Annotated in this window: 59 protein-coding genes and 1 riboswitch (1 of these 60 cut by a window edge); of the genes, 36 read left to right on the top strand and 23 right to left on the bottom strand. The window is 68.8% G+C overall.

What is annotated here, in order from left to right; translation table 11 throughout:
- On the bottom strand, positions 1–825 hold the 5' portion of the coding sequence (locus tag WG922_RS19735) for a D-2-hydroxyacid dehydrogenase family protein (protein ID WP_340284630.1). The gene continues 183 nt to the left of window position 1, outside the view; only the first 825 of its 1008 coding nucleotides appear in the window; its start codon is at positions 823–825; the stop codon falls past the left edge of the window.
- A 96-nt stretch (positions 826–921) separates the two neighbouring features.
- On the opposite strand from WG922_RS19735, the gene WG922_RS19730 reads away from it, so the two are divergent.
- On the top strand, positions 922–1434 hold the full coding sequence (locus tag WG922_RS19730) for a DUF1993 domain-containing protein (RefSeq protein ID WP_340284628.1): 513 nt from the start codon (positions 922–924) through the stop codon (positions 1432–1434).
- Positions 1435–1549: 115 nt separating this feature from the next.
- On the opposite strand, the gene WG922_RS19725 is transcribed toward WG922_RS19730, so the two are convergent.
- Both WG922_RS19725 and lexA read right to left on the bottom strand, forming a co-directional pair.
- A complete protein-coding gene (locus WG922_RS19725; protein WP_340284626.1) occupies positions 1550–1684 on the bottom strand; it encodes a hypothetical protein in 135 nt (44 codons plus the stop codon).
- A gap of 682 nt (positions 1685–2366) precedes the next feature.
- On the bottom strand, positions 2367–3041 hold the full coding sequence (gene lexA / locus WG922_RS19720; protein WP_340284625.1) for a transcriptional repressor LexA: 675 nt from the start codon (positions 3039–3041) through the stop codon (positions 2367–2369).
- A gap of 123 nt (positions 3042–3164) precedes the next feature.
- Between lexA and WG922_RS19715 the strand changes: the two genes are divergently transcribed.
- The 3 genes from WG922_RS19715 to WG922_RS19705 are packed head-to-tail and all read left to right on the top strand — an operon-like array spanning position 3165 to position 5033.
- Positions 3165–4115 (top strand): asparaginase, encoded by a 951-nt coding sequence (locus WG922_RS19715; protein ID WP_340284685.1) that lies wholly within the window; start codon positions 3165–3167, stop codon positions 4113–4115.
- 10 nt (positions 4116–4125) lie between these two features.
- Positions 4126–4545 carry a hypothetical protein gene (locus WG922_RS19710; RefSeq protein WP_340284623.1) on the top strand — a complete coding sequence of 140 codons (420 nt, stop codon included), beginning with the start codon at positions 4126–4128 and terminating at the stop codon, positions 4543–4545.
- 23 nt (positions 4546–4568) lie between these two features.
- Positions 4569–5033, top strand: a complete 465-nt coding sequence (locus tag WG922_RS19705; RefSeq protein WP_340284621.1) for a DUF6152 family protein — start codon at positions 4569–4571, stop codon at positions 5031–5033.
- A gap of 173 nt (positions 5034–5206) precedes the next feature.
- On the opposite strand, the gene adk is transcribed toward WG922_RS19705, so the two are convergent.
- From adk to WG922_RS19675, 6 genes are all read right to left on the bottom strand, one after another.
- A complete protein-coding gene (gene adk / locus WG922_RS19700; protein ID WP_340284619.1) occupies positions 5207–5863 on the bottom strand; it encodes an adenylate kinase in 657 nt (218 codons plus the stop codon).
- 185 nt (positions 5864–6048) lie between these two features.
- Positions 6049–6825, bottom strand: coding sequence for a 3-deoxy-manno-octulosonate cytidylyltransferase (kdsB, locus tag WG922_RS19695; protein ID WP_340284618.1), 777 nt, complete (start codon positions 6823–6825; stop codon positions 6049–6051).
- A 3-nt stretch (positions 6826–6828) separates the two neighbouring features.
- Positions 6829–7035 carry a Trm112 family protein gene (locus WG922_RS19690; protein WP_340284616.1) on the bottom strand — a complete coding sequence of 69 codons (207 nt, stop codon included), beginning with the start codon at positions 7033–7035 and terminating at the stop codon, positions 6829–6831.
- Positions 7016–7972: a tetraacyldisaccharide 4'-kinase gene (lpxK, locus tag WG922_RS19685; RefSeq protein ID WP_445322861.1), complete on the bottom strand. Its 957-nt coding sequence runs from the start codon at positions 7970–7972 to the stop codon at positions 7016–7018. The genes WG922_RS19690 and lpxK overlap by 20 nt, the downstream gene beginning before the upstream one ends.
- Positions 7973–8023: 51 nt before the next feature.
- Positions 8024–8452 carry an ExbD/TolR family protein gene (locus tag WG922_RS19680; protein ID WP_340284611.1) on the bottom strand — a complete coding sequence of 143 codons (429 nt, stop codon included), beginning with the start codon at positions 8450–8452 and terminating at the stop codon, positions 8024–8026.
- Positions 8453–8462: 10 nt separating this feature from the next.
- Positions 8463–9092: a MotA/TolQ/ExbB proton channel family protein gene (locus WG922_RS19675; protein WP_340284609.1), complete on the bottom strand. Its 630-nt coding sequence runs from the start codon at positions 9090–9092 to the stop codon at positions 8463–8465.
- Positions 9093–9420: 328 nt separating this feature from the next.
- Here WG922_RS19675 and xseA point away from each other — a divergent pair, with 328 nt between their 5' ends.
- Positions 9421–10716 carry an exodeoxyribonuclease VII large subunit gene (xseA, locus tag WG922_RS19670; protein ID WP_340284607.1) on the top strand — a complete coding sequence of 432 codons (1296 nt, stop codon included), beginning with the start codon at positions 9421–9423 and terminating at the stop codon, positions 10714–10716.
- A 50-nt stretch (positions 10717–10766) separates the two neighbouring features.
- Positions 10767–11348 carry a superoxide dismutase gene (locus WG922_RS19665; RefSeq protein WP_340284606.1) on the top strand — a complete coding sequence of 194 codons (582 nt, stop codon included), beginning with the start codon at positions 10767–10769 and terminating at the stop codon, positions 11346–11348.
- A gap of 347 nt (positions 11349–11695) precedes the next feature.
- On the opposite strand, the gene WG922_RS19660 is transcribed toward WG922_RS19665, so the two are convergent.
- Complete coding sequence (locus WG922_RS19660; RefSeq protein WP_340284604.1) at positions 11696–12154, bottom strand: DUF192 domain-containing protein; 459 nt, start codon at positions 12152–12154, stop codon at positions 11696–11698.
- Between the two features lie 81 nt (positions 12155–12235).
- Positions 12236–12442 carry a hypothetical protein gene (locus WG922_RS19655; RefSeq protein ID WP_340284603.1) on the bottom strand — a complete coding sequence of 69 codons (207 nt, stop codon included), beginning with the start codon at positions 12440–12442 and terminating at the stop codon, positions 12236–12238.
- A gap of 260 nt (positions 12443–12702) precedes the next feature.
- Here WG922_RS19655 and icd point away from each other — a divergent pair, with 260 nt between their 5' ends.
- Positions 12703–13956 carry an NADP-dependent isocitrate dehydrogenase gene (icd, locus tag WG922_RS19650; protein ID WP_340284601.1) on the top strand — a complete coding sequence of 418 codons (1254 nt, stop codon included), beginning with the start codon at positions 12703–12705 and terminating at the stop codon, positions 13954–13956.
- Between the two features lie 63 nt (positions 13957–14019).
- Here icd and WG922_RS19645 read toward each other — a convergent pair whose 3' ends face one another.
- Positions 14020–14352 carry a cold-shock protein gene (locus WG922_RS19645; protein WP_340284600.1) on the bottom strand — a complete coding sequence of 111 codons (333 nt, stop codon included), beginning with the start codon at positions 14350–14352 and terminating at the stop codon, positions 14020–14022.
- Between the two features lie 238 nt (positions 14353–14590).
- On the opposite strand from WG922_RS19645, the gene clpS reads away from it, so the two are divergent.
- Both clpS and clpA read left to right on the top strand, forming a co-directional pair.
- Entirely contained in the window at positions 14591–14959 is a 369-nt protein-coding gene (gene clpS / locus WG922_RS19640; RefSeq protein ID WP_445322860.1) for an ATP-dependent Clp protease adapter ClpS, read from the top strand.
- Between the two features lie 69 nt (positions 14960–15028).
- Entirely contained in the window at positions 15029–17350 is a 2322-nt protein-coding gene (gene clpA, locus WG922_RS19635) for an ATP-dependent Clp protease ATP-binding subunit ClpA (protein ID WP_340284598.1), read from the top strand.
- An 89-nt stretch (positions 17351–17439) separates the two neighbouring features.
- Here the strand turns inward: clpA and WG922_RS19630 are convergent, their stop codons facing one another.
- Together WG922_RS19630 and WG922_RS19625 are read right to left on the bottom strand one after the other, a co-directional pair.
- Positions 17440–18264, bottom strand: a complete 825-nt coding sequence (locus WG922_RS19630; RefSeq protein WP_340284597.1) for a plasmid replication/partition related protein — start codon at positions 18262–18264, stop codon at positions 17440–17442.
- Between the two features lie 244 nt (positions 18265–18508).
- A complete protein-coding gene (locus WG922_RS19625) occupies positions 18509–19138 on the bottom strand; it encodes a uracil-DNA glycosylase family protein (protein ID WP_340284596.1) in 630 nt (209 codons plus the stop codon).
- A gap of 212 nt (positions 19139–19350) precedes the next feature.
- Here WG922_RS19625 and WG922_RS19620 point away from each other — a divergent pair, with 212 nt between their 5' ends.
- Positions 19351–19944, top strand: a complete 594-nt coding sequence (locus tag WG922_RS19620) for a helix-turn-helix domain-containing protein (protein WP_340284595.1) — start codon at positions 19351–19353, stop codon at positions 19942–19944.
- A 135-nt stretch (positions 19945–20079) separates the two neighbouring features.
- Positions 20080–20553 (top strand): NuoB/complex I 20 kDa subunit family protein, encoded by a 474-nt coding sequence (locus tag WG922_RS19615; protein WP_340284594.1) that lies wholly within the window; start codon positions 20080–20082, stop codon positions 20551–20553.
- A gap of 79 nt (positions 20554–20632) precedes the next feature.
- Here WG922_RS19615 and WG922_RS19610 read toward each other — a convergent pair whose 3' ends face one another.
- Entirely contained in the window at positions 20633–21907 is a 1275-nt protein-coding gene (locus tag WG922_RS19610; protein WP_340284593.1) for a YbfB/YjiJ family MFS transporter, read from the bottom strand.
- A gap of 362 nt (positions 21908–22269) precedes the next feature.
- Between WG922_RS19610 and WG922_RS19605 the strand changes: the two genes are divergently transcribed.
- On the top strand, positions 22270–23247 hold the full coding sequence (locus tag WG922_RS19605) for a hypothetical protein (RefSeq protein WP_340284590.1): 978 nt from the start codon (positions 22270–22272) through the stop codon (positions 23245–23247).
- Between the two features lie 36 nt (positions 23248–23283).
- Entirely contained in the window at positions 23284–23559 is a 276-nt protein-coding gene (locus tag WG922_RS19600) for a hypothetical protein (protein ID WP_340284589.1), read from the top strand.
- A gap of 116 nt (positions 23560–23675) precedes the next feature.
- Here the strand turns inward: WG922_RS19600 and WG922_RS19595 are convergent, their stop codons facing one another.
- Entirely contained in the window at positions 23676–24908 is a 1233-nt protein-coding gene (locus WG922_RS19595) for a threonine synthase (protein WP_340284588.1), read from the bottom strand.
- A 139-nt stretch (positions 24909–25047) separates the two neighbouring features.
- Between WG922_RS19595 and WG922_RS19590 the strand changes: the two genes are divergently transcribed.
- The gene (locus WG922_RS19590; RefSeq protein ID WP_340284587.1) at positions 25048–25947 is read left to right on the top strand and encodes a LysR family transcriptional regulator; all 900 of its coding nucleotides are present in this window, start codon (positions 25048–25050) and stop codon (positions 25945–25947) included.
- Between the two features lie 121 nt (positions 25948–26068).
- On the top strand, positions 26069–26971 hold the full coding sequence (locus WG922_RS19585; RefSeq protein ID WP_340284585.1) for an amino acid ABC transporter substrate-binding protein: 903 nt from the start codon (positions 26069–26071) through the stop codon (positions 26969–26971).
- Positions 26972–27104: 133 nt separating this feature from the next.
- Here WG922_RS19585 and WG922_RS19580 read toward each other — a convergent pair whose 3' ends face one another.
- Positions 27105–27314: a hypothetical protein gene (locus WG922_RS19580; protein WP_340284584.1), complete on the bottom strand. Its 210-nt coding sequence runs from the start codon at positions 27312–27314 to the stop codon at positions 27105–27107.
- A gap of 108 nt (positions 27315–27422) precedes the next feature.
- Positions 27423–28694: an amidohydrolase family protein gene (locus tag WG922_RS19575; protein ID WP_340284582.1), complete on the bottom strand. Its 1272-nt coding sequence runs from the start codon at positions 28692–28694 to the stop codon at positions 27423–27425.
- A gap of 203 nt (positions 28695–28897) precedes the next feature.
- Positions 28898–28992: riboswitch (TPP riboswitch) on the top strand.
- A gap of 65 nt (positions 28993–29057) precedes the next feature.
- Here WG922_RS19575 and thiD point away from each other — a divergent pair.
- The 13 genes from thiD to WG922_RS19510 all read left to right on the top strand — a co-directional run bounded on the left by thiD (position 29058) and on the right by WG922_RS19510 (position 41348).
- Positions 29058–29933, top strand: a complete 876-nt coding sequence (gene thiD / locus WG922_RS19570; protein ID WP_340284581.1) for a bifunctional hydroxymethylpyrimidine kinase/phosphomethylpyrimidine kinase — start codon at positions 29058–29060, stop codon at positions 29931–29933.
- Positions 29930–31030: a LuxE/PaaK family acyltransferase gene (locus tag WG922_RS19565; protein ID WP_340284580.1), complete on the top strand. Its 1101-nt coding sequence runs from the start codon at positions 29930–29932 to the stop codon at positions 31028–31030. Before thiD ends, WG922_RS19565 begins: the two co-directional genes overlap by 4 nt.
- On the top strand, positions 31027–32514 hold the full coding sequence (locus tag WG922_RS19560; RefSeq protein WP_340284579.1) for an acyl-CoA reductase: 1488 nt from the start codon (positions 31027–31029) through the stop codon (positions 32512–32514). Before WG922_RS19565 ends, WG922_RS19560 begins: the two co-directional genes overlap by 4 nt.
- Positions 32511–33266, top strand: coding sequence for an ABC transporter ATP-binding protein (locus tag WG922_RS19555; protein WP_340284578.1), 756 nt, complete (start codon positions 32511–32513; stop codon positions 33264–33266). The genes WG922_RS19560 and WG922_RS19555 overlap by 4 nt, the downstream gene beginning before the upstream one ends.
- A complete protein-coding gene (locus WG922_RS19550; protein ID WP_340284577.1) occupies positions 33263–34030 on the top strand; it encodes an ABC transporter permease in 768 nt (255 codons plus the stop codon). The genes WG922_RS19555 and WG922_RS19550 overlap by 4 nt, the downstream gene beginning before the upstream one ends.
- Entirely contained in the window at positions 34027–35067 is a 1041-nt protein-coding gene (locus WG922_RS19545; RefSeq protein WP_340284576.1) for an ABC transporter substrate-binding protein, read from the top strand. Before WG922_RS19550 ends, WG922_RS19545 begins: the two co-directional genes overlap by 4 nt.
- Before the next feature lie 25 nt (positions 35068–35092).
- The gene (locus WG922_RS19540) at positions 35093–35860 is read left to right on the top strand and encodes an SDR family oxidoreductase (protein WP_340284574.1); all 768 of its coding nucleotides are present in this window, start codon (positions 35093–35095) and stop codon (positions 35858–35860) included.
- 5 nt (positions 35861–35865) lie between these two features.
- Entirely contained in the window at positions 35866–37095 is a 1230-nt protein-coding gene (locus tag WG922_RS19535; RefSeq protein WP_340284572.1) for a thiamine phosphate synthase, read from the top strand.
- 2 nt (positions 37096–37097) lie between these two features.
- On the top strand, positions 37098–38174 hold the full coding sequence (locus WG922_RS19530; protein WP_340284570.1) for an FAD-dependent oxidoreductase: 1077 nt from the start codon (positions 37098–37100) through the stop codon (positions 38172–38174).
- Positions 38171–38374: a sulfur carrier protein ThiS gene (gene thiS / locus WG922_RS19525; protein WP_340284567.1), complete on the top strand. Its 204-nt coding sequence runs from the start codon at positions 38171–38173 to the stop codon at positions 38372–38374. The genes WG922_RS19530 and thiS overlap by 4 nt, the downstream gene beginning before the upstream one ends.
- Positions 38375–38376: 2 nt before the next feature.
- Entirely contained in the window at positions 38377–39153 is a 777-nt protein-coding gene (locus WG922_RS19520) for a thiazole synthase (RefSeq protein ID WP_340284566.1), read from the top strand.
- Positions 39154–39435: 282 nt separating this feature from the next.
- The gene (gene chrA, locus WG922_RS19515) at positions 39436–40785 is read left to right on the top strand and encodes a chromate efflux transporter (protein ID WP_340284684.1); all 1350 of its coding nucleotides are present in this window, start codon (positions 39436–39438) and stop codon (positions 40783–40785) included.
- A gap of 104 nt (positions 40786–40889) precedes the next feature.
- Positions 40890–41348 carry a methylglyoxal synthase gene (locus WG922_RS19510; RefSeq protein WP_340284565.1) on the top strand — a complete coding sequence of 153 codons (459 nt, stop codon included), beginning with the start codon at positions 40890–40892 and terminating at the stop codon, positions 41346–41348.
- A 78-nt stretch (positions 41349–41426) separates the two neighbouring features.
- Here WG922_RS19510 and WG922_RS19505 read toward each other — a convergent pair whose 3' ends face one another.
- From WG922_RS19505 to WG922_RS19485, 5 genes are all read right to left on the bottom strand, one after another.
- Positions 41427–42095: a DUF2939 domain-containing protein gene (locus tag WG922_RS19505; protein ID WP_340284563.1), complete on the bottom strand. Its 669-nt coding sequence runs from the start codon at positions 42093–42095 to the stop codon at positions 41427–41429.
- A 131-nt stretch (positions 42096–42226) separates the two neighbouring features.
- A complete protein-coding gene (gene upp, locus WG922_RS19500) occupies positions 42227–42856 on the bottom strand; it encodes a uracil phosphoribosyltransferase (protein WP_340284562.1) in 630 nt (209 codons plus the stop codon).
- A gap of 36 nt (positions 42857–42892) precedes the next feature.
- A complete protein-coding gene (locus WG922_RS19495; protein WP_340284561.1) occupies positions 42893–44155 on the bottom strand; it encodes a URC4/urg3 family protein in 1263 nt (420 codons plus the stop codon).
- Positions 44152–45420 carry a GTP cyclohydrolase II gene (locus WG922_RS19490; RefSeq protein WP_340284559.1) on the bottom strand — a complete coding sequence of 423 codons (1269 nt, stop codon included), beginning with the start codon at positions 45418–45420 and terminating at the stop codon, positions 44152–44154. The genes WG922_RS19495 and WG922_RS19490 overlap by 4 nt, the downstream gene beginning before the upstream one ends.
- A 318-nt stretch (positions 45421–45738) precedes the next feature.
- Positions 45739–47247, bottom strand: coding sequence for a helicase HerA-like C-terminal domain-containing protein (locus tag WG922_RS19485; protein ID WP_340284556.1), 1509 nt, complete (start codon positions 47245–47247; stop codon positions 45739–45741).
- Between the two features lie 75 nt (positions 47248–47322).
- Here WG922_RS19485 and WG922_RS19480 point away from each other — a divergent pair, with 75 nt between their 5' ends.
- Genes WG922_RS19480 through rng form a run of 8 tightly spaced genes read left to right on the top strand, consistent with a single transcriptional unit; the run spans position 47323 to position 54238 of the window.
- Positions 47323–48048, top strand: a complete 726-nt coding sequence (locus tag WG922_RS19480; protein WP_340284554.1) for a YebC/PmpR family DNA-binding transcriptional regulator — start codon at positions 47323–47325, stop codon at positions 48046–48048.
- On the top strand, positions 48045–49331 hold the full coding sequence (purD, locus tag WG922_RS19475; RefSeq protein WP_340284553.1) for a phosphoribosylamine--glycine ligase: 1287 nt from the start codon (positions 48045–48047) through the stop codon (positions 49329–49331). The genes WG922_RS19480 and purD overlap by 4 nt, the downstream gene beginning before the upstream one ends.
- Positions 49318–50247: an oxygen-dependent coproporphyrinogen oxidase gene (gene hemF / locus WG922_RS19470; protein WP_340284552.1), complete on the top strand. Its 930-nt coding sequence runs from the start codon at positions 49318–49320 to the stop codon at positions 50245–50247. The genes purD and hemF overlap by 14 nt, the downstream gene beginning before the upstream one ends.
- Complete coding sequence (gene nadD, locus WG922_RS19465; protein WP_340284550.1) at positions 50244–50861, top strand: nicotinate-nucleotide adenylyltransferase; 618 nt, start codon at positions 50244–50246, stop codon at positions 50859–50861. The genes hemF and nadD overlap by 4 nt, the downstream gene beginning before the upstream one ends.
- Positions 50861–51676: a ribosome silencing factor gene (gene rsfS, locus WG922_RS19460; RefSeq protein WP_340284549.1), complete on the top strand. Its 816-nt coding sequence runs from the start codon at positions 50861–50863 to the stop codon at positions 51674–51676. Before nadD ends, rsfS begins: the two co-directional genes overlap by 1 nt.
- Entirely contained in the window at positions 51673–52140 is a 468-nt protein-coding gene (gene rlmH / locus WG922_RS19455) for a 23S rRNA (pseudouridine(1915)-N(3))-methyltransferase RlmH (RefSeq protein WP_340284548.1), read from the top strand. Before rsfS ends, rlmH begins: the two co-directional genes overlap by 4 nt.
- Positions 52137–52757 (top strand): Maf family protein, encoded by a 621-nt coding sequence (locus WG922_RS19450; protein WP_340284546.1) that lies wholly within the window; start codon positions 52137–52139, stop codon positions 52755–52757. The genes rlmH and WG922_RS19450 overlap by 4 nt, the downstream gene beginning before the upstream one ends.
- A gap of 11 nt (positions 52758–52768) precedes the next feature.
- The gene (rng, locus tag WG922_RS19445) at positions 52769–54238 is read left to right on the top strand and encodes a ribonuclease G (RefSeq protein ID WP_340284683.1); all 1470 of its coding nucleotides are present in this window, start codon (positions 52769–52771) and stop codon (positions 54236–54238) included.
- The last annotated feature ends 207 nt before the right edge of the window (positions 54239–54445 follow it).

Genomic DNA, 54445 nt, shown 5'->3' with positions numbered 1-54445 from the left:
CTCGCTTTCGAACACATCGACTGCCGCCATGCCGGGGCGGCCGCGGTTGAGGGCGGCGATGAGTGCGTCGCTCTCGAGCAGTTCGGCGCGCGAGGTGTTCACGAACAGTGCCGTTGGCTTCATGCGTCCCAGGTCCTCGAGGCGCACGATCCCCTCGGTCTGCTCGCTCAGGCGCAGATGCACGCTCAGCACATCGCTGTGCGCGAACAGGTCTTCGCGGCTCGGCGCGACCTCGTAGCCGTCGTCGAGCGCCCGTTGCCGCGATGCTTCACTGCCCCAGACCGCCACATGCATGCCGAAGGCGCGGCCATAGCCTGCGACGAGCTGGCCAATGCGGCCATAGCCCCAGACGCCCAGCACCTTGCCCCGCAGCACCATCCCGAGCCCGAAGTTCGCCGGCATCGATCCCGACTTCATCCCCGACTGCTGCCACGCGCCGTGCTTCAGGTTGCCGATGTACTGCGGCAGGCGACGCATGGCTGCCATGACCAGCGCCCAGGTGAGTTCGGCCGCCGCCACCGGCGAGCCGCCGCCGTCGGCCACGACAATGCCGCGCTCGGTGCAGGCCTGCACATCGACATGGGGACCGATGCGGCCGGTCTGGGCGATCATCTTCAGGCGTGGGAGCTTCTCCACGAGCTGCCGGCTGATGTACGTGCGTTCGCGGATGAGGACGATCACGTCGGCGTCCCGCAGACGCACCGCGAGTTGCCCGATGCCCTTGACGGTATTGGTGTACACCTTGGCGGGATAGGGCTCGAGCTTGGCGGCGCATTGCAGCTTGCGCACCGCATCCTGGTAGTCGTCGAGGATGACAATGTTCATGGCCGGATTGTGCCTTCGCGTCGCCCTGCGTCCGCCGAATCTCACCGCATCGCAGCCGCTGTAGCATCGCGGCTTCCACTGCCTACGAGGAGTTCCATGAGCATTTCCATGTCGTCCGCCAGCTTGCCCGTCTTCAAGGTGATGCTTGGCAACCTCAAGCACTTTCTAGAGAAGGCGCAGGCTTTCGCGCAAGCCCGCAAGTGCGATCCCGCGGCGCTCACGCAGTATCGGCTGGCACCGGACATGCTTCCGTTCACAAGGCAAGTGCTCATCGCATGCGACGCCGCCCGATTGGGCGTCTCCCGCATCTCGGGGGTGGAGACGCCCAAGTTCGAGGACACCGAAACCACGTTCGACGAGCTGAAGGCGCGCATCGACAAGACCCTGTCGTGGCTGGCCAGCGTGCCGCCCGACAAGCTCGATGGGACCGAGGACAAGGAGGTGACCTTTCCGGTGGGGCGCGACGCCACCCGAACGATGAAGGCCGAGGCCTACCTGAAGCACTGGGTGCTGCCCAATTTCTACTTCCACGTCACGACTGCCTACGCGATCCTGCGGCACAACGGCGTCGATCTCGGAAAGGCCGATTACCTGAGCGGGGCTCGCTGACCGCGACGCCCCGGAGCTCCGAACTCGCGGGGCTCCCGCGCGCCGGCGTGTCCGCCGTCGCCCGCGGGCTGGCACAGGGGTGCCAGGCTTTTACGCGCCGCTCCTGGAGCGGGTATCAGCCCACAGCAGCTTCGAGCGCTACGAGCCGGTCGAGCTCGGCGCAGACGTCTGCCAGGCGACCAGAAATGACGATGCGGCCGATGGCGCTGCTGCCGGCTTGGGCACTGCGCGCTTCATCGATGCGCACCACCCGTACTTTGCTCGGGGGCACCTGCACCTGTGGGGAGCGAATGGGTCCGCTCCAGCGGCGCAGGCTGCGCCCGCCCGCCCCTGGGCCGGACCGCGCCTGACCAGCGGTACGAGAGCGTCCGCTGGCCGCGTCCGGGCAGGCGCGCTGCACCGTATCCCGGGCGGGAAGGTGGTCGCACTCCGGAAGCGCGGCGCGAGCAATGCTTTGCCCGACACCTTCAACAGTCCGTTCGCCGCTGCTTCTCGCCGCACCTGGAGCAGCAATCGAGTCGTTGCCGTGAGCAGTGCCTCGGGCGGCACGGTGGTCGGTACCGTGACCGGTACCGGTGATCGTCCCACCATGAGCAGAGCCGCAGGTCGCGTCGCAGGCTCCGTCGTTGGCCGATCCGTGAGCAGTACGTCGAGCACCATCGTGATCCGCACCGGCAGATGGTGCGCCGGAGAGCCATTCGACGGCGCTGTGTACCGGGCCGAACAGTGTGGCGATGAGAGGAAGAGCGAGTGCCATGTGGGTTCCTTGAGCTACAGGTTGTTCACAGGCAGGATTCCAAAGTTGCGACGCAGCCCAGGGTGATGGCACTACAGCCATACGCCCGCCACCTGGGGCTGGTCGAGACAGAAAGATTGGGCCGCCCTGCGCACACCCGGATTCAGGAGTGCGGGAGGACCGTGGGGCAGTACCCCTACATCAGCATGGTGTTGCGTATGAGCCCGACTGCCAGTCCTTCGATTTCGAAGGGTTCACCGGGCTCTACCACGATGGTCGGGTAGTCGGGGTTCTCGGCGTGCAACTCGATCAGGTGCTTGTTGCGGCGGAAGCGCTTCACCGTCACGTCGTCTCCAAGGCGGGCGACGATGATCTGGCCGTTCTTCGCGTCCTTGGTGGACTGCACGGCGAGAAGGTCGCCGTCCATGATGCCGGCGTCGCGCATGGACATGCCGCGCACCTTCAGGAGGTAGTCGGGGCGGCGCTGGAAGAGGCTGCTCTCGACGTAGTAGGTTTGATCGACGTGCTCTTGCGCGAGGATGGGGGAGCCGGCAGCGACGCGGCCCACGAGCGGCAATGCGAGCTGCGCGAGGCCTTGCAGCGGCAAGGTGAACTGGCGGATGCGGGATTCGTGGATGGAGCGCAGCGCGTCGTCTTTGAGGCGGATGCCGCGTGAGGTGCCGCTCACGAGCTCGATGACGCCTTTGCGCGCGAGGGCCTGCAGGTGCTCCTCGGCGGCGTTGGCCGAGCGAAAGCCCAGTTCGGCCGCAATCTCGGCGCGCGTGGGGGGCGCGCCCGTGCGGGTGATGGCGCCCTGGATCAGGTCCAGAATCTGTTGCTGGCGGGGCGTGAGCTTGGGGCTGTCCGACATGAACGGGATCTCCTGCGGCTGCTGACTCGTCTTGGCTGGTTACCTGGAGCGATCGGAGCGGTGTCGCACACTGTCTCGGCATCCAGTAACTGTATTTTTGACCAGTTTGTCCGGGAAGTGCAAGTGCGGGTTGAAAAAATCGTGGTGCTGGGCACCGGGGGAACAATCGCGGGGACGGCCGCATCGGTACAGGACCATCTCGGTTACGCGGCCGCGCAGCGAGGCATTGATGACCTCGTTGCAGGGATAGCAGGCCTGCATGCGCAGGAGCTGGAGCTGGAGCAGGTCGCGCAGATCGACAGCAAGGACATCGACGAGCGAATCTGGAGCTTGCTGATCGATCGATGCGCCCACTGGCTCTCCAAGCCGCAGGTGCGCGGCGTGGTGGTCACCCACGGAACGGACACGCTCGAGGAAACGGCGTTCCTGCTCCAGCGGGTGCTCGCTCCCGACAAGCCGGTCGTCCTCACCTGCGCGATGCGGCCCGCCACCGCGCTGATGGCCGACGGTCCGCAGAACCTGCTGGATGCAGTGACCGCGGCGCGAACGGCGGGCGTCCGCGGAGTGCTCGTGGTGTGCGCGGGCAAGGTGCATGAGGCGCTGCACGTCCGCAAGCGCCATACCTATGCGCTCGACGCCTTCGATTCCGGAGAACGCGGGCCGGTGGCGGTCGTCGAAGACGGAGCGCTGCGCCCCTTGAGCGGCTGGTCCGACGGGGGGCAGGGCGCCGACGACGCACTGCGCAAGCGGCTCGCCCGCGTGCAGCCCTGGCCGTGGGTGGAGATCGTGACCAGCCACGCCGGTGCACGCGCGGGCGCGGTGGATGCGCTGGTGGCGCAGGGCGTACGGGGGCTGGTGGTGGCGGGCACGGGCAACGGTACCGTTCACCACGCGCTGCTCGACGCCTTGCTGCGTGCACAGGACGCGGGCGTGCGGGTGGTACGTGCGACCCGCTGCGCGCAGGGGCGGGTATTGCCGCACCAAGGGGACGTCTTGCCGCACGCGGCAGTGCCTTCGCCCGTCAAGGCGCGCATCGATCTGCAACTGGCCCTGCTGGCGCAGGGCGAGGCCTGAGCAGCCGCCGATGTTCTCTGTCCTGCAGAGTCACCCATGGGCCTATCCGGCACTGGAGGTCGTACATATCGTCGGCATCGGTTTGCTGTTCGGCAACCTCGTCCTGCTCGAGCTACGGGTGTTCGGGCGAGGTGCCGCCTTGCCGCCGCAGGCCTTGGCACGCCTCAGCCTGGGCATTGCGGGCACCGGCTTCACCATCGCCGCTGCATCGGGCTTGCTGATGTTCGCCAGCCAGCCCGCGGAGCTTTTGGGAAATCGCGCGTTCACGCTCAAGATGCTGTTGCTGCTGGCGGCAGCGGGCAATGCGGCGCTGTTTCATGGCCGAGGCTCGCTGGCGCGTCTGGATGGCCTCGCACGCACCCTGATGGTGGTGTCTACTCTGATCTGGCTCGCGGTGATTGCTTGCGGCCGCTGGATTGCCTACGTGTGAACCGCTGAAGAAGGAGTGTTCCGATGCTACGTCGCAGTTTCGTTTGGGCCGGGCTTGCAGCGCCCGCCGTGGCGCTCGCCCACCATGGCTGGAGCCGCTTCGACCAGGACCGCCCGATCTGGTTGGAAGGGCGTGTTGCGCAGGTGAAGTGGCAGAACCCCCATGCCGAACTCGTGCTGGAGGTGCCGCAGGACCTGCGCGTGCCCGCGGACCTCGCGTCGCGCAGCTTGCCGGCGCAGTCCGCCCCTATCGATGGCAAGGCGTTGCTGTCACGGGCAGTCATCCCGACCCGCAAGGACAGCCGCTGGGAGGTGGAACTCGCGCCCCTCACGCGGATGCGCGCCTGGAAAGTCGAAGAGATCAAGCCCGGCACCCGGGTCGGCGTGCTGGGGTTCACCTTCCAGCAGGAGCAGGGCGAGCCGGTGCTGCGCGCCGAATACCTGTTCGTGGACGGGCGCGTGTACGCGCTGCGGTCGTCGCCCGCCTGAGCCGAGCGGCGCGTCCGCCCTGCGTGGCGCGCCCCTGCGGTGAGGTCATGCGAACCTGGCGCGGGGCCGGGAGGTGGGCCACGGCCTGACTTCGGTCGTAGGCCGCGTCTGCGCCCGAGTCCGCAGGGCGACCTGCGATGGTGCGGTACGTGAGCGATGCGTGCGGACGACGCTCAGCTATTCAACGCTGCCAATGCGCGCGCAGTGATTTCCTCGACGGTGCCGATGCCGCTGATGGCCCGGTACCGCGGTGCGTTCTGGGGATCGGATGTGGCCCAGTTGGCGTAGTAATCGACCAGCGGGCGGGTTTGCGCGGCGTAGACCTCCAGCCGCTTTTGCACCGTCTCCTCCTTGTCGTCCTCGCGCTGGATCAGCGGTTCACCGGTGACGTCGTCCAGACCGGCAATCTTGGGCGGATTGAACTTCACGTGATAGGTGCGGCCCGAGGCGGTGTGGGAACGGCGGCCGCTCATGCGTTCGACGATGGCTTCGAAGGGCACGTCGATCTCCAGCACGTAGTCGAGTTGCACCCCGGCGTGCTTGAGCGCATCGGCCTGGGGAATGGTGCGCGGGAACCCGTCGAACAGGAAGCCGCTCGCGCAATCGGGCTGCGCCAGGCGTTCCTTGACCAGGCCGATGATGATGTCGTCGCCCACCAGCGCGCCGGAGTCCATGACCTGCTTCGCTGCGATACCGAGGGGCGTTCCGGCCTTCACGGCGGCACGCAGCATGTCGCCGGTCGAGATTTGGGGGATGCCGTACTTCTGGCAGATGAACGCGGCCTGAGTGCCTTTGCCTGCGCCAGGCGCGCCCAACAGAATCAGTCTCATGGATGTCCTCGAAATCGAATGGGTCCGCTGGCAGCCGATCGCCTCACCAGGCCTGCCTCGCGGCGCTGCCGGAGCGCCCGCAGCGCGTGAACGCGCCGGAGGATAGCACGCGTCCCACTGGCAAACCTCGCCAGATCCGGGCGCGAGCACCCTCGTGCCGGCCTGGGAAATGCCGTGTCGCCGGCCTAGCCGACGCGGTGTGCCGAGGTGAACAGTGCGCGCACGCGCTGCAGGTCTTCGGGCGTATCGACGCCGGCGCCGGGCGCCCGCGGCGTGGTGTGCACCGCGATGGCATGGCCGTGCCAGAGGGCACGCAGCTGTTCGAGCGATTCAGCGAGCTCGGTGGGAGCCTGCGCAAGCTTGGGGAACGCCCGCAGAAAGCTCGCACGGTATCCATAGATGCCGATGTGCCGCAGCGGCGCCGGTTGCGGCACGCTTCCGATACCGTTGGCGAACGCGTCGCGCCACCACGGAATCGGTGCGCGACTGAAGTACTGCGCGAAGCCGCGGGCATCGGTGACCACCTTCACGACATGCGGGCTGCGCAGGTCCTCGACGGTCGCGACGGGGTGCGCAGCGGTGCTCATGCTGGCGTGCGGATGGCATTGCAGCAGTGCCGCCACCGCATCGACGAGTGCCGGGTCGATCAGGGGCTCGTCGCCCTGCACGTTGACGACGAGGTCGTCGCCGTCGAGGTGGAGGAGTTCGCACGCCTGGGCCAGCCGGTCGCTGCCCGACGGGTGATCGATGGCCGTCAGCACGGCTTCGACGCCGTGCGCAGCACAGGCCCGCACGATCGCGTCACTGTCGGCGGCCACCACGACCCGCGCGGCGGCCGATCGCCGCGCCCGTTCGGCTACGCGGACCACCATCGGACGGCCCCCGAGATCGGCCAGCGGCTTCTCGGGCAGCCGGGTGGAAGCGAGACGTGCGGGGATGAGAACCGTGAAGCCGGCGACCATGCCTCAGACCAGGGGAGTGCGCGCCGGGAGACGCTCGAGTTCTTCGTCGCTCAACGTGCGGGCTTCGTCTTCGAGCAGCACGGGGATGCCGTCGCGGATGGGATAGGCGAGGCGGGCGCTGCGCGAGATCAGCTCCTGATGGTCGCGGTCGTAATCGAGATAGCCCTTGGTGACGGGGCAGACCAGCAACTCAAGCAGTTTGGAGTCCATCGGCCGATGATAGCTTCGGGTGCAGCAGCCGATCGAAGCGGCTCCAGAAGCTCGCCTCTATCTGGACCACGAGCGGCACCGCCCAAGCATCGGGGCGGTGGCGCCAAAGCTTGACCGCGTCCTTTTCGGTGCACAGCAGCAGCCTGTGGGGTGGCAGCTGCGGCGGCTGCGCGAATGCCGCATGGTCGGGCAGGGCGACAGGGTGCCGCAGCGGCACGCCCGCCTTGCGCAGCATGTCGAAGAACACGTCGGGGCGGGCAATCCCCGCCACGGCGGTGACGCCGTCGGCGCCCGCTTCGGCGACCAGCGATGCCAGGGCGCGCCGCGTGCCGTCGGCCCGAACGGCCTCTTGCGCCAATCGCCGTGCGAGCAGCGCGCCTTCGACGGCCACCCCGTCCGGGCGCAAGACGAGATCGGTGGGCCGTGGCCATGACTCGCGCAGCGGACCGGCGGGCAGCAGCCAGCCGTTGCCAACGCCCCGGGTGTCGAAGACGCAAATCTCGATGTCACGGCCAAGAGCCAGGTGCTGCAGGCCGTCGTCGCTGATCAGCACCTGCGTGGCAGGGTGGCGGGCCAGTAGCGCGCGGGCGGCATCGACGCGGCGTGCGGCGACGAACACCGGCACGCTGCACCGTCGTGCCAGCAGCAAGGGCTCGTCGCCGACATCGCCCGCATCGCTGTCGGGAGTCACTTCGCGGCAGTCGCGCGTGCGGCGGCCGTAGCCGCGCGAGACCACGCCGCAGGACACGCCGGTTGCTTGCAGGTGCTCGATGACCGCCATCACCACCGGGGTCTTCCCGGCGCCGCCGGCCAGTACATTGCCCACGACGACTACTGGCACGCCCAGCCGCTCGCTCGAGCGCCAGCCGCGGCGATAGAGCAGCCGGCGCAGTGCCATGAGGGCGCCGTAGCCGGCAGCCAGCGGCAGCAGCAGCATGGCGGGTACGCCGCGCCGCAGCCAGGCGCGCTGCAGCGCCGCAGATAGCACCTAGGGCGCCCCCGCGCCTGCCGGGTTCTGCGCCGCGAACGTGACCTGTGTCAGGCCGCTGCGCCGCGCGGCTTCCAGTACGGTGATCACCGACTGGTGCGGCGAGGCGGCGTCGGCGCTGATGATGACCACGCTCTCCTTGCCGGCCTTGGCGGCATCCTGCAGCGCCCCAGCCAGCGCCTCCACGTTGCGCCCGGCAACCGGATTGCGGTTGATGCTGTAGCGCCCGTCGGCGGCGACGGCGACGATCACTTCCTTGGGATAGTCCCTCTGGGCATCGGCGTCGGCCACCGGCAGCCGCAACTGCAGTTCGGTGAACTTGCTGTAGGTGGTGGAGAGCATCAGAAAGATGAGCACCACCAGCAGGACGTCGATGAACGGGATGAGGTTGATCTCCGGCTCGGGCCTTGGGCGGGAACGGAAGTTCATGGCTTGCCGCCTACTTGCGCAGGGTGAACAGGTGGCGCGCGAAACGCTCCGACGCCAGTTCCAGCAGCAGCAGGTATTCGTCGACGCGGGCGCGGAAATAGCGCCAGAAGATGAGCGCGGGGATGGCGACGATCAGTCCGAACGCGGTGTTGTACAGCGCAATCGAGATGCCGTGCGCCAGCTGTGCCGGATTGCCGCCGGTCGCCCCGCCCGGCGTGGACTGGGAGCCGAAGATCTCGATCATGCCGATGACCGTTCCAAGCAGGCCCAGCAAGGGGGCCGCGGAGGCGATGGTGCCCAGCGCGCTGAGGTAGCGCTCGAGCCGGTGCGCCACAGCACGGCCCGTCTGCTCCATCACGGCGCGCAGGTCGCCTTCGCTGCAGCGCGGATTGGAGTTCAGCGCCCGGAAGCCGCTGGCGAGCACCTCGCCGAGTGCGGAGTTCTGCTCGAGCTGGTTGACGACTTCCGGCGTGGGTACGGCAGCACGCGACACCGCGACGGCTTCGTCCACGAGGCGGGGCGGTGCAACCTTGGCGGTCTTGAGGCTCAGGAGCCGCTCGACGATGAGGGCCAGCGCGATGACTGAACAGGCGATCAGCGGCCAGATCGGCCAGCCAGCGGCTTGTATGATCGAAAACAAGGGGGGTTCTCCGGCGTAGCGAGTGCTGAGTCGGCCCATTATCCGTCACCTGACGACCTTTGTAGGACGCCACGCCATCCGTGTCGTCCGATTCGCACAGATCTTGTGGATAACTTTGTGCAGAAGCCACCCCCCGCGGGCCAGAAACCCGCGTCAGATCGTGCTTGTAACAAAACGATGACAAATTCAGCAGCGAAAAGTCTTTGTAAATCAAGGACTTGCTCGGAGAGCTCGGCGGCTGCGCCGAGCATTACATTGCCGCGCACGATCGCTCTCTGCTGTGGACTATTACGCGGCTCTGGTGGCTCGCCGGACCGCGCCGTTTCTCATGCCTGACATCGCAACCCCAGCAACGGCGCGGCGCATCTGGCAAGTTGGGGCGCTATGCCGCGCCATTGCTGACGCCTTGGACGCGCGCTTCAACCCCGTCACGGTCGTCGGCGAGCTGTGCGCGGTATCCCGGCCCGCGAGCGGCCACTGGTACTTCACCCTGAAGGATGATCGCGGGCAGCTGCGCTGCGCGATGTTCCGCCGGGCGGCCGCGCTGGTCGATTTCGTCCCTCGGGAGGGCGACCGGGTGGAGGTGCGCGGGCGCCTCGATGTCTACGATGCCCGCGGCGACCTCCAACTGGTCGCGGAGAGCCTGGTGCGAGCGGGGCAGGGCACGCTGTTCGAGCAGTTCCTGCGGCTGAAGGACCGGCTGCAGGACGAAGGCCTCTTTGCGCCCGAGCGCAAGCGTACGCTGCCGTTGATGCCGCGTGCGATCGGGCTGGTGACTTCTCTCGGGGCAGCTGCGCTGCATGACGTTGCGGCCGCGCTCGCGCGCCGCGTACCGCATGTGCCGGTGCTGCTGGTGCCGGCGGCGGTGCAGGGTGCGCAGGCGCCGGGCGAGCTGTGCCGTGCGCTCGGCACGCTGTACGCACGGGCCGAGGCGGGCGAACTGGACGTGATCCTGCTCGTCCGCGGCGGCGGCTCGATGGAAGACCTCTGGGCCTTCAACGATGAGCAGCTTGCACGCACCATCGTGCGCAGCCCTGTGCCGGTCGTCTGCGGGGTAGGCCATGAAACCGACTTCACCATCGCGGACTTCTGTGCCGACCTGCGAGCTCCCACGCCCACGGCCGCCGCCGAGCTGGTGTCGCAGCCGCGGGACGCATGGCTGGGGGTACTGCAGTCGCTGCACGAGCGGCTGTCGCGTGCCGCCGAGCAGCGCCTGGACACCGCCGGGCAGCGCCTCGACGGTGCGGCGCAGCGCCTGGGCCGGCCCTCCGAACGCACCGGCGCTCAGGACCGACAGCTGGCGCGCCTCGCGCATCGCCTGCGCTTCGCCGTGCACGGGAAACTCTCAGAAGCGCAGCAGCGCCTCGATGCCCGCGCGACAGCCGGGCGCCGCGGCCTGCTGCAGCACCTGAGAACGCGCCAGCAGGCGCTGGAGCGCGCGGCGCTGCGCCTGGGCCTGCTCGATCCGCGCCTCGTGCTCGAGCGCGGTTATGCGCTGCTGTCCCACCCCGACGGTTCGGTGGTGACGCGCGCTGCGGCGGTGCGCGCCGGCCAGCCGGTAACTGCGCTGCTCTCGGACGGCCAGCTGGACCTGACCGTCACGGGCGCGCCTCGCCTGCTTTAACTGCCTAGAATCGTCTTTTCCCGAAAAGCAACAACCCACCGAGGAACACCATGGAACACACCCTTCCCCCGCTGCCGTATGCCATCGACGCACTTGCACCGCACTACTCGCAGGAAACCCTGGAATACCACCATGGCAAGCACCACAACGCCTATGTGGTGAACCTCAACAACCTGCAGAAGGGAACCGAGTTCGAGAACATGCCGCTCGAGGAGATCGTCAAGAAATCCTCCGGCGGCATCTACAACAACGCCGCGCAGGTCTGGAACCACACGTTCTTCTGGAACTGCATGAAGCCCAATGGCGGTGGCGAGCCCACCGGCGCGCTCGCCGAGGCCATCAACAAGAAGTGGGGCAGCAACAGCGCCTTCCGCGAAGCCTTCGTCAAGTCGGCCGTCGGCAACTTCGGCTCGGGCTGGACCTGGCTGGTCAAGAAGGGCGACGGCAGCCTCGACATCGTGAACACCGGCGCCGCCGGCACGCCCCTGACGACCGGTGATCGCGCCGTCCTCACGGTGGATGTCTGGGAGCACGCCTACTACATCGACTATCGCAACCAGCGTCCGAAGTTCGTCGAGACTTTCCTGGACAAGCTGGTGAACTGGGACTTCGCCCAGAAGAACTTCGCCTGAGCGAGAAGCGAGCCAGGACACGGGCCGCACGGCGCAGGTCTGGTCGGGCTCGCATTGGCGTCCATCCGCTGTGGCGTGCAGGGCTGTTGCGCTGAGCGCTGGCTCGTGATGCTGGCGGGATCGACACGAACCGCCAGCCTGCAGGGGCGCTGACCTGGTTCGCTCGTGGGTGCTTGTCGTGAACGCCGTCGGCCCTCGTGCGATCGGCAGGTCCTCCGCACGGGCCGAGCTTGTCTGCGGGCGCGCCCCAATGCCCGATGGGCAGCCGTCGGGGCGAGGGCGGAGGTCCGCTGCCTTGGCCGATCTCGGGAGCGGCGCGATGCCGCAAGGCGCGGACAGCGCCGCTTTCAGCGCGGCGCCGCGCGAAAAGGCTCTCCTGCCAGCTTGGCGCCCGGGCCGATTCCCTTCTTGGCAAACCATCCCTGGTTCATCTCGAGGACGTAGCGCACCGGGCGCGCCGAGCAGTGCGACTCCGGGCTGCGCGCCTGCATGTCGGCCAGGTTCACGATGGTGCCGTCGTCCGCAATGAACGCAGCGGTGAGCGGCAGCAGCGTGTTCATCATCCAGAAGCACTGCACCGAAGGCTGATCGAAGACGAACAGCATGCCTTCGTGCTGCGGCATTTCCTTGCGCCACATGAGTCCGGTGGCCCGCTGCTCGGGCGTTCGCGCGACCTGGGCATCGATCTGGTGCATGCCGGCGGACAGCTTTACGCGCGGCAACTGCGTCTGCGGCTCCTGGGCGGCGGCAACAAGGGCGGCGCTTGCCAGTGCCGCGGCAGCCATGGCGGAATGAAGCGGTTTCATGCAGCGGATTGTGGCGGCTCAAGCCAGGTGCGACGAAGAAAGGCCCGCCGAAGCGGGCCATTGCGGGCGCCGTGAAGTGGATTACTTCTTGGCTTCTTCTTTCTTCTCGGCCTTCTTCACTTCCTTCTTGGCAGCGGCCTTTTCGTCCTTCTTGGCTTCTTCTTTCTTGGCGGCCGGAGCGGCGGCTGCGGCCGGAGCGGCAGCAGCGGCAGGAGCCGCAGCAGGAGCCTGGGCGAAAGAGGTGGCGGCGAAGAAACCGGTGACCAGGGCGGCGAGGAGCTTGTTCATGAACTTTCCTTCAGGTACTTGTGGGTGAGTTTTTTGCGAGAACAACCTCCCGCGGACGGAAGGCAAGATGGCAACGGCTGAGGTCCGCGGCCGGTTGACAGCGCCTGCGCAAAATTCCCGCTGACCTGCGCATGCGCCAGCGGCACAGCGGCGGCCATCCCTGGAAAATGGCCCCTCGAAGCGCCGGTAGAATGCGGCGCTGCGCCGCTCGCGGCCGAACGCATCGCATCCAGTTCTTCCTTTCCGGAGACCTTTCCCCCATGTATCAGCACATCAAGGTGCCCGCCCAGGGCCAGAAAATCACGGTCAAGTCCGACATGACGCTCCAGGTGCCGGATGAGCCGGTCATCCCGTATATCGAAGGCGATGGCACCGGCACGGACATTACGCCGGTGATGCTGAAGGTGGTGGATGCGGCCGTCGCCAAGGCTTATGGCGGCAAGAAGAAGATTCACTGGATGGAGGTCTACGCCGGCGAGAAGTCCACTCGCATCTACGGCCCCGACGTCTGGCTGCCCGAAGAGACGCTGCACGCCGTGCGCGACTATGTCGTCTCCATCAAGGGCCCGCTCACCACTCCCGTCGGCGGCGGCATCCGCTCGCTGAACGTCGCGCTGCGCCAGGAACTCGATCTCTATGTGTGCCTGCGGCCAATCCAGTATTTCAAGGGCGTGCCTTCGCCGCTGAAGGAGCCCGAGAAGACCAACATGGTGATCTTCCGCGAGAACTCCGAAGACATCTATGCCGGCATCGAGTACGAGGCCCAGTCGGACAAGGCCAAGAAGGTCATCAAGTTCCTGATCGAGGAAATGGGTGTCAAGAAGATCCGCTTCCCCGAGACGTCGGGCATCGGCATCAAGCCGGTGTCCATCGAAGGCACCGAACGGCTGGTGCGCAAGGCCATCCAGTACGCGATCGACAACGACAAGCCGAGTGTGACGCTGGTCCACAAGGGCAACATCATGAAGTTCACCGAAGGGGGCTTCCGTGACTGGGGTTACGCGCTCGCCCAGCGTGAATTCGGCGCCGAACTGATCGACGGCGGCCCCTGGTGCAAGTTCAAGAACCCGAAGACGGGCAAGGACATTGTCATCAAGGACTCCATCGCCGACGCGTTCCTGCAGCAGATCCTGCTGCGCCCGGCCGAGTACAGCGTGATCGCCACCCTGAACCTCAACGGCGACTATGTGTCGGACGCGCTCGCGGCGCAGGTCGGCGGCATCGGCATTGCACCGGGCGCCAACCTGAGCGATTCGGTGGCCATGTTCGAGGCGACCCACGGCACTGCGCCCAAGTACGCCGGCAAGGACTATGTCAATCCCGGCTCCGAGATCCTCTCGGCCGAGATGATGCTGCGCCACATGGGCTGGACCGAGGCGGCCGACCTCATCATCAGCTCGATGGAAAAGTCCATCCAGAGCAAGAAGGTGACCTACGACTTCGCCCGCCTCATGGACGGAGCTACCCAGGTGAGCTGCTCGGGCTTCGGGCAGGTCATGATCGACCACATGTGAGCCACTGGAGCTCGAGCCATGGAAAAAGCCGCCCCTGGGCGGCTTTTTTGTTGTCGGTGCGGTTCAACGCAGCTCGGGCAGGGCGGTGGCATGAAACTGTGGAGCGCGCACCTTGGAAATGCGCGGGCGCTGCTCGCCGAAGTTCTGGGCGGCTGGGGCGATGGTTGGCGGCGGGTGCATGCCGCCGGTCGGCGCCTCGGCCTCGATGTTCAGGGCGAGCTGGCCTTTCGGGCCGTCGGTCAGCTCGAAGGTGACCCGCGCTCCCTGCTTCAAGGTCTTGAACCCGCTCATTGCGATGGCGGAGAAATGCGCGAATACGTCGGGACCGCCGCCGTCGGGCTCGATGAATCCGAACCCCTTCGCATCGTTGAACCACTTGACTGTTCCTGTAGCCATGAAGGCGCCTCCAGATTCCCTCTCAGAACGTGCAAAGTGTCCGGGAAGGTCCGGTTCCCTGTCAACGACTTTCAGATACGAAAGTACGCAATGTGTGGCGCGCAGGTAGCCGAACCGGTCGCGCTTCGGGTCGGCTTGCGATGCGGCCGTCGCCTGCGTGCCATTGCGGTGCTTGAAAGTGGCTGAAGGATCGCCAATTCAAGTGCACGAGGGCGCGGGGTCGGGCCCGCTCGATAGAATGATTTTCATGGCCAGCAAAACACCCAATCCCGCCCCGGTTGCGCCCAAGGTGCAGCCCAAGGACGACGACGGTGGGTCCGTAGTCCTCGAGCGGCGCACCCAGAAGACCAAGCCTCCGCAGATGTACCAGGTCGTCATGCTCAACGACGACTACACGCCTATGGAGTTTGTCGTGGTGGTCATCCAGGAGTTTTTCAACAAGGACCGGGAGACGGCCACCCAGATCATGCTGAAGATCCACCTCGACGGTCAGGCCGTGTGTGGGGTGTATTCACGCGACGTGGCTGCGACGAAGGTCGAACAGGTCCAGGCTGCGGCACGGCAGGCCGGACATCCCCTTCAATGCGTAAGTGAACCGGCGCAATGAGCCCACCGCGGAACGGATCAGGAATACAGTGACTCAGAGTCAGACAGGCAGGAAGGCAAAGGAAATCTCATGATTGCCCAGGAATTGGAAGTCAGTCTCCACATGGCGTTTGTGGAGGCACGCCAGCAGCGCCACGAGTTCATCACCGTGGAACACCTGCTGCTCGCCCTGCTGGACAATCCCAGCGCGGCGGAAGTGCTGCGCGCTTGCTCAGCCAATATCGAGGACCTGCGCAAGTCCTTGTCCAACTTCATCAAGGACAACACGCCGCAGGTTGCCGGAACGGACGACGTCGATACCCAGCCTACGCTCGGGTTCCAGCGCGTGATCCAGCGCGCAATCATGCACGTGCAGTCCACCGGCAACGGCAAGAAGGAAGTGACGGGCGCCAACGTGCTCGTCGCGATCTTCGGCGAGAAGGACTCGCACGCCGTGTACTACCTGCACCAGCAGGGCGTGACACGCCTGGACGTCGTCAACTTCATCGCCCATGGCATCAAGAAGAGCGACCCTCCCGAGCCCGCCAAGGGTGGCGAGGCGACGGGTGCCGAAGGCGAGGAGGGCGGCGAGAAGAACGAAAAGGCTTCCCCGCTCGAGCAGTTCACGCAGAACCTGAACCAGGCGGCGAAGGACGGCAAGATCGATCCGCTGATCGGCCGCGAATACGAGGTCGAGCGGGTGATCCAGATCCTGTGCCGCCGGCGCAAGAACAACCCGCTGCTGGTCGGCGAAGCAGGCGTAGGCAAGACCGCCATCGCCGAGGGCCTGGCCTGGCGCATCGTCCAGAAGGACGTACCGGAGATCCTGGCCGATTCCAACGTCTATTCGCTGGACATGGGCGCGCTGCTGGCAGGCACCAAGTACCGCGGCGATTTCGAGCAGCGGCTGAAAGGCGTGCTCAAGTCCCTCAAGGACAAGCCCAATGCGATCCTGTTCATCGACGAGATCCACACCCTGATCGGTGCCGGTGCAGCCTCCGGCGGCACGCTGGACGCTTCCAACCTGCTCAAGCCGGCGCTCTCCAGCGGCCAGCTCAAGTGCATCGGCGCAACCACGTTCACGGAGTACCGCGGCATCTTCGAGAAAGACGCGGCCTTGTCGCGGCGCTTCCAGAAGGTCGATGTGGTCGAGCCCAGCGTCGAGCAGACGATCGAGATCCTCAAGGGCCTCAAGTCCCGCTTCGAGGAGCACCACAGCGTGCGCTATGCGGCCAATGCGCTGCAGGCAGCGGCCGAACTGAGCGCCAAGTACATCAACGACCGCCACCTGCCCGACAAGGCCATCGACGTGATCGATGAGGCCGGCGCGGCGCAGCGCATCCTGCCGGTGAGCAAGCGCAAGAAGACCATTTCAAAGACCGAGGTCGAGGAGATCGTCGCCAAGATCGCCCGTATTCCGCCGGCCAACGTGTCGAATGACGACCGCGGCAAGCTGCAGAATCTCGAGCGCGACCTGAGGAGCGTGGTGTTCGGCCAGGACAAGGCTCTCGAGGTGCTGTCCGGCGCCGTGAAGATGGCACGCTCGGGCCTCGGCAAGGGTGACAAGCCGATCGGTGCCTTCCTCTTCAGCGGCCCCACGGGTGTCGGCAAGACCGAAGCGGCCAAGCAACTCGCCTTCATCATGGGCATCGAGTTGATCCGCTTCGACATGTCCGAGTACATGGAGCGCCATGCGGTGTCGCGCCTGATCGGTGCGCCGCCCGGCTACGTGGGCTTCGACCAGGGCGGTCTCCTGACCGAGGCGATCACGAAGAAGCCACACGCGGTGCTGCTGCTCGATGAGATCGAGAAAGCGCACCCGGACATCTTCAACGTGCTGCTGCAGGTCATGGACCACGGCACGCTCACCGACAACAACGGGCGCAAGGCCGACTTCCGCAACGCCATCATCGTGATGACGACCAACGCGGGAGCCGAGACCATGAACAAGGCGACCATCGGGTTCACCAATCCGCGCGAAGCGGGCGACGAGATGGCCGACATCAAGCGCCTGTTCACGCCGGAGTTCCGCAACCGCCTCGACGCAATCGTGAGCTTCAAGGCGCTGGACGAGCAGGTCATCCTGCGCGTTGTCGACAAGTTCCTGCTGGTGCTCGAACAGCAGCTCGCCGAGAAGAAGGTGGAAGTCACCTTCACCGACAAGCTGCGCAAGTTCCTGGCCAAGAAGGGGTTCGATCCGCTCATGGGGGCGCGCCCGATGCAGCGCCTGATCCAGGACACCATCCGCCGGGCGCTGGCCGACGAGCTGCTGTTCGGACGGCTCACCGAGGGCGGGCGCCTCACGGTGGACCTCGACGAGAAGGACGAGGTCGTGCTGGACATCCAGCCCTTGCCGAAGAAGGAAGGGCGTTCCCGCCCCGAGCCGGAGGAAGTGTCTACCGACGGGCAGTAGCCCTTCGGCCCCACGAAAGAAAGCCGCCCTCGGGCGGCTTTTTCTTTTTGAGGCGCGCTGCCGCCGGCCAACGGCTGCGCGCGCAGACGCTAACCGCCTGCCGGCTGCGCCTGCAATTGCGCCAATTGCTGGCGCAGCTGCATGTTCTCCGCCGTCAGAGCGGCCACCCTCTGGCGCAGCGATTCGATGGTGTCCTCGCCTGCGTCAGGCTCGCTTTGCTCAGAGGCAGACTGCGGCGCGGCGACGGGTTTCTTGCGCGATTCGCGTGCCCGCTTGGCAGCCTGTTTCAGCTCCTGCCTTCCTCCACTGGCAGCCGCAACCTGTTCCTCCCAGGGCAGGCTGGCCACGGTGGCTGCGGCGTTGATCGAAATCTCGCCCGCCTTGACGGCCGCCACCACGTCGGGCGCGGCCTGTTTCCGGATCTTCTCGATCTGCATCACCTGATTGCTGCTCAGGCGAGCGACGCGGGCAAGTGCCTCGCGCGTCGTCTCCTGCGCCGCGGTGGCAGGCACCGATGCGACGGTCTCAGCGGCCGAAGTACTGGAGGAGGGGGGTGTCTCGGGCTCCGTTTCGGACGCCGTGCGCGCCAGGCGCTCGGCAACGATCTCGCGTTTGCGCAGCGCCAGGACGCCGCGCTGAAAATCGGACAGGCTGCGACGGCCCAGGTGCTGGTCGATCATCCACAGGTGCACGTCTTCTATCGAACGGAACCGGGTGCTCTGCACGGTCTGGAAGGACAGGCCATGCTGGCGGCAGATCGCGTAGCGGTTGTGGCCATCGACCAGCGTGCTGCCCCATAGCACGAGCGCGTCGCGGCAACCCTCGGCAAGGATGCTGCGTTCGAGGGCGCGGTACTCCTCGGGGCTCAGCGGATCGATGTAAGCCTTGATCTCTTCGTTGACGACGATGTCCATCGGGGAATGTGGGTGCGCAAGGAGTGCAGGGGACGCGCATTGTAGGCAGCGACTGAGCGGCCGGGCAGGCGAAACCAGCCCCATCTCGTCGCGCGAACCTTGCAACCGACCGCAGGTGGCGAGCATGCGAAAAAGTGCCGCTTGCGCTTGAACACCGGGCAAGCGCGAGCGCACCGCCACAGCCGCCGCCGCCGTCATTGCCAAGCAGGCGTGCAGCTGCGGCGCCGCGTCGCTCGGCGCCCGATCAAGTAGCGCGGGCGCCGCTACACAAGCGCGCCTTGAGCAGATCGGGAAACTGCGCGGCCCACACCGCGTTCGCGCCTGACGGGTGCGGAACGGGATGGAGCGTGAATCGACGCTCGGCGCCTGCAATCTCGAGATCGACTTGCAGGGATGCGTCGTACTTGTCCGCACGCGCCCAGAACTCCTCGATGGTTCGACGGGTCTCCGGGCTTCCCATCCCGAACCACTTGAACGCAGCCTCTCCGAAGGTGACGACCGACACGCCGCGCCACGAGGCAAGAAGCTGCAGGAGCGCCGGTCGGCACCTGCGGCGCACCGCCACGGGCCACGGTTTGTTGCCGATCGGCTTGAAGGGCACCGTGTTCATCCAGTAGATGTCGTCGTCGCTCCATGCGAGCTCGGCCATCACCGCCCGGATCTTCTGCCCCGCGCCTCCGACGAACGGCCTTTGAAGCCGCACCTCCTGTTCGCCAGGGTCCCTGCCGAAAAAGCACCAGCGCGCCTGCGCGTTCCCAAGCCCCAGCACCGGCTCCTTCGGGTCGCGCCCGTGCCGGCGGTAGCAATCCAGGTCGATGCCCTCGAGTTCGCTGCCGATCCAGCGAAGCTGCTCCAGTGCGGTTGCTCCATGCATGCGGCATTCTGGCAGTGCTGCCTGGGCCCACGGCAGACATCCACCGGCGCGATCTGCCGCTGCACCGGTAGACTGAAACGATGGCATCAGTCGAATCGATGCAGCAGTCTGTCCAGGCGCTGCCAGCGCCGGAGCACCTGCGCCCCTGGTTTCTGTGCCTGATCACCCGCCAGGTCAGCGGCGGGGTGGCAGGCGCTGGCGTTCGCGCACGGGTGCAGGCCAACGTCTATGCATGCATCAACCTTATCGGCGAAGGCCTGGTGCAACGAGCGGGCCGCCCGCTGCCGCGGGTGTTCGTTACGGGGCCTTTCTCGCGCCCTGTCGATACGGTGGTGCCGGGCGTTCTCGCGTCGGCCAGCGTCGTCATGCAGCCATGGCTGCTCGGGCCTTTGCTGGGCATCGACGCTGCGGAAGCCGTTGATCAGATCGTTTCTCTGGAACTCGAGCAGATCACGCACCATGCCCTGGACGCGCTAGCCAGGCATCCTGGCGACGAGGCGGCGCGCACCGTGGTGTGGCAGGCCTTGGAGCGATTCCTCGGTTCGACGCCGCCAGCCGGGCCCCGCCTGTCGCTCGATGCGTTGCGCTCGGGCGGTGTCGAATCGGCCGCCGCGGCATGCGGCTGCAGTGCACGCCAGTATCGGCGCCGTTTTCAGCAGGCGATGGGCCTTGCCCCGGCGGCATGGCTGCGCATCACGCGGTGGGAGCGCGCGGTATTGCAGTTCGCGCGCTTGCAGTCGCACGGCAGCCTCGCCGAGGTATCGGTCGCTTCGGGATACGCGGACCAGGCCCACATGACGCGCTAGATGCGCGAGTTGGCCGACAGCACACCGGGACAGCTTCGACGGGCGCTGTTGCAGGACCGCGAAAGCTGGTCGCTCGAACCGGCGCGTGTCCGAATTCTTCAAGACGACGAGAGCGCGCGGCCATAGCCTTCGCGCATGACAGCCTGCGGCGAGGCCGGCTTTCTCCTGACTACCGTTGACGACGCGATCCGAGCCGCGCATGCCGGCAGCCTGTGGTACTTGACCTTCGGGCTGGCATGCTGCGCGGTGGAGATGATGCATACGGCGGCGGCGCGATACGACTTCGACCGGTTCGGCATGATTCCGCGCGCCAGTCCCCGCCAGGCGGACCTGATGATCGTGGCGGGCACGCTCACCAACAAGATGGCGCCGGCGATTCGCAAGGTCTACGACCAGATGGCCGAGCCGCGCTACGTGCTGTCCATGGGCTCCTGCGCGAACGGCGGTGGCTACTACCACTATGCCTACTCGGTCGTCCGCGGCTGCGACCGGATCATCCCGGTCGATATCTACGTGCCCGGGTGTCCGCCGACGCCCGAGGCGCTGCTCTATGGCGTGCTTCAACTCCAGCAGAAGATCAAGCGGACGGCGATCTTCCACCGCGGGTGAGGCACAAGCGGCACGCAGCACAGGATGCCGAAGGCGGCGACCCCAATGCCATGCAGGTCCGAAAAGCGACCGCGCCCGCTCAGCGCAGCCGGTGCCTTCGCGCGATCAGCACGTACAGCGCAGCACCGACCAGCAGCAGCCCTGTCGCGAGCCACAGCGAAAGGCCGAAGCCGGCGGCCGCGCTCGAGGTGCGAGCGACCAACCACACGGCGAGCGGTGGCCCGATGATCTGGCCCAGCCCGTATGCGGCGGTGAGCAGGCCCATGAAGCTGGTGGCGTCCGTCGGCCGCAGGCGGCGCACCTCCTGCATGGCGAAGAAGGTGATGGCCGTGAAAGGCAAGCCAAGCAGGAGGCTGCCGATGGCAAATCCGCCGAGCGTCGGGCTCACCAGGCTGGCCGCGACTCCCATCGCCTGCAGTACATAGCAAGCCGCGAGCCGCAGGCGAAGATCGACTCCGGCCGGCATGCGCGAGGCCAGCAGGGCTCCCACCATCACGCCGACCCCGAACAGGGGCCAGAACACGTCAAGCAAGGGCGATCCGGGCAGCGCCTGGCGGGCGATGACGGGCAGGAAGGTGGCCGTGATGATGTAGCCGATGCCGGCCAGCCCGTAGGCCACGGTGAGCAGCGCCATCTCGCCCGTGCCGCCAGGTGGGAGCACAGGAGCCTGTGCGGACGGTGCACACGCACTTGCACTTGCACTTGCACTTGCACTTGCCGGCGTCGGCGTCGGCGTCGGCGTCGGCGTGGGCATGCGGTTTTCGAAGACACGCCACACCAGGGCGGTCAGCAGCGCCGCCAGCATCCCGAAGGTCAGCCAGCCCGAGGCGGCAGTAGCCTGCATCTGCACCAGGGCGCTCGCTGCCAGTCCGCTGGCGACGATGCCCGCCCCGGGCCCAACGTATATCAGTGCGCCCATCGCCGGGACCGCGCGCGACGCGAGCTGCTCCAGGCAAAAGCCGGTGGTGTAGACGAACACGACGGCGCTCGCAATTCCCGCTGCGAACCGCAGCAGGGGCCACGCCGCGGGAAAATGCAGCGCCATGCCTGTCGTGAACAGCGCCGTTGCAACCAGTCCACCGCGAACCAGCCGCGGCCCTTGCACGGACGTGGCCCACCCGAAGCGGCGCCAGACCCACGGTTGAAACGTACATCCCAGGGCGCCCAACAGGTACCCGAGGTAATTGGCGCTGGCCAGCAGACCGGCGCCCGGCAAGTCCACCGACCCCTCGGACAGCATCATCGGCAGCAGCGGCGTGAACGCGAAGCGGCCGATACCCATGGCCACCGCGAGGGCCACGAGTCCGGCTGCGGCAATGGTGGCGGCAGTGGGTGTGTTTGTCGGGGATTGCATGGCGGGGCGCAGTGTCGCATGGGCATTGCAACGCGCGGGACCGGCTTGCAGTTGCAGGGCCGTGGAGGTGCGGCGTGCGACCTTGCGACTGCTTCGCAGGCAGCTCCAGGCGACGGCCGACCGCGCGACAACACAGGGGAGGGCTGATTGGCAGCGGCCTGACGTCCATGCGGTCCGTTGCAACGGACCTGCTACACGATGGATACAGACCTCGCTGCTGCTTTGCGCAGCGGGTTCGCGCGGTAGCAATGCGAACACAAGACGATCTGTCGCCCAACACAGGCCTGTTACAGGCGTTCCGCAGACTGCATCACAGCGTGCCATGTCGGTGCGCCCTCAGACCTCATTGACAGGAGACCACCATGACCTCTTCCACCACCACCCACGACGCGCAACGTTATGCCCGGTGCATCAACATCTCCAAGCGCGTGCGCTGGGAAATCGAGCGCGATGTCATTCGCGGGCGCCGTTTCGACTACAGCCGCGCGTTCCTGCCGGCAGGCTTGTCACTAGTCGATGAGCTTGAATTCCTCTCTCCCACCGACCGTCGGCGGCTCAGCCAGGTGCAGGGCCGGACGTATGCCTATCTCTTCAGCTTGGTCGAGCGCTTCATCAGTGCGAAGGTGCTGGACGTCAGCCGTGAGCACTGGTTTGGCGACCAGCTCGCGCTCGAGGCGCTGGTGCGTATGGGCGAGGAGGAGATCAAGCACCAGGAGCTGTTCCGCCAACTCGAGGCGCAGATGACCGCCGACATGCCCGCGGGGTATCGCCAGGCGGCCGACCCCAACGATGTGGCGCGCTTGGTGATGGGCAAGAGCACCTGGGGCGTATTGGCGCTGACGCTGCACATCGAACTCTTCGTGCAGGCGCACTATCGCAGCAGCATCGAGCCGCAGGCGGACCTCTCCGAACTGTGGAAGGACGTGTTCCTATTCCACTGGAAGGAAGAGGCCCAGCACGCCGTGCTGGACGAGATCGAGCTGACGCGGGAGAACGCGCGGCTCACGCCTGCGCAGCGCGACGCCGCACTGGGCGACTTCATCGAGCTTGTAACCGCTGTGGACGGCCTGCTGCAGGCGCAGGGGGGTGAGGATGCGCGCTATTTCATATCGATCGCGGAAAGCAGCTTCACGCCGGATCAGGTTGAGCAGATCGCCCAAGGCGTGCTGAAGGCCTACCGCTGGCAGTACATCGTTTCCGGGGCCATGGAACCGCGCTTCCAGAAGGTGTTCTTCGGCATGCTCGACACGGTACAAGCGGAGCGCGTGAAGGCGGCGCTCGCGCCTCTGACGTATGCGGTTCCGCGGCGGCCCGAGGTTCACCTGCCGATGGCGGCGTGACGAGCCTCGCCACGGATCCAGATCGGGAGCTACGCTATGAATGCCGTGCACCAGGACCCAGCCCGACTCGGGCTCTTCATCGCCACGCTTGGACGGCTTGCGTGCCACGTCCGCGCGGAGTTTCGCTCGTTGCGCATCGCGTGGTTCGCCAACCGGCGAAGGGCCGCCGCGCGCCGCGAGTTCGCGCGCCTCGATGCCGTTGGTTTGCGCGACCTTGGGCTGTGCGCGTCGGAGTTCGATTCGTGCTGGTCGGAATCCACCGGTGCGGCGTCGGTGACGCGGCGGCGCATTGCCGATGCCTGCGCAGGGTGATCGCCATGAACGGCGCACGGTGGCCGATCCACGCTGTGCGCCGCCAGCGCAGGTCGCCTGGCGTCCTCTGTTTCGCCATTCGGCGGTAAGAAGGTGGGCCTTCGCTGCGGATCCGATCAGAGCCGCGAATAGTCCACTGCGTGATGCCGATCGATGTGCCGCGTAGGAGCCGGCACGGGGTTCTTCAGCCCGGACGCACAGTTGAACAGCACCGCACAAGCCCCATCGGGGATATCTCCGCGTCGGACGCACTCGCGGTAGGCCACCAGGGTGGCAGCGCCTTCCGGACAGAGGTTGATACCGTCGGAGGCAGCGAGCTCGATCCTCGCCTGGGCCACAGCGCCATCATCGACTGCAATGGCGAAACCCTCGCTCTCCCGCAGCACCTGCAGGATGAGGCGGTCCCCGACGGTCCAGGGCACGCGAACGCCAGGTACCTCGGTGAAGCCGTCTTCCCAGGGCGCCGCTTCGGAATGTCCGGCTTGGAACGCGCGAACGATCGGAGCGCACGTGCGGGACTGGACCGCTACCATCCGCGGCCTCTTGGAGCCGATCCAACCGATCGCCTCCAGTTCGTCGAAGGCCTTCCACATGCCGATCAATCCCGTGCCGCCACCGGTCGGATAGAAGATGAAGTCCGGCAGCTCCCAGCCGAACTGCTCTGCCAGCTCGAAGCCCATGGTCTTCTTGCCTTCGAGCCTGTAGGGCTCCTTGAGCGTGGACATGTCATACCACTCGAGAATCCGCTTGCCGCCTTGGATCAGGGGAGCCAGGTCGGTGATGAGTCCGTTGACGCGCCAGACATGCGGAGTGAACAGGCTCGCTTCCGCGATGGTCGATTCGGGGGCGTCATCCGGGCAGAACACGAATGACTCGATCCCGGCGCGGGCGCAGTACGCCGCGAAGGCAGCTCCGGCGTTGCCCGCGGTCGGAATGACGGCGCGGGTGACGCCCAGTTCCTTGGCCATCGACACTGCAACGGAAAGGCCCCTGGACTTGAACGATCCGGTGGGAAGCCGCCCCTCGTCCTTGATAAGCAAGGGCCCGGGGGCACCGATCCTTCGCGCAAAGCGCGGCGACTCGAGCAATGGGGTGGTGATCTCGCCGAGCGACACGATGTTTTCCGTCCTGCGCACGGGCAGAAGTTCCCGCCATCGCCACATGTCTGCGGGCCTTCCGTTCAGGGCGTCTTTGGTCAGAGCCCGAGCCACGGCCGATAAGTCGTAGCGCACCAGCAGGGGGCGCCCCGCGGCCGACAGTCCGGCACGCGAGTGCGCGGGGTACACGTCTCCGGTCAAGCTGCATTCGAGGTGCGTCAGGTGGCAGCGCTCGATCGATGCGTCGTTCATGTGGTGCGGCTCCGCGGTACGTGCGCCGGCGCTGGGTTCGCACCAGTTGCGCTCCGTGCTCCTGACGCCAGAATCTAAAGCCCGAAACGCCTGCTCCTGACGGGCCGCCCATGAATCGGCCGATTTCAGATTTGAAACGATGAACTGGAACGACGTGCAACACTTCCTCGCCGTTGCATCGGGCGGCGGCCTCCCCGCAGCGGCCCGCAACCTCGGCGTATCACAGGTCACGGCCTGGCGGCATGTCCGCCGCCTCGAGGAGACGCTGAACGTCCGACTCTTCGAAGAACGAAAGACCGGCTATGTGGTTTCTCCCGAGGGCCAGCGCCTGCTCGAGTCGGCGCAGCGGATGGAGGCCGAGCTGGCGCGGGTGCGGGAGGGGCTTGCCGGCGGACCAGGGGAGGTCGCAGGCGAGGTCCGCCTCACGGCGCCGGAAGTGATCGCAAGCGCCTTGCTGGCGGAGCGCCTCACGGAATTGCATGGCGAGTGGCCGCAGCTTCGCATCGAGCTCGTCACCGGGAGCCCTGCTTCTGGACTGATCAAGCGTGAGACGGACATCGCGCTGCGCTACGAGGACATCTCGCATGGCGATTTCGTGGTCGAGGGCAGCTTCAGCGTCGGTTTCGGCGTGTACGCGAGCGCGGAGTACCTTGAACGGCATGGGCGTCCGGTTGCGATGGACCGCTTCGAGGGGCACACGCTTATCGCGTTCGACGACTCGCCGGGGCATGTGGCTCCCGCCCGCTGGGATCTGCGGGGTGGCAAGGGCGCTGCAATCGTCTTTCGCAGCAACAGCGTGCACGCGCGTGTGGCCGCCGCCCGATCCGGTCTCGGATGTACCTTGCTGCCCTGCATCCTGGGAGACGGCACGCCGGGCTTGGTCCGCCTCCTGGCACCCTCGGATGTCGGAAGCCTGGAGTTGTCCTGCATGGTCAACCGGCGAGTTCAATCCAGTCCCCGCATCGGCCGGGCCGGCGACTTCGTCAGGCGCGTACTTTCGGGCGCTGCACAGCGGTTGGCAGGCACCGGAACGGAGTGAGCGGCGGCCGGGCGCGCGCCGTGCCAAAAATGAAATCGGGCTATTCAGGCGCCGTCTCTGGCGAGGAAACGTGTGGCGGGCCTAAATTGGCAGCACACCTTCGCAACCTCCCGGAGACAGCATGAAGCAGCACGCCGTGTTAGCCAGCATTGCCCTGGCGCTCGTTACCACCACCCCATTGGCGCAGGGCAACGACACCCTCGCAAAACTGAAGGAAACCGGCAGCATCACGCTAGGTGTTCGGGAGTCGAATGTTGCAATGTCGTACGCGCTCGGAGACGGTCGCCATGCCGGCTTCCACATCGACCTGTGCCACCGGGTCGTAGCCAACGTGGAAAAGGCGATCGGACGCAAGCTGGACATCAAGTACCAGTTGGTCACCTCCCAGAACCGGATTCCGCTTCTGCAAAACGGCACCATCGACATGGAGTGCGGGTCCACGACCAACAATGCCACGCGCCAGAAGGACGTCGCATTCCTGCCCACCACCTTCGTGGAGGAGGTGCGGATCGCCGTGAAGAAGAATTCGGGGATCGACTCGCTCGAACAACTCGACGGCAAGACGATAGCCACGACCACTGGTGCGACCTCGGTTCAGCATTTGCGCAAACACCAGCGGACGGGAAACGTGAGCTTCAAGGAGCTGCATGGCAAGGACCACGACGAGAGCTTCCTGCTGCTGCAAAGCGGACGTGCCGATGCGTTCGTGCTGGACGGCGCCATCCTCGCGGGCAACATCGCCGTCTCGAAGAATCCTGCCGAATACAAGATCCTGCCGGACGTGCTGAATGTCGAGCCGATAGCGATCATGGTCCGCAAGGACGATCCGCAGTTTCGCAGGATCGGGCAGGAAACCGTGGCTCAAATGGCCAAGTCAGGAGAGTTGGCCACGCTTTGGGACAAGTGGTTCATGAAGCCCATTCCGCCAAAGAACGTAAGCGTTGGATACCCGCTGAACGAGAGCACGCGTCAAGCATGGGCGGACCTGAACGACAGGCCGATGGAAGACTATGCGAAGAAGTAGGCCTGCACGGGGCTTGCCCCCGGGCAGGAGCGCAGCGGACAGTGGAGGACAGACATCGAACGCGATGGCCGGGCGTTCGCCGGTGCGGCAGCGAATGTCCCTTGCACGAGATCGCCCGGCCTGGAGGACTGCGCTACTGCGCGCGCTCCATCCTCGCCTTGGTCGCTGCCTCGGCGGCCTCCGGCGAGAAGGCTTCCAGCGGAACGCCGCCTGCCGGCTTGCGAACGTCGATCGGCGGCGCTCCGGTCGCCGATGTGGCGCTGCGGGCGTTCATGGACTTGTGTGCGGTGAGCGTGAGTGCCCCCACGACAAGGACAGCGAACAGCAGCGAAAGAAGTTTCATGATTGACAGCACTCCAGGTGGCGCGGTGCGGTGTCGCGATGATGCCTGACGCGAGATGCGCCTCAAATCGCTCGGCGCCGCAAGACAGAAGCGCTCCAGCGCGCCGCGTCAGGTCCTGAAGTCCACCTGGCCCGGCCGCCCGGGCAGGTGCAGGCGGGCCGACGAAGGCGCCGTCTCGGCGACCAGGCGGCCGCGTCGCCACACCTTGAGCCGGGTGGCGCGCAGGCGTATCGCCTCGACCGGGTCGCGCGCCTGCAGCAGCACCAGGTCGGCGTTGCAGCCGGCCTCGAGTCCGTAGCGCTCCAGGTGCAGCAGCCGCGCGGGGTTCGTGGTGACGGCGTCGTAGCACTGGCGCATGGCCGCCTGGCCTGTCATCTGCGCCACGTGCAGCCCCATGTGCGCCGCCTCCAGCAGGTCGGCCGAGCCGAGCGGATACCAGGGGTCCATGACGCAGTCGTGTCCGAACGCGACGGTAATGCCCGCCGCGAGCAGCTCCGGCACACGGGTCATGCCCCGCCGCTTCGGATAGCTGTCGTGGCGGCCTTGCAGCGTGATGTTGATCAGCGGGTTGGCGACCACGCCCAGGCCGGCCTCGGCCATGAGGGGGATCAGCTTGGACACGTAGTAGTTGTCCATGGAGTGCATGGACGTGAGGTGCGAGCCCGTGACCCGCCCCTGCAGTCCCAGGCGCTGCGTCTCGCTGGCCAGCACCTCGACGTGCCGCGACAGCGGGTCGTCGCTTTCGTCGCAATGCATGTCGATCAGGCGGCCCTGCTCGGCGGCCAGCTCGCACAGCAGGCGCACGCTCTCGGCGCCCTGCGCCATGGTGCGCTCGAAGTGGGGGATGCCGCCGACCACATCGACGCCGAGCGCCAGCGCGCGGCGCAGGTTGTCGAGCGCCCCGGGCGAGCGCAGCAGGCCGTCCTGCGGAAACGCCACCAGCTGCAGATCGAGGTAGGGCGCGACGCGGCGCTTGACCTCCAGCAGCGCCTGCACGGCCAGCAGCGAAGGATCGGACACGTCCACGTGCGAGCGGATGGCGAGCAGGCCGCGCGCCACCGCCCAGTCACAGTAGGCGAGGGCGCGGTTCATCACGTGCTCCTGGGTCAGCTGCGGCTTGAGCTCGCCCCACAGGGCGATGCCCTCCAGCAGTGTGCCGCTGGCGTTGACGCGCGGCTGGCCGTAGCTCAGCGCCGAATCCATGTGGAAGTGCGCATCGACGAAGGCGGCCGAGAGCAGCTGCCCTTGCGCATCGACGGTCTCGACGGCAGGCGCCTGCAGCCCGGGCGCCACCTGCACGATGCGGCCGTCCTGCACGGCCACCGACATGCCGGTGCGGCCGTCCGGCAGGGACGCGTTCAGCAGCAGAAGGTCGAGCATGGACAGCGGCCTTGCATGGCGGCATCGTACCTGCGATGGCCGGGATCGGCCCACCAGAGCCGGGCGCCGATCTACCGCTTCCGTGGCGGCCGTCTCGCCGGGCCGGCGCGCAAGGCGCGCAGCAGCAGCGCTGGCTCGACCGTCGAGCAACCGTTCGGACGTATCGACCACCGGGCGTGACGCCGAGGCGCTGTGCGACAATCGGCGCCGCTCCGGGGTGCACGCGCGACGTGCTGAGATCCAGACCCGTGAACTTGATCCGGTTCGTACCGGCGTAAGAAGAGCCCAGCCTCCCGGCGCGCACCGCGCCGGCCGCAGGTCCCTCCTTCGGAGCACCCGAGTCCGCTTGCGAAGGAGGTCCGATTGAGCGTTCACATTACTCCAGGCGCCGCCGAAGCAGCTGCCCGCACGCTGCGCTATGCGCGGGTGCTCGTCATCGCAGGCTCGGACAGCGGCGGCGGGGCCGGCATCCAGGCCGACCTGAAGACGCTGTCGGCACTGGGCTGCTTCGGCATGACCGCCATCACGGCGCTCACGGCGCAGAACACGCTCGGCGTGCGCGCCATCCACCCGGTGCCGTTGGACATGCTGCACGCCCAGATCGACGCCGTGCTCGAGGACATCGGCGCCGACGCGGTCAAGATCGGCATGTTGCACAGCGCCGAGACCGTGCGCGCGGTGGGACGGGCCATCGACCGCCATCGGATGGAGCACGTGGTGCTCGATCCGGTGATGGTCGCCACCAGCGGCGCCCGGCTGATCGACAGCGAAGCCGTCGATGTGCTGCGCCGCGAGCTGTTCCCCCTCGCGGCGCTGGTCACGCCCAACCTGGATGAAGCCGCCCTGCTGGTGGGCCGCCCGCTGGCGAACGAAGACGACATGCACGCGGCGGCGCAGCAGCTGCTCGCCGGGGGAGCGCGGGCCGTGCTGCTCAAGGGAGGGCACCTTCCGAGTGACACCGTGAGCGATCTGCTGCTGCAGGCCGGCGCGCCGCCGATGTGGCTGCGCGCGCGCCGCATCCGCACGCTCAACACCCACGGCACCGGCTGCTCGCTCTCCAGCGCGGTCGCCGCGCACCTGGCCCGGGGCCTGCCGCTGGCCGAGGCGGTGCGCGAGGCCAGCGCCTATGTGCGCGGCGCCCTGCAGGCGGGCGCGGCGGTGCGCACCGGCGGCGGCAGCGGTCCCCTGAACCACGCCTGGCAGCCGCAGCCGATGCAGCTGCTCGCACTCGAAAAATGACCGCCTCGCTGCCCGCCCACACCGCGCTGCTGGTTGCGGACCTGCTCGAATTCATCGCGCAGGGCGGCTGCACCGACGACGAGTTCGACGCCATGGCCGCGCGGCTTTTCGCGCACCAGGTCGCGCACAACGGCGCTTACCGGCGCTTCTGCCAGCGCCGCGGCATCACGCCGCGCCGCGTCAGCCGCTGGCAGGACATTCCTGCCGTGCCGATCGGCGCCTTCAAGGAGGCCACGCTCAGCTGCGAGCCGACCGAGGCCTGCGAGCGCGTCTTCATGACCAGCGGCACCACGCGCGCGGAGCTGGTAGGCCGCCACTGGCACCCCACCATGGCCGTGTGGGACGCTTCGATGCTGCGCAACTTCGCTCGGCGCTTCATGGCGGGCGAGGATTCGCGCATCCCGATGGCGGTGCTGTTTCCGCCCGAATCGGAGCTTGCCAACTCTTCGCTCGCGCGCTATCTGTCGCAGGCGGTGCGGCACTTCGGAAGCGCCGGCAGCGCCTGGTTCGTGACCACCGCCGGCATGGACACGCCCGGCCTGCTGGCGCGCCTGCGCCAGGCCGAGCGCAGCGGCGAGGCTTTCGCCGTGCTGGGGGCGAGTTACAGCTTCGTGCACCTGCTGGACACACTTGCGGCCTCCGGCGAGCGCCTGCGGCTGCCGGCCGGCAGCCGCATCCTCGACACCGGCGGCATGAAGGGCCGCTCGCGCGAGGTGCCGCCGGCGCAGTTCTACGAAGCACTCGCCGATCGCCTGGGCGTGCCGCGCGAACGCTGCATCAACATGTACGGCATGACCGAGCTGAGCACACAGTTCTACGACGCGGGCAACGCGGTGCTGCCCTCGGTCAAGTCGGGCCCGCACTGGATCCGCTCGCGCGTCGTCGATCCGCTCAGCGGCGCGCAGCTGCCGGCCGGCACGCGCGGCATCCTGGTGCACTGCGATCTGGCCAGCTTCAACTCGGCCACCACCATCCTCACCGAAGACGTCGGCGTGGCGGTGGAGGGCGGCTTCCACCTGCTCGGGCGCGCCGAGGGCGCGCAGGCCAAAGGCTGCTCGCTCGCGGCCGAAGAATTCCTGCAGGCGAGCACGCCATGAGCACGCTCTGGAGCGCCGGCTACCTGCCGCCCGCGTTCGACCGCGACGCGGCGCAGTGGCAGCGGCTCGCATTCGACGGGGCCCGCGGCCCGCTGGTGGTGGAGGTCCCCACGCTCGCGCCGGCGCAGATGCAGGCGCTCGCCCGCTCGGTGCGCGACGCGGGGCGAGCGCATTTGAAACCGCTTCCGGTGTCGGCCATCGTCGCCGTCATCGACCGGGCGGTCGCCCGCTTGCTCGATGCCGACGATCCGCTGCGCCGCGAGGCCGATGCGCTGCTGCCCCGCGTCACCGGGCTCGATGCAGAGATGGTGAAGCTCGCCCTCACGTCGTACCTGCGCAGCTTCCGTGCACCGCAGCTGCACCGGTTCATCGCAGAGGACTTCTCCAATCCCAAGGTGCTCGACGAGTTCCAGCCGGCGGTGAAGGGCGGTGCGGTGCGCGCGCTCGGGCCCCGGCTGCTGGCGCACAGCTGGAGCGGCAACGTGCCGGGGCTGCCGCTGTGGAGCCTGGTCAGCGGCCTGCTGGTCAAGGCGCCGTCCATTGGCAAGCTGCCCAGCGACGAGCCGGTGTTCGCGTCGCTGTTCGCGCGCGTGCTGGCCGAGGTCCATCCGCCGCTGGCCGACTGCCTGGCCGTCGTCTGGTGGCGGGGCGGAGCGTCCGAGCCGGCCGCCACGCTGTACCGCGAGGCCGACGCGGTGCTCGCCTACGGCGGCAGCGCCGCCGTCGAGCAGGTGCGCGCACAGGTGCCCGCCGCCACCCGCTTCCTGCACTTCGGCCACAAGCTCGGCGTTGCTTTCGTCGGCCGCCGTGCGCTGGACACGCTGCGCGCGCCGGCGACCGCCCGCGACGCGGCCCACGACATCGCGCGCCATGACCAGCAGGGCTGCTATGCGCCGCACGTCTTCTACGTCGAGCGAGGTGCGCGGGTTGCACCGCGCGAGTTCGCACAGTACCTCGCCGCCGCACTGGCGAGCGTCGAGCACCGACACCCGCGACGCCCGCTGGCGTTCGAGGAAGCCGGCGCCGTCGCCGGCTGGCGCCATGCGGCCGAGCTGCGGGCACTGTCCGACGCGGGCGAGCACGACGATGCCGCTGCGCTGATCGGCGACGAGCAGGCGGCCTGGTCCGTGGCCTACTCGCCCCGGCTGCTGCCGCTGGCGCCCACGGCCGGTCTGCGCTGCGTGCAGGTGATCGCCGTCGATCGGCTGGAAGACGCGGTGGACTGGCTCGCACCCCACGCGCAGGTGCTGCAGACCGCCGCCGTCGCGGTGGAGCCGGCGGCGCTCTACGGCCTCTCGGAGCGGCTCGCCGCGGTGGGCGTGACCCGCATCTGCGCCCTCGGCGCGACCAGCGCCCCGGAGGCGGGCTGGCACCACGATGGCCGCTTCAACCTGCTCGATCTCGTGCGCATGGCCGAGATCGAGCAGTCGGCCGAACGCGCCGCCGAGCCGCTGGCGCCCTATGCGCAGGAGCAGGCGCCATGAGCTTCCTCAGGCTGCAGGGTGTGGACTACGGCGTGCCGGGCTGGCCGCGCCTGTTGCAGGGGATCGATCTCGCGCTCGACGCCGGAGAAATCCACTGCGTCGTCGGCCGCAGCGGTTGCGGCAAGACCACGCTGCTGAAGCTGGCGGCCGGGCTGGTCGCGCCGACGGCAGGCGAGGTGCGGCTGCGCGGGCATCCGCCGGCGGCGGGCCGCGCCGATGTCGGCTTCGTGTTCCAGTCGCCCACGCTGCTGGAGTGGCAGCGCGCGATCGACAACGTGCTGCTGCCGGTGTCGCTGCAGCGCAAACCACTGCCCGCCGATACGGAGCGGGCCGCCGCGCTGCTCGCGCAGCTGGGCCTGGGCGACCACACGAGGCACTACCCGCGCCAGCTCTCGGGCGGCCAGCAAAGCCGCGTGGCGCTGGCGCGCGCGCTGGTGCTGCGCCCGGCGCTGCTGCTGCTGGACGAGCCCTTCGCGGCGCTCGACGCCATCACGCGCGAGGAGCTCCAGCGCGACCTGCTCAGGATGTGCGGCGACCAGGGCACCACCGTGCTCTTTGTCACGCACGACATTGCCGAGGCGGTGTTCCTCGCCGACCGCGTGTCGGTCATGGCGGCCGGGCGCATCGTGCGCCGCCTCGCCGTCGATCTTCCCCGCCCCCGTGCCACGGCGCTGCGCGACGACCCGGCCTTCGCGCGCCACAGCACGGCGCTGCGCGCCGCCATGGACGCGCCGCAGGAGCTTGCGGCATGAGCCGCAGCGCACGCCGCATGGGACTGGCGTCCCTCGCGCTCCTGGCCGCGCTGCTGCTGGCCTGGGAGTGGGCGGCGCGCAGCCTCGGCCTGTCGGCGCTGGTCCTGCCGGCGCCATCGCGGGTGGTGCAGGCGCTGCAGGCGGGGCTCGCCTCGGGCTATTTCTGGCCCCACCTGCGCGCCACGGCGCTGGCCCTGCTGCTGGGCGTGGTGCTGGGCTGCGGCATCGGCTTCGCGGCCGGCATCGCCATGGCCGAATCGCGGTGGCTGCGGGCGCTCTTCATGCCGTACGTGGTGGTGAGCCAGGTCGTGCCCAAGCTGGCGCTCATGCCGTTGTTCATCCTGTGGTTCGGCTTCGGGCTGACCTCCACGGTGGTCATCACCGCACTGATCTGTTTTTTCCCGCTGCTCGAGACCACGCTCACGAGCTTGCGCCAGGTGCCGCCGGAGCGGCTGGAGCTGTTTCGCATGCTGGGCGCGAGTCGCGCTCAGGTGCTCTGGCGGCTCAAGCTGCCCACCGGGCTGCCGGGCATCCTCGCCGGCCTGCGGGTCGCCGTGATGCTGGCGCTGGTGGGTGCCGTCGTGGGTGAGTTCATGGGGGCGAGCCAGGGGCTCGGTGCGCTGGTCATCGCTGCGCAGGGGACCATGGACACCCCCCTGATGTTCGCCGTGCTGGTGCTGATCGCGCTGCTCGGCATGTGTGCCTACCAGGCCACCCTGCTGCTCGAGCGCTGGCTCCTGCGGCCCTACGCACCGGTTTCATGAAACCCGCACAAGGAGAAAACGAGATGCACCACGCCAAGCCCACCCGTCGCGCGCTACTGCGCATCGCTGCGCTCTCCGCGGCCGCCGCGCTGTCGTCGGCGGCAAAGGCGCAGGCGCCCGCCGGCTCGCTGGAGAAGGTCACCGTCGCCGGATGGAGCAAGCCCATCACCGAGGTCATGCCGCTGCTGGTCGAGGAGGACAAGGGCTTCTACCGCGCACAGGGCGTCGCGCTGTCGTACGTGCCCGGCGCGGGCGGCGGCGACGCGATCCGCAACATCCTCAGCGGCCAGGCGGACGTGGCCTTCACCGACCCGGGCTCGCTCTTCGCCGCGCTCGACAAGGGGGAGAAGCTGCGCGCCATCTACGACATCTATCCCCAGAACGTCTTCAACGTGGTGGCCCTGAAATCCAGCGGCATCACGCGTGCGGCCGACCTCAAGGGCAAGCGCATCGGCGTCTACAGCCTGGCCAGCGGCACGCGGCAGAACCTGCTGGTGCTGCTGCAGCAGGCGGGCCTGAAGGAGAGCGACGTCACCATCGTGGTCACCGGGCTGCTCAATTTCGCGCCGCTGCTGCAGGGCCAGGTGCACGCCACCGCGGCGACCGACACCGGACTGGCCATCGGCCGCCGGCGCGGGCTGGGCGAGGTGAACGTGATCGAGGTGCGCGACGCGCTGAATGTCTCGAGCGACCTCTTCGTGGTGCGCGACGAGGTGTTCCGCCAGCGCAAGGCGGCGCTCGTGCGCTTCCTGCGGGCCTACCGCGACGCCGCGGCCTGGATGATCGCGCAGCCCGAAGACGCGGCCCGGCTGGCCGCGCGCCGCGCCATCGACGGCAGCGACCCGGCCCTGGCCCTGGACATCGTGCGCCTGCGCAACGCATCCACCGTCTCGCCCCGCACGCAGCGCGAGGGCCTGGGGGCGATGGACCTGGCCTCGCTGCAGGCAGCGGCCGACACCTACCACCGGCTCGGGCTGATCCAGCGGCCGCTGAACATGGCCGAAGTCGTGCGCGCCGACCTGCTGCCGGGCCACTGACATGCAGCCAGGGGAGGGCGCAGGCATGGACTTTTCGGGCAAGGTGGTGCTGGTCACCGGGGCCGGGCGCGGTATCGGCGCGGCCCTGGCGCGGGCCTTCGCGGCACGCGGTGCGGCGGTGGCGGTGAACTACTTGCGCCGCGAAGCGACGGCACGCGCCGTGGCAGACGAGTGCCGGGCCGCGGGCGGCGATGGCGTGGCCCTGCAGGCCGACGTCAACGATGCAGGCGAGGCGGCAGCGCTGGTCGAGCGCACGGTGGCGGAGTTCGGACGCATCGACGTCCTGGTGAACAACGCCCTCGCACCCTACGCCTTCGATCCGGAGCAGCGCAAACGCTTCGGCGAACTCGCCTGGGCCGACTACCAGCAGCAGTTCGACGGTGCCGTGGGCGCCGCGTTCCACACCTGCCGGGCCGTGCTGCCGCACCTGCGCCAGCGCGCGCAGGGCGCCATCGTCAACCTCGTGAGCAACCTGGTCGAGCACCCGCTCGTTCCGTACCACGACTACACCACCGCCAAGTCGGCGCTGGTCGGCTTCAGCCGCAACCTGGCGGCCGAGGTCGGGCCGTTGGGCGTGCGCGTGAACTGCGTCGCGCCGGGGCTCGTCTACCCGACCGAATCCAGCGCCGGCACCCGCGCCGCTTTTCGCGATGCCGTCGCCGCCGCGACGCCGTTGCGCCGGATCGCTCGCCCCGAGGACATCGCCGGGCCGGTGCTGTTCCTGGCCAGCGAATGGAGCGGCTTCATGACCGGCCAGGTGCTGTTCGTCGATGGCGGCCTGGTGATGAGGTGAACCGCATGTCCGATTTTTCTTCCGCCCCCGATCTCGATCTGCTGCCACCCGGCGCCGCCGCCGCTGCGGTGCCCGCGCTGGCCGCCGCGCGGCGAGCGGGCGCACGCACCGTGTGCGTGCTCGACGTGCCGCAGCCGGACGGCACCCGACTGCATTGGCTCGACACGGTGCATGCCCGCGGCTGGCTCAGCAGCGAGTCCCGCATCAACGACATCGCCAGCAGCGGCCACGGCAGCCACAGCAACAACAGCGGCCACAGCAGCAGCGCCGGCAGCGCCGGCAGCGGCAGCGGCAGCGGCGCAAACCCTGTTGGCGCAGTCGATCGCGGGACCGCCAGCCGGCCCGAAGCCCACGACGTTCACGGCACGCGCGGTGCGGCGAGCGAGCGCGGCGACCGCTTCCGGCGCGCGTTCGGCGAGGCGCGCGCGCGCGGCTTCGTCGGCGCCGACTCGGCGATCCTCGCGGTGCTTGCGCTGGACGGCGCACTGCCGCGCCTGTCGTGGTCGGAGGCGCCGGTGTTCGCCGTTGCCGCGGCGGTGGCCGGCGAGCGCAAACCGCTCGGCATCTACGCCCTGCTCGAGAGCGCGGCGCGGCTGCGCGAGGTGCTCGCGGCCGGCGTGTCTACCGTGCAGCTGCGCATCAAGGCGCCGCCGCAGCCGGACGATGCCTGGCGCGCCCGGCTGCGCGAGGCGCTGCAGGACGGCATCGTTGCCGCGCAGCAGGCAGGCGCCGAACTCTTCGTGAACGACCACTGGCAGGAGGCTCTGGCACTCGGCGCCCCGGGCGTCCACCTCGGCCAGGAAGACCTGCTCGCGCTGGGCGACGCGGGGCGCGCCGCGCTGCTGGGCAGCGGTGTGGCGCTGGGCGTGAGTTCGCACAGCCTCTGGGAACTGTGCCGCGCACGCGCACTGGCGCCGCGCTACATCGCCTGCGGTCCGGTGTGGCCCACCACGACCAAGGACATGCCCTGGGTGCCGCAGGGGCTGGACAACCTGGCCTGGTGGTGCCGGATGGCGCAGGCGCCGGTCGTGGCCATCGGCGGCATCCTCACGCCCGAGCAGGTGCGCGAAGCCGCCGCCTGCGGTGCCGACGGCGTGTGCGTGGTGCGTGGCCTGGGCGACGCCCCCGCCCGCGTGCTGCCCGCGTTGCAGGCGGCCTTCGCGCAGGGGCGCGCTGCGGTGCCGACCCACGCTGCAGCGCCCGGCGGGCCGCACCCGACGCTGCCGGTGGAGTGACCATGGCGCTGCACTCACCAGCCACTCCCCGCAGCGCCGTTGCCGGGGCCGGATTGCTCGGGCGGCTGCTCGCCTGGCAGCTCGCCCGACGCGGCCACCACGTCGAGGTGTTCGACCCCGCTGCGGGGCCCGACGCACGCGGCGCGGCCGGCTGGACCGCCGCCGGCATGCTCAGCCCCGTGGCCGAGCTGGAGTGCGCCGACGAGCAGGTGTACGCGCTGGGCCTGCGCTCGATGGCGCTGTGGCCGCGCATCGCAGCCGACATCGGCGCGCCGCTGGGCCTGCGCTTCGAGGGCAGCCTGCTGCTGGCCCATCGTGGCGACGAAGGGGCCGCGCGCCGCGTGGTCGATCTGCTTGCCGCGAAGGCGCCGGCCGGACACGGCCCCGAGCCGCTCGACGCCGCGCGGCTGCGCGCGCTCGAGCCCGGCGTGCAGCGCCTGCCGCATGCCTGGCTGCTGCCGGGCGAGGGGCAGATCGACACCGTGCTCGCCATGCAGGCGCTGGCCGAGGCGGCCGCGGCCGCGGGCGCGCGTTTCCACTGGGGCTGCACCGTGGAGCGCGTCGGCCCGGGCTGGCTGGAGACGCAGGGGCGCCGCATCGAGGCCGACCGGGTCTTCGACGTGCGCGGCACCGGCGCCAGGCCGCAGCTGCCGGTGCGCGGCGTACGCGGCGAGATCGTGCACCTGTACGCCCCCGGGCTCGTGCTGCACCGGCCGCTGCGGCTGCTGCACCCGCGCCACCGGGTCTACATCGTTCCTCGCGCCGGTGAGCGCGTGCTGGTGGGCGCGAGCGAGATCGAGAGCGAGGACCGCTCGCCCATTTCGCTGCGCAGCACCGTCGAGCTCCTCACCGCCGCGCACAGCGTGCTGCCGGCACTGGCCGAGGCGCGCATCGTGCACACCGAAACCAACCTGCGGCCGGCCCTGCCGCACAACCTGCCCGAGCTGCACCGGGCGCCTGGGCTGACGCAGATCAACGGCCTGTTCCGCCACGGCTGGCTCATCGGGCCCGCGCTGGTCGAGCAGGCGCTGTCGGCCGATTCGCAGCACACCTCCATCTCAGACGAGCCACTGTCATGACCACCATCACGCTCAACGGCGAAGTACGCGAAGTGCCCGAGGGCAGCAGCCTCGAGGAGCTCGTCGCCGCCATCGCGGACGCGCCGCAGGCTCTCGCCACCGCCGTCAACCAGCAGTTCGTTCCCCGACAGCAGCGCGCCGCCTGCGTGCTGCGCGAGGGGGACGACGTGTTCACGTTCCAACCCATCACCGGAGGCTGACCATGCCTTTTTCCATTGGCGGCGCCACGTTGGACAGCCGCTTCTTCCTCGGCACCGCGGGCTATCCCTCGCCCGCCGTCCTGCGCGAGGCGATAGAAGCCTCGGGCACGCAGGTGGTCACCGTCGGCCTCAAGCGCCAGCTGGCCGGCGACGGCCAGCCCAACGATTTCCTGCGCATGGTGCGTGACAGCGGCGCGCGCCTGCTGCCCAACACCGCCGGCTGCCGCAGCGCGCAGGAGGCCATCACGCTCGCGCGCATGGCGCGCGAGCTGTTCGACACGCCATGGATCAAGCTCGAAGTGGTGGGCGACGAGCACACCCTGCAGCCCGATCCGTTCGAGCTGGTCGAAGCCGCGGCCACGCTGGCCCGCGAGGGCTTCGAAGTCTTTCCCTACTGCACCGACGACCTGGTGAGCTGCCAGCGCCTGCTCGACGCCGGCTGCCGCATCCTCATGCCCTGGGGCGCGCCCATCGGCTCGGGCCAGGGCCTGCTCAACCCCTCGGCCCTGCGCACGCTGCGTGCGCGCCTGCCCGACGTTCCGCTGATCGTCGATGCCGGCATCGGCTCGCCGCGCGATGCAGTGCAGGCCATGGAGCTGGGCTTCGACGGCATCCTCCTGAACAGCGCGGTGGCGCAGGCACGCGATCCGGTCGCCATGGCCCGCGCCTTCCGGCTGGCGGTGGAGGCCGGCAGGCTCGCCTGGGAGGCCGGCATCATGGCCCGCCAGGACATGGCGGTGCCCACGACGCCGGTGACCGGCCGGCCTTTCGTGCTGTAGCGCGATGCGTCGGGGCGTGAAGGCCGGGTGGCGGGACGCTGCTGCCCATAGTCGGGGCGTGGCGATGCACAGGCTGCTCCACCCCGCGCCGCGCGCATCGTGCCGTGGGGGCACGCATGCGCCGGCGGCTTGGTCGCTGCGGTGGCGGCGCCGTCGCGTCGTGGTGCGGGCGTGGGCATGGGCATGGGCGTGGGCATGGGCATGGGCATGGGCATGGGCCGCACCACCGATGCCTGCGGCCGCTGCCCCGGCAGCCCGCCGGTGGGCTGCCGGAGGTGTCCGATGAGTGCACAGGACCTGCCGACCGCGCCCGAGCGCCTCACCCTGCGCGAGGCGTTTCCCTTCTGGCTCAAGCTGGGCTTCATCAGCTTCGGTGGACCGGCGGGGCAGATCGCGGTCATGCACGAAGAACTCGTCGAGCGGCGGCGCTGGATCTCCGAGCGCCGCTTCCTGCATGCGCTGAACTACTGCATGCTGCTGCCCGGCCCGGAAGCGCAGCAGCTCGCCACCTACATCGGCTGGCTGCTGCACCGGACCTGGGGCGGCATCGTGGCTGGCGGCCTGTTCGTGCTGCCTTCGCTGTTCATCCTCATCGCGCTGTCGTGGGTCTACCTCGCGTTCGGGCACGTCGCGGCCGTGGCGGGGCTGTTCTACGGCATCAAGCCCGCCGTGACGGCGCTGGTGGCACACGCCGCGTTCCGCATCGGCTCACGCACCCTCAGGAACCCCTGGCTGTGGGGCATCGCGGCGGCCGCGTTCATCGCCATCTTCGCCTTCAACCTTCCGTTCCCGCTGATCGTCCTCGGGGCCGCCGCGGCGGGGGCGATCGGCGGCCGCTGGGCGCCCGCGAGCTTCCAGTCGGGCGCGGGCCACGCGGGCGCCATCAAGGAGAGCGGCCCTGCGGTCGTCGATGACCACACCCCCACGCCGCCGCATGCGCGGTTCGCCTGGAAGCGGGCCTGCGCGGTGCTGGCGGTATTCGTCGCGCTGTGGGCCGTGGCGCTTGGCGCGCTGACCGCCGCGGCCGGCTGGCACGCGGTGCTCACCCAGATGGGGTGGTTCTTCACCAAGGCCGCGCTCCTGACATTCGGCGGTGCCTACGCCGTGCTGCCCTACGTCTACCAGGGCGCCGTGGACCACCACCAGTGGCTCACCGGGCCGCAGATGATCGACGGCCTGGCACTGGGAGAAACCACGCCCGGTCCGCTGATCATGGTGGTCGCATTCGTCGGCTTCGTCGGCGGCTGGACCAAGGCGATCTTCGGCCCCGATGCGCTGTTCCTCGCCGGTGCCGTCGCCGCGACCGTGGTCACCTTCTTCACCTTCCTGCCGTCCTTCCTCTTCATCCTGCTCGGCGGGCCGCTGATCGAGTCCACCCACGGCAAGCTGAAGTTCACGTCGCCGCTGGTGGGCATCACGGCGGCAGTCGTCGGCGTGATCGTGAACCTGGCGGTGTTTTTCGCCTTCCATGTCCTCTGGCCGCAGGGACTCGCAGGGCGTTTCGACTGGGTGTCCGCCGCCATCGGCATCGCCGCCGCGGCGGCGCTGTTCCGTTTCCAGGCCGGCGTCATCACGGTGGTGCTGGGCAGCGGCCTCGTAGGCCTTGCGCTGCGGCTCACCGGCCTGGCGTGAGTGCACGGACCGTGTGCGGGATCCGCTATCAGGAAACCCGCGTTCGCACCATGAGAGGCCTGCGCACCGCCCCCGATCCGCGTGCGTGCGCTTATCCTGCCGGCATGCAGCAACACGGGCCGCAGGCCTCCGCGGACGCGACTGATCGGCGCACCACGGTCGCGCTGATTGCGCACGACCGGAAGAAGGACGCGATCGTCGCCCTGGCGCACGAGTTTCGTGCGGTGCTGGCGCGCTGCAGCCTGTGTGCCACCGGAACCACTGGCGCCCGGCTGGTCCAAGAGGTCGGGCTGGAAGTCGAGCTGCTGCTGAGCGGCCCGTTGGGCGGTGACCTGCAGATCGGGGCGCGCCTGGCCATGGGCGGCGTGGACCTGGTGGTGTTCCTGCGCGACCCGATGACGCCCCAGCCCCACGAGCCGGACATCAATGCGCTGGTGCGCGCCTGCGACGTGCACGACATCCCCTGCGCCACCAACGCCCGCTCGGCGCGCATGCTGCTGCGCCAGCTCGCCGCACAGCTGGATGGGGCGCACGAGGCGCAGCCCGGCGCGCAGGGCACGTAAGGGCCGGCGCGGGCGCGATACCGTACGCATCGCTCGTGTCGGCGCGGCTGCGCCCGCGACGCGCGCGACGGGCAGCGGTCACCGTGCGGCCGGCAGTTCCAGCGCGACCAGCCGCCACGTTGCGAAGCCGCTGCGCTCGAACACGAATGCCACCTCCTCGTCAGGATGCCGGGGACCAGGTCGCTCCTCGGCCGTCTTCGGTTCGGCAGGCGGTGGTGGCCGTGGCCGCACGAGGACACGGTCGGTTCCGTGACGCTCGATGCGCCACCGCGGGATCGCATCCGGCTCCGAGGGCTGGGCCGACGGCGGCTGCTGCTGTGGTTGTGCCTGGGCCGGCGCGCCGCGCCCGCCGCGGGCTTCCTGCCCCGGCGTCACCACCACCCCGGTGCGCAGCGCGAGCATCACGAACTCCGGCCGGACCATGGCGTCCACGACCGGATTGACCATCGCCAGCCCGAGGGACTGGCCCAGACCGGCGAAAGGGTTGCTGCCCGGCGTGTGCGACATCGACGCCGCCACGCGGGCCGCGAGCTGGGCCTTGAGACTTTCGCGCAGGCGCGGGTAATCGACGCGTGCGTTGAAGCCGGCGTCGTCCTGCTGCTGTGCGGCCTGGGCCATCTGGCGCAGCGTCCACAGGGGAGACCACCACCACACGGCCGCTAGCAGCAGCAGCGCCGCGATGGCGAGCAAGGCGGCCACCGCCGGGGCGCGGCGCCGGCGGTGCGGGGGCTGTGGTGTGGGCGCCATGGAGGCAAAGGGCAATCGGCGTGCCAGAGCGCGATCGGCGTGCCGCGGTTCGCAGCGGTCGCCGGGGCACCGAGGCACCGGACAGGATCGAAGAGATAGCGGCGGGCGCCCTCAGGCGCCCCGGCACGGGCTTACTTGGTGCCGAAGATGCGGTCGCCGGCGTCGCCCAGGCCGGGGCGGATGTAGCCGTGTTCGTCGAGCTCGCGGTCGATGGCGGCGGTGTAGATCGGCACGTCGGGATGGGCGGCCTGCATCGCCGCGAGGCCCTCCGGGCAGGTCAGCAGGCAGACGAACTTGATCGATTTGGGCCGCAGCTCCTTGAGCCGCTCGACCGCCGCGATGGCCGAGTTGCCGGTCGCGAGCATCGGATCGACCACGACCACGTCGCGCTCGTGCATCTCCTGCGGCATCTTGAAGTAGTACTCGACCGCGGTGAGGGTCTTGGGGTCGCGGTACAGGCCGATGTGGCCGACGCGCGCGCCGGGCACGACGCTCAGCATGCCGTCGAGGATGCCGGTGCCGGCCCGCAGGATGGAGACGAACACCAGCTTCTTGCCGTCGATCATGCGCGCCGTGGTTTTCTCCAGCGGCGTCTCCACCTCGACTTCCTGGGTCGGCACGTCGCGGGTGACTTCATAGGTCATCAGCATGGCCAACTCGTTGAGCAGGCGGCGGAAGCTGTTGGTGGACGCCTCCTTCTTGCGCATCAGGGTGAGCTTGTGCTGCACCAGGGGATGGTCGATGAGGTGGACCTTGCTCAAGATGGCGTTTCCTTTTTTTGTGGGGATCACGCGAGTCTAGAAGACCGTGCCGTCGCTCTCGACGCGCAGGGGCGGCAGCCCGCCCCGCAGGCGCTGCGCGAGCTCGCGCCCGGCACTCCAGGTGCCGCCCTCGAGGATGCTGCCCAGGGGCAGGTGGGCGGCATCGGTGTGCATCAGCGCGCGCACCTTTTCGGCGAGCTCGTCCAGCAGGGCGACGGTGAGCGCGCGCCACTCGACGATGACCTCGTCGCCCGGGCGCCAGACCTGCGCCGCCGCGTGGCTGTCGCGCAGCCGCAGCACGCCCGAATCGATCAGCAGGCCGCCGTTGCGGTATTCGGGCAGCGCGGTGAGCCGTTCGGTGCCGCGCACGTTCACGCCCACCCAGGCGAAAGGCTCGAGCAGCGAATAGGTCATCCATTGCGTGAGCTTGTGGAAGGGCACCCAGCCGTCGCTCGCGCCTTCGCCGCGCACGGCCGGATGGCGCCAGCAGTCTCCCAGCGGCACGCCGCCGATCTGGTTGCCGGCGGGCCAGATGTCCGAGAGCGACAGCAGCAGTTGCGACAGGATTTCGTGGGCATCGACGTCGGCCGTGTGCGGGATGTCCGGGCCGACGGGGCCGACGATCACGTCGAAGATGGCGCCCGGGCGGCCGGCTTCGCCGAAGACCTCGCCACGCTCCGACAGGATCTCGCCCAGCCGGCGCAGCAGGACCGCGCGGCCTTCCAGGCCCACCAGCGGGTTCGATTCGCTCACCTGCAGGGCCTCTGCCAGGTCTTCGGTCGCAAGACTGCGCAGCCCCTCGGAATCGACCTGCAGCGGGTGATTGGTGTCGCTCGAGAACAGCCCGGCGATGAATGCGTGGTAGCTGGCGACGGCGAGGCCTTCCGAGCGGGTGAAGGTCTTTCCGGAGGCGGACTCGACCCATTTCCAGTCGGGGCCGGCGCCCGCGTCGAGCAGCACGCTCACGACGGCGAGATCGATCATGGCGTGGGCACGCTGTGGTGCGTTCATGCCTTGCAGGAGGTGGGTGAGTTCGGCCTTGCGGTCGATGCCGCCCGCCTCGAAATGGCGCCAGCGGCTGTGCAGCGGGATGGTGCCGCGGCCGAAGCGTTTGCGCGTGGTGTCCGCCACCAGCCGCGCGGCATCGTCGAGCGCCTCGTCGTGCACCGCGAACCAGCCGCCGCCGCCCCGCGCACGCGCCAGCAGCTGGCCGCAGCGCGCGCGCACGGCGAGCGTGGTGCGCAGCTCGGCGGCCGCCGACTCGCCGTTCGCGCGTTCGTGCACGAAGGTGTCGCTCACTCGAGGCCCCTGCCGCGCGTCTGCTTCAGTCCGACGGCGTCGGGTACGGTGCCGGGCGTGAAGTAGCCGGCCGCCATCTTGGCCATCATCTCCACCTGCGCATCGGCCGGAATGAGGTCCTCGGGGATGTTCACGCGCTCGCCGACCTCGATGCCCGAGCTGGTGATGGCGTCGAACTTCATGTTGCTCATGGACACCAGCCGGTGGATCTTGCGGATGCCCAACCAGTGCAGTACGTCGGGCATGAGCTCCTGGAAGCGCATGTCCTGCACGCCGGCCACGCATTCCGTGCGTGCGAAGTACTGGTCGGCCGTGTCGCCGCCGACCTGGCGCTTGCGCGCGTTGTAGACCAGGAATTTGGTGACTTCGCCCAGCGCGCGGCCCTCCTTGCGGGAATAGGCGACCAGGCCGACGCCGCCGCGCCCGCCAGCTTCGAGCGGCTGCGCCCCGCGGATGCACTCTTCGATGGCATGGGTGAGATAGGGGCGGCAGGTGCAGATGTCGGAGCCGAACACGTCAGAGCCGTTGCACTCGTCGTGCACCCGGGCGGTGAGCTCCACCTCGGGGTTCGCCAGGTCGCGCGGCTCACCGAAGATGTAGATGGTCTGGCCGCCGATGGGAGGCAGGAACACCTCGAGGTCGCTGCGCGTCACCAGCTCGGGGTACATGCCCCCCGTTTCTTCGAACAGCACGCGGCGCAGGTCGGCTTCGGAGCAGCCGAAACGCCGCGCCACGCCGGGCAGCCACCACACCGGTTCGATGGCGGCCTTCGTCACCAGCGCCGCGCCGTTGGCAGTGAGCAGCCGGCCGTCGGGCTTGAGGCGGCCCTTGTGCAGCGCTTCGATGACTTCCGGCAGGATGACGTGCGCCTTGGTGACGGCGATGGTGGGGCGGATGTCCTGGCCCGCGGCGATCTCCTCGGCGAAGGCCGCGGCCACCGTGGCGCCCCAGGGGTCGAGGCTCACGATGCGCTGCGGATCGCTCCACTGCGGGTAGGGGCCGATGGCATCGGTGGGGGCCGTGTTGGTGAGGTCGGCGCGGTGGCTGCGGTCCAGGGCGCCGGCGGCCACGGCCAGGGCGCGGTACACGCTGTAGGAGCCGCTGTGGGTGCCGATGACGTTGCGGTGTCCGCGCTGGATGGTGGTGCCGACCACCGGCCCGCGTTCGGCGGGCGTCGCAGCACCCCAGCGTATGGGGAAGGCTCCCGATCCCCCGCTGTGCGAAGTGAGGCGAATGTGGCGCGGCACGGTGGCGTCGGTGGACATCTCAGGCGCTCGAAGAGGTAAAAAACCAATGTACCGCAGGACGCTCCTGCGCATGGGCCACGGGTCTCGGGGTTTCTCCCCGGCCGTGGGGCCAGCCCCACGGGTGTGCGGGAATGGCAGGGGAGGCTGCGCGCACCGGCCGGCGAGGTGTCGCGGCATCACTACGGTGGTTCGCTGCACGCGTGCAGGCGCAGGGCTCCCGCAGAAGGGTCGTGCCTGGCTGCTGCTGCGTGGATCGGCGCAGTGCGTGGACCGTGCGGCACCCTGACTCGGTATCTGCCGCCACCTTGCGCCGCTCAGGAATGCAGCGCGCGAGGCTCAGCGCTTCCTGCCGCCCAGGAGGCTTCCGAGCACGCCGCGGATGATCTCGCGCCCGACGGTGCTGCCGATGGTGCGCACGGCCGACTTGGCCATCATCTCGGCCAGCCCTTCGCGGCGGCCGCCGCGCGGACCTGTCGAGCCGAACAGCACGTCGCCCAGGCCGCCCATGGAGCCGCCGGTCGCCTGATCGGTCGCGCCCCCGCCCGCCGATGAGCCGGGCGGCGGCGCCTGGTCGGCGCGCGCCCTGAGCTGCTCGTGAGCCGATTCCCGGTCCTGCGTTTTCTCGTACGTGCCCGCGACCAGCGAGGCGCCCAGCAGCGCCTGGCGCTGGGCCGCGGTGATCGGCCCGAGCTGGCTGCCAGGCGGCAGCACATAGGCACGCTCGGTTTCGCTGGGTCGGCCCTTCGCATCGAGCAGGCTGACCAGCGCCTCGCCCACCGCAAGCTCGGTGATGGCGGCCTCCACGTCGAGTCCGGCCTTCGGGCGCATGGTCTGCGCCGTGGCCTTGACGGCTTTTTGGTCGCGCGGCGTGAAGGCGCGCAGGGCGTGCTGCACGCGGTTGCCGAGCTGGGCCAGCACCGTGTCCGGGATGTCCAGCGGGTTTTGCGTCACGAAGTACACGCCGACGCCCTTGGAGCGCACCAGCCGCACCACCAGCTCGATGCGCTCGACCAGCACCTTGGGCGCGTCGGCAAAGAGCAGGTGCGCCTCGTCGAAGAAGAACACCAGCTTGGGCTTTTCCGGGTCGCCGACTTCGGGCAGCAGCTCGAACAGCTCGGACAGCAGCCACAGCAGGAAGGTGGCGTACAGGCGCGGCGAATTCATGAGCTTGTCGGCGGCCAGGACGTTGACCACGCCCTGGCCGTCCACGGTCTGCATGAGATCGTTGATGTCGAGCATGGGCTCGCCGAAGAAGCGGTCGCCGCCCTGCGACTCGATCTGCAGCAGCCCGCGCTGGATCGCCCCGACGCTGGCGGCGCTCACGTTGCCGAACTCGGTGGTGAACTGCTTGGCGTTCTCGCCCACGTACTGCAGCATGGATCGCAGGTCCTTCAGGTCCAGCAGCAGCATGCCCTGGGCGTCGGCGATGCGAAAGACGATCTGCAGCACGCCGACCTGCGTCTCGTTGAGGTTGAGCATGCGGCCCAGCAGCAGCGGGCCCATGTCGGAGACGGTGGCGCGCACCGGGTGGCCCTGCTCGCCGAAGACGTCCCACAAGGTGACGGGGCAGGCGCGTGATTCGGGCGGCTGCAACCCGCGTTCGGCCAGCACCGCGGCCAGCTTGGGCGGTATCTGTCCGGGCTGGCTGATGCCGGTGAGGTCGCCTTTGACGTCGGCCATGAACACCGGCACCCCGATGCGGCTGAAGCCTTCGGCCAGGGTCTGCAGGGTCACCGTCTTGCCCGTACCGGTGGCCCCGGTGATGAGTCCGTGGCGGTTTGCCAGGCCCGGCAGCAGCTGGCATTCGGTGGCGCGGTTGCGGGCGACGAGCAGGGGTTCGGCCATGGTGTGAAAAGTAGAATGCGGACTTCCGCGCAAGCCTAACGCACAACGCGCTCAAGAGAACCAAGGACGATTCCCGTGGCTGGACACAGTAAATGGGCCAACATTCAGCACCGCAAGGGGCGCCAGGACGAGAAGCGGGGCAAGGTCTGGACCCGCGTCATCCGCGAGATCATGGTCGCCGCGCGCCAGGGAGGCGGTGACCTCAGCGCCAATCCGCGACTGCGCCTGGCCGTGGACAAGGCCAAGGCCGCCAACATGCCGGCCGACACCGTCAAGCGCAACATCGACAAGGCCACGGGCAACCTCGAAGGCGTCCAGTACGAGGAAATCCGCTACGAAGGCTACGGCATCGGCGGCGCGGCCATCATCGTCGACACCATGACCGACAACAAGGTGCGCACCGTGGCGGAGGTGCGCCACGTCTTCAGCAAGTACGGCGGCAACATGGGCACCGAAGGCTCGGTCGCCTTCCAGTTCCGCCACGCCGGCCAGCTGATCCTGGCGCCCGGCATCGGCGAGGACCAGGTGATGGAGGTGGCCCTCGAGGCCGGCGCCGACGACGTCGTGGTCGGCGAGGACGGCTCCATCGAGGTGCTCACGGCACCCGCCGAATTCGAAGCCGTGAAGAACGCGATGGAAGCCGCAGGCCTGCAGCCCGCGGTGGCCGAGGTGACGATGCGGCCGGAGAATACGGTCGAGCTGGCGGGCGACGACGCCGCCCGCATGCAGAAGCTGCTCGACGCGCTCGAAGACCTGGACGACGTGCAGGACGTATTCCACAACGCGGATCTGCCCCAATGAAGGTGCTCGTCGTCGGCGGCGGCGGGCGCGAGCACGCGCTGGCCTGGAAGCTGTCCCAGTCCCCGCGCGTGTCCTCGGTGCACGTGGCGCCGGGCAACGGCGGTACCGAGCGCGACCCGCGCTTCGCGAACCTGCCCTTCACCGACATCGCCTGGCTGCGCAAGTGGGCGCTCGAGCAGAAGGTCGCCCTCACCGTGGTGGGGCCCGAGGCGCCGCTCGCCGCCGGCATCGTCGATGAGTTTCGGGCTGCCGGGCTGCGCGTGTTCGGGCCCACCCGGGCAGCGGCGCAGCTGGAGAGTTCGAAGGCCTTCTCCAAGGCTTTCATGCAGCGCCACGGCATTCCCACGGCGGCCTACGAAACCTTCTCCGATCCGGCGGCAGCGCACGCCTACGTCGATCGGCAGGGCGCGCCCATCGTGGTTAAGGCCGACGGCCTGGCCGCCGGCAAGGGCGTGGTGGTCGCCATGACCAGCGCCGAGGCCCACGAAGCCATCGATTTCATGCTGCTGGACAACGGCAACGCGCTCGACGTGACGCACAACGAGGGCGGCGCCCGCGTGGTGATCGAGGAATTCCTGCAGGGCGAGGAGGCCAGCTTCATCGTGCTGTGCGACGGCCGCAACGTCGCGGCGCTGGCCACCAGCCAGGACCACAAGCGCCTGCTCGATGGCGACCAGGGCCCCAACACGGGCGGCATGGGGGCGTACTCGCCCGCGCCGGTGGTCACCCCGGCGGTGCACGCGCGGGCCATGCGCGAAGTCATCCTGCCCACCATCCGCGGCATGGAAAAGGACGGCATCCCCTACACCGGCTTCCTGTACGCCGGGCTCATGATCGACGCGGCCGGCCAGGTGAAGACGCTCGAGTTCAACTGCCGCATGGGGGACCCGGAAACCCAGCCCATCCTGATGCGCCTGAAGACCGATCTCTTCGAGCTGCTGATGGCGGGCACTTCCGGCACGCTCGACCAGGTCGAGCTCGAATGGGACCGCCGCACGGCCCTGGGCGTGGTCATGGCCGCGGCCGGCTATCCGCTCAACCCGCGCAAGGGCGATGCCATCACGGGCATCCCCGACGAGGCCGCGGACGCCATGGTGTTCCATGCGGGAACCAGCCTCAAGGACGGGCAGCTGCTCACCTCCGGCGGGCGGGTGCTGTGCGTCACGACGCTGGCCGACAACGTGCGCCTCGCGCAGCAGCGTGCCTACGAGGTGGTGCACGGCATCAGCTTCGCGGGTGCGCAGTGGCGGCGCGACATCGGCCACCGTGGTGCGCGGGGCTGACGCGGTGGTGGCTTCGTCCGACGTGCGCGCCTGGCTGCTCGGCCTGCAGCAGCGCATCACCACCGCCTGCGCCGAGATCGACGGCAGCGAGTTCCTGTCCGACGCGTGGCGCAAGCCCGCCGGCGAACGCCTGCAAGGGGACGGCCTGACCATGATCCTGGAAGACGGCAGCGTCTTCGAGCGCGCCGGCTGCGGCTTCTCGCAGGTGAGCGGCCCGCAGCTGCCACCCTCGGCGACGCAGCACCGTCCCGAGCTGGCCGGGGCGCCGTTCGATGCCATGGGCGTCTCGCTGGTGTTCCACCCGCGCAATCCCTATGCGCCAACCGTGCACATGAACGTGCGCATGATCGCGGCCACGCCTGCGGGCGGCGAGGCGGTGTGCTGGTTCGGCGGCGGCATGGACCTCACCCCCTATTACGGCTTCGAGGAGGACGCGCGTCACTTCCACTCCGTGTGCCGCGATGCCTTGGCGCCATTTGGCGAAGACAAGTACCCGCGCTTCAAGCGTTGGTGCGACGAGTACTTCAGCCTCAAGCACCGCGGGGAGCAGCGCGGCATCGGCGGCGTCTTCTTCGACGACTTCTCCGAGCTGGGGCCCGAGCGCAGCTTCGCCATGCTGCGGTCGGTCGGCGACGCCTTCCTGCAGGCCTACCTGCCGATCCTGCAGCGCCGCAAGGACATGCCCTATGGCGAGCGCGAGCGTTCGTTCCAGCTGTTTCGGCGCGGCCGGTACGTGGAGTTCAACCTGGTGTGGGACCGCGGCACGCACTTCGGCCTGCAGTCGGGCGGACGCACCGAGTCGATCCTGATGTCCATGCCGCCGCTGGCGAGCTGGGCCTACCGCAGGCAGCCCGAAGCGGGTAGCCCCGAAGCGGCGCTCTACACCGATTTCATCGTGCCCCGGGAGTGGGTATGAGCGCGGCTGCGGCCGCCCCGCGCCGCATCGGCATGTTCGGCGGAGCTTTCGATCCGCCGCACCTCGCGCACGTGGCGCTGGCCCGGGCGGCCGTCGAGCAGCTGGCGCTGGACGAACTGCGTGTCTTTCCCACCGGGCAGGCGTGGCACAAGGCCCGCGCGTTGTCGGCCAACGCCGACCGCCTCGCGATGAGCCGGATCGCTTTCGCCGACGTGCCGCGCACCGTGGTCGATGCCCGCGAACTCGAGCGCAGCGGCCCCACCTACACGGTGGACACGCTGCGCGAGCTGCGCCGCGAGCACCCGCAGGCCGAGCTGCTGCTGGTCATCGGCGCCGACCAGGCCGAATCGCTGCACCTGTGGCACGACAGCGCCGAGATTGCCCGTCTCGCCACCATCGCCATCGCCGAGCGCGCCCGCCCGGCCATGGCGCCGGTCCCGTTCGACGCGTCGCAGGTGCCCGGGGGGCACTGGCGGCCCGTCGAGCTGCCGCCCATGCCCGTCAGCGCCACCGAAATCCGCGCGCGCGTCGCCCGCGCAGAGGGTATCGCCCACCTCGTGCCGGACGGCGTGGCACGCTATATTGACCAAAATCACCTTTACCGAACCACCTGATGAGCCAAGAAACCGCCGCCAAGAAAGACACCCAGCGCCTGCAGCGCGCCATCGTGGAGGGGCTGGAAGACGTCAAGGCGCAGGACATCCAGGTCTTCAATACCGAGCATCTGTCGCCGCTGTTCGAGCGGGTCATCGTCGCCTCGGGAAGCTCCAACCGACAGACGAAGGCGCTGGCCGCCAGCGTGCGCGACGCGGTGCGGGATGCGGGTTTCACCAAGCCGCGTGTGGAAGGCGAGGAGAACGGTGAATGGATCATCGTGGACTGCGGCGCGGCCGTCGCCCACATCATGCAGCCCGCCATCCGCAGCTACTACCACCTCGAGGAGATCTGGGGCGACAAGCCGGTGCGCCTGAAGCTCGGCGCGCCCAAGCCCGCCGCCGCACCAGCCAAGGCCGAAGCCAAACCGGCGCGCGCGGCCGCGGGCACCAGCCTGCGCCGCAGCAGCGCGGTGAAGACGGCCGAGGCTGAAGAAAAGCGTGCCGCCAGGAAGGCGCCTGCCAAGGGGGCGAAGAGCTCTGCCAAGACCGCCGGCAAGGGCGCGACGGCTGCCAGGACGGCGGGCAGAAGCGGTGCGGGCGCCGCGCCGGCGAAAGCGTCCGCCAAGGCGACGAGCAAGTCGCCGACGGCGAAGGCGCCGACTCGGGCTGCATCGTCGGCCGCCTCCAGGAAGGCTGCACCCGCGAAAAAGGCCGCGCCCGCGCGCTCGGCCGCTTCCAGCGCGGCGGGCGCCGCGAAGGAAGCCTCCGCCAAGAAGGCACCCGCCCGCAAGACGCCCGCCGCCAAGAAGTCCGCCGCCAAGAAGTCCGCATGAGGCTGTGCGTGGTGGCCGTCGGCCAGCGCATTCCCGACTGGGCGCAGGTGGCGTGGGACGACTACGCCAAGCGCTTCCCATCCGAGCTGAAGCTGGAGCTGCGCGCCGTCAAGACCGAGCCGCGCGCGTCCAGGACGCTCGAGGCTATCCATGCAGCCGAGCGCGAGCGCATCGAGGCACAGATCCCGAAGGGCGCGCGCGTGGTGGCCCTGGACGAGCGCGGCACCTCGTTGGGGACACAGGCGCTCGCCGGCAAGCTGCGCGAATGGCAGCTGGCCGGCGACGACGTCGCGCTGGTGATCGGCGGCCCGGACGGCTTGCAGCCCGAGTTCCGCCAGCGCGCGCACGAGCGCATCCGCTTGTCCGACCTCACCCTGCCGCATGCCATGGTGCGGGTGCTGCTGGTCGAGCAGTTGTATCGCGCCTGGTCCATCAACGCAGGACACCCCTACCACCGCGAATGACACGGCCCGCCTTCGTCTACCTGGCCTCGCAGAGCCCGCGCAGGCGCCAGCTGCTCGAGCAGATCGGCGTCGCCTACAAGCTGTTGCTGCCCGATCCCGAGGAAGACACCGAAGCGATCGAGGCCGTGCTACCCGGCGAGGGGCCGGCGCACTACGTGTGCCGCGTCACGCGGCTCAAGCTCGCAGCGGCACTGGTGCGGCTGCAGCGGCGGCATTTGCCGGCCGCCCCGGTGCTGTGCTCGGACACGACGGTCGCCCTCGGGCGGCGCATCTACGGCAAGCCGGTCGATGCGCAGGACGCCACGCGCATGCTGGGCGAACTCGCGGGCGCGACGCACCGCGTGCTCACCGCCGTGGTGGTGGGCGGGGCGGCCGGGGAGGGCGCGCGACAGCATGAGGCGCTGAGCATTTCGCGCGTCTGCTTCGAGGCCATGACGCGCCCGCAGATCGACGCCTACGTCGCCACCGGCGAGCCCATGGGCAAGGCCGGTGCCTATGCGATCCAGGGCCGCGCCGCGGTGCACGTGCGCCGCATCGCCGGCAGCTACTCTGGCATCATGGGCCTGCCGATGTACGAGACAGCGCAGGTGCTGCGCGCATCCGGCCTTCTGGAATGAACCCAATGGGCGTGCAGCAGGACATCCTGATCAACTGGTCGCCGCAGGAGACGCGGGTCGCCATCGTCGAGAACGGTGCGGTGCAGGAGCTGCACGTCGAACGCACACTCGAACGCGGCCTGGTCGGCAACATCTACCTGGGCAAGGTGGCGCGGGTGCTGCCGGGCATGCAGTCGGCGTTCATCGACATCGGCCTGGAACGCGCGGCCTTCCTGCACGTTGCCGATGTCTGGCAGCGACAGCCGGACGGCGAGCCGCCCGGCCGCGCGGGGCAGCCGCTGGTGCCCATCGAGCGGCAGGTGTTCGAGGGCCAGGCCTTGCTGGTGCAGGTCATCAAGGACCCCATCGGCACCAAGGGCGCACGCCTGTCCACCCAGATCAGCGTGGCCGGGCGCCTGCTGGTGTTCCTGCCGCAGGACGACCACGTCGGCGTCTCGCAGAAGATTCCGCCCGGGCAACGCGACGCACTGCGCGCGCGTCTGCAGGCGCTGGTGGGGCCCGGTGGCGGGGGCTTCATCCTGCGCACCAATGGCGAGGACGCGAGCGACGCCGAACTGGCCGACGACATCGCCTATCTGCGCAAGACCTGGAACCGCATCCGCGAGGCGGCGCTCACGCAGCCGCCGGGATCGCTGCTGCACCAGGACCTGAGCCTGCTGCAGCGGGTGCTGCGCGACCTGGTGGGCGAGGACACGCTCACCATCCGCATCGATTCGCGCGAGCAGTTCGCCCTGCTGCAGGCCTTCGGCGAGGAGTTCATGCCCAAGGCCGCCGCGCGCCTGGCGCTGTACAAGGGCGAGCGGCCGATCTTCGACCTGTATTCCATCGACGACGAAATCGCCAAGGCACTGGGCCGGCGCGTCGATCTCAAGTCGGGTGGCTACCTCATCGTCGATCAGACCGAGGCCCTCACCACGGTGGACGTCAACACCGGCGGCTACGTCGGCGCGCGCAACTTCGACGAAACGATCTTCAAGACCAATCTCGAAGCCGCGCAGGCCATCGCGCGCCAGCTGCGCCTGCGCAATCTCGGGGGCATCGTCATCGTCGATTTCATCGACATGACGCGCCCCGATCACCGCGACGCCGTGTTGGCCGAGCTGCGCAAGCAGCTCGCGCGCGACCGCGTCAAGACCATGGCGGGCGGTTTCTCTCAGCTGGGCCTGGTGGAGATGACGCGCAAGCGCACCCGCGAATCGCTGGCCCACATGCTGTGCGAACCCTGCCTGAGCTGCCAGGGCTCGGGCCAGGTGCGCACGCCGCGCACGGTGTGCTACGACGTGCTGCGCGAGATCCTGCGCGAGGCGCGCCAGTTCAATCCGCGCGAATACCGCATCGTGGCTTCGCCTCGGGTGGTGGAGCTGTTCCTCGACGAGGAAAGCCAGCACCTCGCGGGGCTGTCCGACTTCATCGGCAAGCCGATTTCGCTGCAGAGTGATAGTGCGATGGGGCCTGAGCAGTACGACGTGGTGCTGCTGTAGGGGGCGATCGGCGGCACGTCTGCGCTGTTGTATGTCGCGTAGGCGCGTAGGCGCGTATGTCGCGTCGGGCGACGGCATCTGTCGTGTGCAGGTTCTGCGGCGATTTTTTTGTATTTGAAGTGAGGAGCCGGGAGTTCGCCCCGGCGGGCGACCTACTTTCTTTGCTTCGCCAAAGAAAGTAGGCAAAGAAAGGCGACCCCGGTGTCC

Source organism: Ramlibacter sp. AN1015 (assembly GCF_037726105.1).
Lineage (GTDB): Bacteria > Pseudomonadota > Gammaproteobacteria > Burkholderiales > Burkholderiaceae_C > Ramlibacter.
The sequence above is the reverse complement of the archived record's forward strand: the minus strand, read 5'-3'. Positions and strand labels throughout refer to the sequence as shown.

Bases quoted from the DNA above. Each gene is read 5' to 3' on its own strand.
- WG922_RS19730 (WP_340284628.1), top strand. From the start codon at position 922: ATGAGCATTTCCATGTCGTCCGCCAGCTTGCCCGTCTTCAAGGTGATG.
- lexA (WP_340284625.1), bottom strand. From the start codon at position 3,041: ATGTCGGACAGCCCCAAGCTCACGCCCCGCCAGCAACAGATTCTGGAC.
- WG922_RS19710 (WP_340284623.1), top strand. From the start codon at position 4,126: ATGTTCTCTGTCCTGCAGAGTCACCCATGGGCCTATCCGGCACTGGAG.
- WG922_RS19705 (WP_340284621.1), top strand. From the start codon at position 4,569: ATGCTACGTCGCAGTTTCGTTTGGGCCGGGCTTGCAGCGCCCGCCGTG.
- adk (WP_340284619.1), bottom strand. From the start codon at position 5,863: ATGAGACTGATTCTGTTGGGCGCGCCTGGCGCAGGCAAAGGCACTCAG.
- kdsB (WP_340284618.1), bottom strand. From the start codon at position 6,825: ATGGTCGCCGGCTTCACGGTTCTCATCCCCGCACGTCTCGCTTCCACC.
- WG922_RS19690 (WP_340284616.1), bottom strand. From the start codon at position 7,035: ATGGACTCCAAACTGCTTGAGTTGCTGGTCTGCCCCGTCACCAAGGGC.
- lpxK (WP_445322861.1), bottom strand. From the start codon at position 7,972: ATGCTGCTGCTGCCGCTGGCTGCCGGCTACGGCGCCCTCATGGCACTG.
- WG922_RS19680 (WP_340284611.1), bottom strand. From the start codon at position 8,452: ATGAACTTCCGTTCCCGCCCAAGGCCCGAGCCGGAGATCAACCTCATC.
- xseA (WP_340284607.1), top strand. From the start codon at position 9,421: ATGCCTGACATCGCAACCCCAGCAACGGCGCGGCGCATCTGGCAAGTT.
- WG922_RS19665 (WP_340284606.1), top strand. From the start codon at position 10,767: ATGGAACACACCCTTCCCCCGCTGCCGTATGCCATCGACGCACTTGCA.
- WG922_RS19660 (WP_340284604.1), bottom strand. From the start codon at position 12,154: ATGAAACCGCTTCATTCCGCCATGGCTGCCGCGGCACTGGCAAGCGCC.
- WG922_RS19655 (WP_340284603.1), bottom strand. From the start codon at position 12,442: ATGAACAAGCTCCTCGCCGCCCTGGTCACCGGTTTCTTCGCCGCCACC.
- icd (WP_340284601.1), top strand. From the start codon at position 12,703: ATGTATCAGCACATCAAGGTGCCCGCCCAGGGCCAGAAAATCACGGTC.
- WG922_RS19645 (WP_340284600.1), bottom strand. From the start codon at position 14,352: ATGGCTACAGGAACAGTCAAGTGGTTCAACGATGCGAAGGGGTTCGGA.
- clpS (WP_445322860.1), top strand. From the start codon at position 14,591: ATGATTTTCATGGCCAGCAAAACACCCAATCCCGCCCCGGTTGCGCCC.
- clpA (WP_340284598.1), top strand. From the start codon at position 15,029: ATGATTGCCCAGGAATTGGAAGTCAGTCTCCACATGGCGTTTGTGGAG.
- WG922_RS19630 (WP_340284597.1), bottom strand. From the start codon at position 18,264: ATGGACATCGTCGTCAACGAAGAGATCAAGGCTTACATCGATCCGCTG.
- WG922_RS19625 (WP_340284596.1), bottom strand. From the start codon at position 19,138: ATGCATGGAGCAACCGCACTGGAGCAGCTTCGCTGGATCGGCAGCGAA.
- WG922_RS19615 (WP_340284594.1), top strand. From the start codon at position 20,080: ATGACAGCCTGCGGCGAGGCCGGCTTTCTCCTGACTACCGTTGACGAC.
- WG922_RS19610 (WP_340284593.1), bottom strand. From the start codon at position 21,907: ATGCAATCCCCGACAAACACACCCACTGCCGCCACCATTGCCGCAGCC.
- WG922_RS19605 (WP_340284590.1), top strand. From the start codon at position 22,270: ATGACCTCTTCCACCACCACCCACGACGCGCAACGTTATGCCCGGTGC.
- WG922_RS19600 (WP_340284589.1), top strand. From the start codon at position 23,284: ATGAATGCCGTGCACCAGGACCCAGCCCGACTCGGGCTCTTCATCGCC.
- WG922_RS19595 (WP_340284588.1), bottom strand. From the start codon at position 24,908: ATGAACGACGCATCGATCGAGCGCTGCCACCTGACGCACCTCGAATGC.
- WG922_RS19590 (WP_340284587.1), top strand. From the start codon at position 25,048: ATGAACTGGAACGACGTGCAACACTTCCTCGCCGTTGCATCGGGCGGC.
- WG922_RS19585 (WP_340284585.1), top strand. From the start codon at position 26,069: ATGAAGCAGCACGCCGTGTTAGCCAGCATTGCCCTGGCGCTCGTTACC.
- WG922_RS19580 (WP_340284584.1), bottom strand. From the start codon at position 27,314: ATGAAACTTCTTTCGCTGCTGTTCGCTGTCCTTGTCGTGGGGGCACTC.
- WG922_RS19575 (WP_340284582.1), bottom strand. From the start codon at position 28,694: ATGCTCGACCTTCTGCTGCTGAACGCGTCCCTGCCGGACGGCCGCACC.
- WG922_RS19565 (WP_340284580.1), top strand. From the start codon at position 29,930: ATGACCGCCTCGCTGCCCGCCCACACCGCGCTGCTGGTTGCGGACCTG.
- WG922_RS19560 (WP_340284579.1), top strand. From the start codon at position 31,027: ATGAGCACGCTCTGGAGCGCCGGCTACCTGCCGCCCGCGTTCGACCGC.
- WG922_RS19555 (WP_340284578.1), top strand. From the start codon at position 32,511: ATGAGCTTCCTCAGGCTGCAGGGTGTGGACTACGGCGTGCCGGGCTGG.
- WG922_RS19550 (WP_340284577.1), top strand. From the start codon at position 33,263: ATGAGCCGCAGCGCACGCCGCATGGGACTGGCGTCCCTCGCGCTCCTG.
- WG922_RS19545 (WP_340284576.1), top strand. From the start codon at position 34,027: ATGAAACCCGCACAAGGAGAAAACGAGATGCACCACGCCAAGCCCACC.
- WG922_RS19540 (WP_340284574.1), top strand. From the start codon at position 35,093: ATGGACTTTTCGGGCAAGGTGGTGCTGGTCACCGGGGCCGGGCGCGGT.
- WG922_RS19535 (WP_340284572.1), top strand. From the start codon at position 35,866: ATGTCCGATTTTTCTTCCGCCCCCGATCTCGATCTGCTGCCACCCGGC.
- WG922_RS19530 (WP_340284570.1), top strand. From the start codon at position 37,098: ATGGCGCTGCACTCACCAGCCACTCCCCGCAGCGCCGTTGCCGGGGCC.
- thiS (WP_340284567.1), top strand. From the start codon at position 38,171: ATGACCACCATCACGCTCAACGGCGAAGTACGCGAAGTGCCCGAGGGC.
- WG922_RS19520 (WP_340284566.1), top strand. From the start codon at position 38,377: ATGCCTTTTTCCATTGGCGGCGCCACGTTGGACAGCCGCTTCTTCCTC.
- chrA (WP_340284684.1), top strand. From the start codon at position 39,436: ATGAGTGCACAGGACCTGCCGACCGCGCCCGAGCGCCTCACCCTGCGC.
- WG922_RS19510 (WP_340284565.1), top strand. From the start codon at position 40,890: ATGCAGCAACACGGGCCGCAGGCCTCCGCGGACGCGACTGATCGGCGC.
- WG922_RS19505 (WP_340284563.1), bottom strand. From the start codon at position 42,095: ATGGCGCCCACACCACAGCCCCCGCACCGCCGGCGCCGCGCCCCGGCG.
- WG922_RS19490 (WP_340284559.1), bottom strand. From the start codon at position 45,420: ATGTCCACCGACGCCACCGTGCCGCGCCACATTCGCCTCACTTCGCAC.
- WG922_RS19485 (WP_340284556.1), bottom strand. From the start codon at position 47,247: ATGGCCGAACCCCTGCTCGTCGCCCGCAACCGCGCCACCGAATGCCAG.
- purD (WP_340284553.1), top strand. From the start codon at position 48,045: ATGAAGGTGCTCGTCGTCGGCGGCGGCGGGCGCGAGCACGCGCTGGCC.
- nadD (WP_340284550.1), top strand. From the start codon at position 50,244: ATGAGCGCGGCTGCGGCCGCCCCGCGCCGCATCGGCATGTTCGGCGGA.
- rsfS (WP_340284549.1), top strand. From the start codon at position 50,861: ATGAGCCAAGAAACCGCCGCCAAGAAAGACACCCAGCGCCTGCAGCGC.
- rlmH (WP_340284548.1), top strand. From the start codon at position 51,673: ATGAGGCTGTGCGTGGTGGCCGTCGGCCAGCGCATTCCCGACTGGGCG.
- WG922_RS19450 (WP_340284546.1), top strand. From the start codon at position 52,137: ATGACACGGCCCGCCTTCGTCTACCTGGCCTCGCAGAGCCCGCGCAGG.